The 57671-nt window shown below is 50.7% G+C and carries 55 protein-coding genes (1 of these 55 running past the window's edge); 28 read left to right on the top strand and 27 right to left on the bottom strand.

What is annotated here, in order from left to right:
* Nucleotides 1-922: the 5' portion of a murein biosynthesis integral membrane protein MurJ gene (murJ, locus tag BGL48_RS07735; RefSeq protein WP_069362120.1), read on the bottom strand. 650 nt of this gene lie to the left of the window's left edge; only the first 922 of its 1572 coding nucleotides appear in the window; it begins with the start codon at nt 920-922; its stop codon lies off the left edge, out of view.
* Nucleotides 923-1208: 286 nt separating this feature from the next.
* Between murJ and rpsT the strand changes: the two genes are divergently transcribed.
* Nucleotides 1209-1469, top strand: coding sequence for a 30S ribosomal protein S20 (gene rpsT / locus BGL48_RS07730; RefSeq protein WP_046075100.1), 261 nt, complete (start codon nt 1209-1211; stop codon nt 1467-1469).
* Between the two features lie 55 nt (nt 1470-1524).
* On the opposite strand, the gene BGL48_RS07725 is transcribed toward rpsT, so the two are convergent.
* The 4 genes from BGL48_RS07725 to nhaA form a co-directional block, all read right to left on the bottom strand.
* The gene (locus BGL48_RS07725) at nt 1525-1842 is read right to left on the bottom strand and encodes an ArsR/SmtB family transcription factor (RefSeq protein WP_069362119.1); all 318 of its coding nucleotides are present in this window, start codon (nt 1840-1842) and stop codon (nt 1525-1527) included.
* 66 nt (nt 1843-1908) lie between these two features.
* A complete protein-coding gene (gene nhaR / locus BGL48_RS07720) occupies nt 1909-2802 on the bottom strand; it encodes a transcriptional activator NhaR (RefSeq protein WP_046075098.1) in 894 nt (297 codons plus the stop codon).
* Between the two features lie 72 nt (nt 2803-2874).
* On the bottom strand, nt 2875-3150 hold the full coding sequence (locus BGL48_RS07715; RefSeq protein ID WP_069362118.1) for a hypothetical protein: 276 nt from the start codon (nt 3148-3150) through the stop codon (nt 2875-2877).
* Nucleotides 3119-4324 carry a Na+/H+ antiporter NhaA gene (gene nhaA, locus BGL48_RS07710; RefSeq protein WP_069362117.1) on the bottom strand — a complete coding sequence of 402 codons (1206 nt, stop codon included), beginning with the start codon at nt 4322-4324 and terminating at the stop codon, nt 3119-3121. Before nhaA ends, BGL48_RS07715 begins: the two co-directional genes overlap by 32 nt.
* Nucleotides 4325-4744: 420 nt before the next feature.
* On the opposite strand from nhaA, the gene BGL48_RS07705 reads away from it, so the two are divergent.
* Nucleotides 4745-5893 (top strand): Na/Pi symporter, encoded by a 1149-nt coding sequence (locus BGL48_RS07705; protein WP_069362116.1) that lies wholly within the window; start codon nt 4745-4747, stop codon nt 5891-5893.
* Between the two features lie 121 nt (nt 5894-6014).
* Here the strand turns inward: BGL48_RS07705 and BGL48_RS07700 are convergent, their stop codons facing one another.
* The 5 genes from BGL48_RS07700 to rppH form a co-directional block, all read right to left on the bottom strand.
* On the bottom strand, nt 6015-6854 hold the full coding sequence (locus BGL48_RS07700; RefSeq protein ID WP_069362115.1) for a thymidylate synthase: 840 nt from the start codon (nt 6852-6854) through the stop codon (nt 6015-6017).
* An 88-nt stretch (nt 6855-6942) separates the two neighbouring features.
* Nucleotides 6943-7740 carry a prolipoprotein diacylglyceryl transferase gene (lgt, locus tag BGL48_RS07695; protein ID WP_069362114.1) on the bottom strand — a complete coding sequence of 266 codons (798 nt, stop codon included), beginning with the start codon at nt 7738-7740 and terminating at the stop codon, nt 6943-6945.
* 12 nt (nt 7741-7752) lie between these two features.
* Entirely contained in the window at nt 7753-8559 is an 807-nt protein-coding gene (locus tag BGL48_RS07690) for a sulfite exporter TauE/SafE family protein (RefSeq protein ID WP_106406592.1), read from the bottom strand.
* Nucleotides 8559-10817 (bottom strand): phosphoenolpyruvate--protein phosphotransferase, encoded by a 2259-nt coding sequence (ptsP, locus tag BGL48_RS07685; RefSeq protein ID WP_069362112.1) that lies wholly within the window; start codon nt 10815-10817, stop codon nt 8559-8561. The genes BGL48_RS07690 and ptsP overlap by 1 nt, the downstream gene beginning before the upstream one ends.
* Nucleotides 10818-10835: 18 nt before the next feature.
* Nucleotides 10836-11348: an RNA pyrophosphohydrolase gene (gene rppH, locus BGL48_RS07680; protein WP_046075090.1), complete on the bottom strand. Its 513-nt coding sequence runs from the start codon at nt 11346-11348 to the stop codon at nt 10836-10838.
* A 619-nt stretch (nt 11349-11967) separates the two neighbouring features.
* Here rppH and mutH point away from each other — a divergent pair.
* Nucleotides 11968-12642 (top strand): DNA mismatch repair endonuclease MutH, encoded by a 675-nt coding sequence (gene mutH / locus BGL48_RS07675; protein WP_069362111.1) that lies wholly within the window; start codon nt 11968-11970, stop codon nt 12640-12642.
* A gap of 51 nt (nt 12643-12693) precedes the next feature.
* Here the strand turns inward: mutH and BGL48_RS07670 are convergent, their stop codons facing one another.
* Nucleotides 12694-12996 carry a DUF6482 family protein gene (locus tag BGL48_RS07670; protein WP_069362110.1) on the bottom strand — a complete coding sequence of 101 codons (303 nt, stop codon included), beginning with the start codon at nt 12994-12996 and terminating at the stop codon, nt 12694-12696.
* Nucleotides 12997-13195: 199 nt separating this feature from the next.
* Between BGL48_RS07670 and BGL48_RS07665 the strand changes: the two genes are divergently transcribed.
* Entirely contained in the window at nt 13196-14230 is a 1035-nt protein-coding gene (locus BGL48_RS07665) for an NADP(H)-dependent aldo-keto reductase (protein ID WP_069362109.1), read from the top strand.
* A gap of 90 nt (nt 14231-14320) precedes the next feature.
* Here BGL48_RS07665 and BGL48_RS07660 read toward each other — a convergent pair whose 3' ends face one another.
* From BGL48_RS07660 to BGL48_RS07650, 3 genes are all read right to left on the bottom strand, one after another.
* Nucleotides 14321-14551 carry a hypothetical protein gene (locus tag BGL48_RS07660; RefSeq protein ID WP_069362108.1) on the bottom strand — a complete coding sequence of 77 codons (231 nt, stop codon included), beginning with the start codon at nt 14549-14551 and terminating at the stop codon, nt 14321-14323.
* Between the two features lie 558 nt (nt 14552-15109).
* Entirely contained in the window at nt 15110-16666 is a 1557-nt protein-coding gene (locus tag BGL48_RS07655) for an alpha-glucoside-specific PTS transporter subunit IIBC (RefSeq protein ID WP_069362107.1), read from the bottom strand.
* Nucleotides 16667-16717: 51 nt separating this feature from the next.
* The gene (locus BGL48_RS07650) at nt 16718-18046 is read right to left on the bottom strand and encodes a 6-phospho-alpha-glucosidase (protein ID WP_255377358.1); all 1329 of its coding nucleotides are present in this window, start codon (nt 18044-18046) and stop codon (nt 16718-16720) included.
* Nucleotides 18047-18215: 169 nt separating this feature from the next.
* On the opposite strand from BGL48_RS07650, the gene BGL48_RS07645 reads away from it, so the two are divergent.
* On the top strand, nt 18216-18935 hold the full coding sequence (locus tag BGL48_RS07645) for a GntR family transcriptional regulator (RefSeq protein ID WP_069362106.1): 720 nt from the start codon (nt 18216-18218) through the stop codon (nt 18933-18935).
* 83 nt (nt 18936-19018) lie between these two features.
* On the top strand, nt 19019-19450 hold the full coding sequence (locus tag BGL48_RS07640; protein WP_069362105.1) for a PACE efflux transporter: 432 nt from the start codon (nt 19019-19021) through the stop codon (nt 19448-19450).
* Nucleotides 19451-19484: 34 nt separating this feature from the next.
* Here the strand turns inward: BGL48_RS07640 and BGL48_RS07635 are convergent, their stop codons facing one another.
* From BGL48_RS07635 to xerD, 5 genes are all read right to left on the bottom strand, one after another.
* Nucleotides 19485-20822 (bottom strand): sigma-54-dependent transcriptional regulator, encoded by a 1338-nt coding sequence (locus BGL48_RS07635; RefSeq protein WP_069362104.1) that lies wholly within the window; start codon nt 20820-20822, stop codon nt 19485-19487.
* A gap of 235 nt (nt 20823-21057) precedes the next feature.
* Nucleotides 21058-22566: a lysine--tRNA ligase gene (lysS, locus tag BGL48_RS07630; RefSeq protein ID WP_069362103.1), complete on the bottom strand. Its 1509-nt coding sequence runs from the start codon at nt 22564-22566 to the stop codon at nt 21058-21060.
* Nucleotides 22567-22592: 26 nt separating this feature from the next.
* Nucleotides 22593-23691 (bottom strand): peptide chain release factor 2 gene (gene prfB, locus BGL48_RS07625; RefSeq protein WP_100298016.1). Its coding sequence is split into 2 segments (ribosomal slippage): nt 22593-23615 and nt 23617-23691, totalling 1098 coding nucleotides; the frame shifts between segments, so codons are not numbered across the junction.
* A 94-nt stretch (nt 23692-23785) separates the two neighbouring features.
* Nucleotides 23786-25516 (bottom strand): single-stranded-DNA-specific exonuclease RecJ, encoded by a 1731-nt coding sequence (gene recJ, locus BGL48_RS07620; protein ID WP_069362102.1) that lies wholly within the window; start codon nt 25514-25516, stop codon nt 23786-23788.
* A gap of 21 nt (nt 25517-25537) precedes the next feature.
* On the bottom strand, nt 25538-26428 hold the full coding sequence (gene xerD / locus BGL48_RS07615; protein ID WP_083238480.1) for a site-specific tyrosine recombinase XerD: 891 nt from the start codon (nt 26426-26428) through the stop codon (nt 25538-25540).
* 149 nt (nt 26429-26577) lie between these two features.
* Here xerD and fldB point away from each other — a divergent pair, with 149 nt between their 5' ends.
* Nucleotides 26578-27096 carry a flavodoxin FldB gene (fldB, locus tag BGL48_RS07610; protein ID WP_069362101.1) on the top strand — a complete coding sequence of 173 codons (519 nt, stop codon included), beginning with the start codon at nt 26578-26580 and terminating at the stop codon, nt 27094-27096.
* An 86-nt stretch (nt 27097-27182) separates the two neighbouring features.
* Here fldB and brnQ read toward each other — a convergent pair whose 3' ends face one another.
* Nucleotides 27183-28487: a branched-chain amino acid transport system II carrier protein gene (gene brnQ / locus BGL48_RS07605; RefSeq protein ID WP_077486867.1), complete on the bottom strand. Its 1305-nt coding sequence runs from the start codon at nt 28485-28487 to the stop codon at nt 27183-27185.
* Nucleotides 28488-28795: 308 nt separating this feature from the next.
* Here brnQ and BGL48_RS07600 point away from each other — a divergent pair, with 308 nt between their 5' ends.
* The 3 genes from BGL48_RS07600 (at nt 28796) to BGL48_RS07590 (ending at nt 32612) form a co-directional block, all read left to right on the top strand.
* On the top strand, nt 28796-29500 hold the full coding sequence (locus BGL48_RS07600; RefSeq protein ID WP_069362100.1) for a tRNA1(Val) (adenine(37)-N6)-methyltransferase: 705 nt from the start codon (nt 28796-28798) through the stop codon (nt 29498-29500).
* A 103-nt stretch (nt 29501-29603) separates the two neighbouring features.
* Nucleotides 29604-30827 carry an ATP-dependent RNA helicase SrmB gene (gene srmB / locus BGL48_RS07595; RefSeq protein ID WP_083238478.1) on the top strand — a complete coding sequence of 408 codons (1224 nt, stop codon included), beginning with the start codon at nt 29604-29606 and terminating at the stop codon, nt 30825-30827.
* A 237-nt stretch (nt 30828-31064) separates the two neighbouring features.
* Nucleotides 31065-32612 carry an alanine/glycine:cation symporter family protein gene (locus BGL48_RS07590; RefSeq protein WP_069362099.1) on the top strand — a complete coding sequence of 516 codons (1548 nt, stop codon included), beginning with the start codon at nt 31065-31067 and terminating at the stop codon, nt 32610-32612.
* A gap of 74 nt (nt 32613-32686) precedes the next feature.
* Here BGL48_RS07590 and BGL48_RS07585 read toward each other — a convergent pair whose 3' ends face one another.
* A complete protein-coding gene (locus BGL48_RS07585; protein ID WP_069362098.1) occupies nt 32687-33385 on the bottom strand; it encodes an oxidative stress defense protein in 699 nt (232 codons plus the stop codon).
* A gap of 301 nt (nt 33386-33686) precedes the next feature.
* On the opposite strand from BGL48_RS07585, the gene BGL48_RS07580 reads away from it, so the two are divergent.
* Nucleotides 33687-34277, top strand: coding sequence for a LysE/ArgO family amino acid transporter (locus BGL48_RS07580; protein ID WP_069362154.1), 591 nt, complete (start codon nt 33687-33689; stop codon nt 34275-34277).
* A 56-nt stretch (nt 34278-34333) separates the two neighbouring features.
* Here BGL48_RS07580 and mscS read toward each other — a convergent pair whose 3' ends face one another.
* The 5 genes from mscS to BGL48_RS07555 all read right to left on the bottom strand — a co-directional run bounded on the left by mscS (nt 34334) and on the right by BGL48_RS07555 (nt 40996).
* Nucleotides 34334-35191: a small-conductance mechanosensitive channel MscS gene (gene mscS / locus BGL48_RS07575; RefSeq protein ID WP_069362097.1), complete on the bottom strand. Its 858-nt coding sequence runs from the start codon at nt 35189-35191 to the stop codon at nt 34334-34336.
* Nucleotides 35192-35364: 173 nt separating this feature from the next.
* Nucleotides 35365-36441, bottom strand: a complete 1077-nt coding sequence (gene fbaA, locus BGL48_RS07570) for a class II fructose-bisphosphate aldolase (protein WP_069362096.1) — start codon at nt 36439-36441, stop codon at nt 35365-35367.
* Between the two features lie 153 nt (nt 36442-36594).
* Nucleotides 36595-37761: a phosphoglycerate kinase gene (locus BGL48_RS07565; protein WP_069362095.1), complete on the bottom strand. Its 1167-nt coding sequence runs from the start codon at nt 37759-37761 to the stop codon at nt 36595-36597.
* Nucleotides 37762-37833: 72 nt separating this feature from the next.
* Complete coding sequence (gene epd / locus BGL48_RS07560; protein WP_069362153.1) at nt 37834-38838, bottom strand: erythrose-4-phosphate dehydrogenase; 1005 nt, start codon at nt 38836-38838, stop codon at nt 37834-37836.
* Nucleotides 38839-39034: 196 nt separating this feature from the next.
* Nucleotides 39035-40996, bottom strand: a complete 1962-nt coding sequence (locus tag BGL48_RS07555; protein WP_069362094.1) for a ligand-gated channel protein — start codon at nt 40994-40996, stop codon at nt 39035-39037.
* Nucleotides 40997-41168: 172 nt separating this feature from the next.
* Between BGL48_RS07555 and BGL48_RS07550 the strand changes: the two genes are divergently transcribed.
* From BGL48_RS07550 to ruvX, 7 genes are all read left to right on the top strand, one after another.
* Nucleotides 41169-42095, top strand: coding sequence for a LysR family transcriptional regulator (locus tag BGL48_RS07550; protein ID WP_069362093.1), 927 nt, complete (start codon nt 41169-41171; stop codon nt 42093-42095).
* 171 nt (nt 42096-42266) lie between these two features.
* On the top strand, nt 42267-43421 hold the full coding sequence (metK, locus tag BGL48_RS07545) for a methionine adenosyltransferase (protein ID WP_069362092.1): 1155 nt from the start codon (nt 42267-42269) through the stop codon (nt 43419-43421).
* A 70-nt stretch (nt 43422-43491) separates the two neighbouring features.
* Nucleotides 43492-44019: a SprT family zinc-dependent metalloprotease gene (locus BGL48_RS07540; protein WP_069362091.1), complete on the top strand. Its 528-nt coding sequence runs from the start codon at nt 43492-43494 to the stop codon at nt 44017-44019.
* A 98-nt stretch (nt 44020-44117) separates the two neighbouring features.
* Nucleotides 44118-44849 (top strand): 16S rRNA (uracil(1498)-N(3))-methyltransferase, encoded by a 732-nt coding sequence (gene rsmE, locus BGL48_RS16220; RefSeq protein WP_069362090.1) that lies wholly within the window; start codon nt 44118-44120, stop codon nt 44847-44849.
* Nucleotides 44850-44867: 18 nt separating this feature from the next.
* Complete coding sequence (gene gshB / locus BGL48_RS16215) at nt 44868-45812, top strand: glutathione synthase (protein WP_069362089.1); 945 nt, start codon at nt 44868-44870, stop codon at nt 45810-45812.
* Between the two features lie 88 nt (nt 45813-45900).
* Nucleotides 45901-46467 (top strand): YqgE/AlgH family protein, encoded by a 567-nt coding sequence (locus BGL48_RS07525; RefSeq protein ID WP_069362088.1) that lies wholly within the window; start codon nt 45901-45903, stop codon nt 46465-46467.
* The gene (ruvX, locus tag BGL48_RS07520; RefSeq protein ID WP_069362087.1) at nt 46464-46892 is read left to right on the top strand and encodes a Holliday junction resolvase RuvX; all 429 of its coding nucleotides are present in this window, start codon (nt 46464-46466) and stop codon (nt 46890-46892) included. Before BGL48_RS07525 ends, ruvX begins: the two co-directional genes overlap by 4 nt.
* On the opposite strand, the gene BGL48_RS07515 is transcribed toward ruvX, so the two are convergent.
* Nucleotides 46889-47905, bottom strand: coding sequence for a type IV pilus twitching motility protein PilT (locus BGL48_RS07515; protein WP_069362086.1), 1017 nt, complete (start codon nt 47903-47905; stop codon nt 46889-46891). The two genes, ruvX and BGL48_RS07515, sit on opposite strands and share 4 nt — an antisense overlap.
* A 23-nt stretch (nt 47906-47928) precedes the next feature.
* Here BGL48_RS07515 and BGL48_RS07510 point away from each other — a divergent pair, with 23 nt between their 5' ends.
* The 10 genes from BGL48_RS07510 to BGL48_RS07465 all read left to right on the top strand — a co-directional run bounded on the left by BGL48_RS07510 (nt 47929) and on the right by BGL48_RS07465 (nt 57510).
* Nucleotides 47929-48630 (top strand): YggS family pyridoxal phosphate-dependent enzyme, encoded by a 702-nt coding sequence (locus BGL48_RS07510; RefSeq protein ID WP_069362085.1) that lies wholly within the window; start codon nt 47929-47931, stop codon nt 48628-48630.
* 54 nt (nt 48631-48684) lie between these two features.
* Nucleotides 48685-49503, top strand: a complete 819-nt coding sequence (gene proC / locus BGL48_RS07505; protein ID WP_069362084.1) for a pyrroline-5-carboxylate reductase — start codon at nt 48685-48687, stop codon at nt 49501-49503.
* A gap of 16 nt (nt 49504-49519) precedes the next feature.
* On the top strand, nt 49520-50074 hold the full coding sequence (locus tag BGL48_RS07500; protein WP_069362083.1) for a YggT family protein: 555 nt from the start codon (nt 49520-49522) through the stop codon (nt 50072-50074).
* A gap of 154 nt (nt 50075-50228) precedes the next feature.
* Entirely contained in the window at nt 50229-50669 is a 441-nt protein-coding gene (locus BGL48_RS07495) for a DUF4426 domain-containing protein (RefSeq protein WP_069362082.1), read from the top strand.
* Between the two features lie 28 nt (nt 50670-50697).
* On the top strand, nt 50698-51294 hold the full coding sequence (locus BGL48_RS07490; RefSeq protein WP_069362081.1) for an XTP/dITP diphosphatase: 597 nt from the start codon (nt 50698-50700) through the stop codon (nt 51292-51294).
* A 3-nt stretch (nt 51295-51297) separates the two neighbouring features.
* A complete protein-coding gene (hemW, locus tag BGL48_RS07485) occupies nt 51298-52449 on the top strand; it encodes a radical SAM family heme chaperone HemW (protein ID WP_069362080.1) in 1152 nt (383 codons plus the stop codon).
* A 124-nt stretch (nt 52450-52573) separates the two neighbouring features.
* Complete coding sequence (locus tag BGL48_RS07480) at nt 52574-53659, top strand: AI-2E family transporter (protein WP_069362079.1); 1086 nt, start codon at nt 52574-52576, stop codon at nt 53657-53659.
* A 104-nt stretch (nt 53660-53763) separates the two neighbouring features.
* Nucleotides 53764-54789 carry a 16S rRNA (guanine(1207)-N(2))-methyltransferase RsmC gene (gene rsmC / locus BGL48_RS07475; RefSeq protein WP_069362078.1) on the top strand — a complete coding sequence of 342 codons (1026 nt, stop codon included), beginning with the start codon at nt 53764-53766 and terminating at the stop codon, nt 54787-54789.
* A 214-nt stretch (nt 54790-55003) separates the two neighbouring features.
* On the top strand, nt 55004-56548 hold the full coding sequence (locus BGL48_RS07470; RefSeq protein WP_176719647.1) for a HAMP domain-containing protein: 1545 nt from the start codon (nt 55004-55006) through the stop codon (nt 56546-56548).
* Between the two features lie 59 nt (nt 56549-56607).
* Entirely contained in the window at nt 56608-57510 is a 903-nt protein-coding gene (locus tag BGL48_RS07465; protein WP_069362076.1) for a LysR family transcriptional regulator, read from the top strand.
* Nucleotides 57511-57671 lie beyond the last annotated feature (161 nt).

Raw genomic sequence — 57671 nt, 5'->3', positions numbered from 1 at the left:
GCTTTTTCGATAACGCAGGGAGAATAACGGTGGCGATGGCGATGCCAAACAAACCGAGCGGAAACTCAAGCAAACGATCAGAGTAATACAGCCAACTGATCGATCCTGTCATCAAGAAACTGGCGATAAAGGTATCGAATAATAGGTTAATTTGGCTCACCGAGACCCCGAAAAGCGCCGGAATCATTAGCTCACGTATTTTCACTACCCCAGGATGACGCCATCCCCATTTAGGTTTGACCAACATGCCTTCTTGAGCGAGAAAAGGCAGTTGAAATAAAAGCTGAACCGCCCCCCCAACAAAGACACCAATCGCTAGGCCAATTTCAGGTTGAGCAAGATGCGGGGAGAGCCCTATCGCCGCGGCAATAATCGCGATATTCAAAAAAACAGGGGTAAAGCTCGAAACGGCAAACTTATTGAGCGTATTCAGGATGGCGCCCGATAGCGCCACGAAAGTAATAAACCACAAGTACGGGAAGGTGATTTTCAGCATCAAGCTGGCAAGCTCGAATTTAGCCCCATCAGGTCGCCCTTCTAACCAATCAACAAACCATCCGGTACCAAACAGCGCCGCTAACACTGGCGAGCCAACCACCCCGAGCAAGGTGACAAGGGTGACCAAGCCACCCAAGGTGCCCACCACATTCGCCACCAGCTCACGCGATTGTGCGCGCGTGTCATCCTCTTTGTCGAGCGCTTGATATTCCGTTAATACGGGCACAAACGCTTGTGAGAAGGCCCCTTCCGCGAACAAACGGCGCAGAAAATTCGGAATTTTGTTGGCGAAAAAGAACACATCGGCGGCCGCTCCTGCCCCCATCAAATTCGCGATCACCACATCACGAACCAACCCTAAAACACGGGACACCAAAGTCATGGTGCTCACGATGAGCCCAGAGCGTAAAAGTCGCTTACTCACGGTTACCTCTTGAAAACACGTGCCCAATGCGCGTCACTGTCGCGCCTTTATTGTTTCTTTCCGCTGTCGCGCCATCGCTGACACCGATAAGAAATGGAAATATAGGTGACGTCGGGGCTGAAATGCTGATAGAATCAGCCGCCATATTAACTGTGATAACCCCGCAGCGCCAACACATCGTTGGAGCGGCGGATCTTTGCACAAATGAATTGACAATAGAGGTAAAAAGAGGCATAGTCCTCCGCCTTGAAATGTCACCGAACAAAAAGATTTGGGAGTTAGACCCTTGGCGAATATCAAATCTGCTAAGAAGCGTGCGATCCAGTCTGAGAAGCGTCGCCAGCACAACGCAAGCCGTCGCTCTATGATGCGCACCTATATGAAGAAAACTGCTTCAGCTATCGCTGCAGGCGACAAAGAAGCGGCAACCGCTGCTTTTGCACAAGTTCAGCCTATTCTTGATCGTTCAGCCACCAAAGGCCTGATCCACAAGAACAAAGCCGCTCGTTACAAAGCAGCATTTGCAGCACAAATTAAAGCGCTGTAATCTTGCTCTTTGCAAAGAGATAAAAAAAACCGGCCTCGGCCGGTTTTTTTATGGCTTAAGGATTGGGTGAATCCACGGTTTCCTTACAATACAGATCATGTAGTAACTGGATAACCGCCTCGACTTCATCACTTTTTAGCGAGTAATACACGGTTTGCGCTTCTTTACGCGTGGCCACCAGGCCATCTTTACGAAGCCACGCAAGGTGTTGAGACAGCGCCGACTGGCTTAGAGGCACGCGATCTACGAGCTGCCCCACCGACAACTCTCCTTGCAATAAATAACACAGAATGAATAGGCGTTTCTCGTTAGCCATGGCCTTGAGCAAGTTTACCGCCTTCGGCCCATTCTGCTGCATACGGGCTAAATCCATTCAACTTCCATCATTGATTAATACTCATTGCCGTGAGTCTAGCACGATCTTTATGTCAGCTTGTAACTAAACAAATAAGCGACTGTAATCTGCCTCACAAATCCGCTTGACCGCTGGGTGCTGGATCATCCGCTCAGCGAATATCACATAGTATTCTTCTTTAACCGCGCTCAGCTCAACAATTTGCACCGCCTGTCCCAACCGGGTCACTTCTTCAGCATACGTGGTGGGCGCAATGAATAGTGCCTGATGACTAATGCCAAAAGCTTTCATCAGTGCAGAGTCATCAAACTCACCCAGTATATTGGGTACTATCCCTTGTTGATCAAACCATTGGGTGAGTTTTCGCCCCATGGCGGTAGCTTTACTCGGCATCAATATCTTTTGCGTAGCCAGACGGATAGGTAACGGCACATCGGGGGGCTCAGCAGGATTAGAGGAATACAAACTCATGCTACTCTCACCAAGCTTGACGCTAAATAACCCGGCCTGTTGCGTCGAGTCGACCGGACAGTCGGACAGGATCATATCCAATTTATGCTGAGAGAGCTGTTCGAGTAGCATCTCGTGCGTCGATTCAAAACAACGTAGGTGGATAGCATTATCGTTCGGGATAGCGTGAAGCAAGATTTGACTTATTAGACGCTTAGATAAAGCATCGGCCACGCCTACATCAAATAAGATGTTTTCTTGTTGGCTATAATTAACAATATCTAGCATCTCATAACTCAAGCCAAACATACGGTCCGCATATTGAAACACGAGTTGGCCCAGCTCCGTGGGCTCGACATAACGGCCATTGCGTTTAGTCAGCTTGCCATTTAAGCGCTGTTCCAACGCTCGGATTTGCCCTGTCACGGTTTGTGGTGTTAAACAAAGTTTGTCCGCCCCTTGGGTGATCGAACCTTGCTTGCAGACCATCCAAAAATAGTAAAGGTGGTTGTAGTTTAGGTGAGCCATGCTGATTGATAAAAAAACGCCAGAGGGGCAGCTTACGCTGCCCCTCTGGCGCCTTCAAGCTTCACGCTCGTTTTAGTCTTTTACATCGTCTTTATCAAGCGGCTTTCTCACCCGCTCTCCGGCACGATGCTCCAATGCACGCTCTGAAAAGCTCGACCCATTTTCGCTTTGGTCTTTGTCATTCAATGAGGCCGTCATTGCTTTTCCATCTGCCACGCCCGCTAGGTAGGCTTGGCACACGTCGCTGTTATCTTTTTCTCCGTGGCAGTACATCTCTTGGTTCGCCGCCATGGCAGCGCCAGAGACGGCAACCAGGCTAGTAATCAATGCTAGTGTCGCCTTCTTCATACTCGTCTCCTTGTTCATCAGCAAGCGCGCTGGCTGGGGGCAATGCAAAGTGCAAGACCGCATAACCAATCACCGCGGCCAAGGTTGATCCTATCAAGATCCCCAGCCGAGAGAGTGTGACGAACTCGCCATTCACACCGACAAAGGCCAGTGACGAGATAAAAATCGACATGGTAAAGCCAATACCACAAAGCACTGACACCGCAAAGATATGGGTAAAATTCACACGTGCTGGTAATTTAGCAATGCCAAGTTTCACCGCTGCCCAGCTAAAGCTAAAGATACCCAAAGGCTTACCAATCAGCAGACCTAGGGCGATACCTAGCGGCAACATTTCAGTTAAGTTGGACAAAGAGACGCCATCCAAAGACACCCCGGCATTGGCAAAGGCGAAGATAGGCAGGATCAAATACGACACATAAGGATGCAGGGCGTGCTCCATTTTTTTCAACGGTGATGGGTCATCATCCGTTTTCCCCTTAAGTGGGATAGCAAAACCAAGCACCACACCGGCAAGGGTCGCGTGAACACCTGACTGTAGAACACTGAACCACAGCAGCAAGCCGACCACCACATAGGCAGTGATACTGGTGACTTTGCGCATATTCATCGCCACCAAGACCAAGGTAGCCGCAAATGCGCCCGCTAAAGCAACCACAGACAAATCACTGCTGTAGAACAGTGCAATGATCACTATTACGCCAAGATCGTCAATAATCGCTAACGCGAGCAAGAAGACCTTTAACGCCAAAGGGACACGATTACCCAGCAATGCCAAGACACCGAGAGCAAAGGCAATATCGGTCGCAGCCGGGATCGCCCACCCCGATACCGCGAGAGAGTCGCCCCAGTTAAAGGCGAGGTAAACCAATGCGGGTGCGAGCATACCCCCAATGGCGGCGACCGCCGGGAAGGTCGCTTTATCTTTCGAGTTTAAGGCACCTTGCACCAACTCACGCTTCACTTCCAAACCAATCAGCAGGAAAAAAATCACCATCAAGCCGTCGTTGATCCAATGACCAACCGATAAACCGGCTATATAGGTATGAAGGGTGCTGTCATATAAAGGCTGTAGATCCGAGTTCGCTACGAACATCGCCAATACCGCCGCAATAATCAGCACAATACCTCCTGCGGATTCCATTTTCAGAAACTGACGAATGACATCAGTCATTTAAGCACTCCATACAAAAAAAGTGGATTTCCGTAGTCTAGTCAGCCAGACCACTTTTAGAAAAATCGTTTGTTCTGATAGTAAACATCGGGAAAACCGATATGAAAACTAACTTACCATTGATTTATTCGCAGTCTAATCTTTTTTTACCTTGTTAACCGCCGTGCTTCTAGCATAGTGCCATCGAGCGCGCGCCTGTTACATTTTTTTACGTGGATTTTTTTACGGCACCGAACGGTCACAAATAATACTTAAAATCAGCAAGCTAACTGACGCGAATTCCACTGATAACCTCGTCCAGATCGGATTTTCAAACCACTGCAGTATTTGTGTCATATTTCTGAAATATTACCTTCTTACTATCGCCGCAGATTTTTGCTTTGACACTAAACTGACATCGAACTGTCACGGAGATATCTTATGACTCCCCATGCTACAGCGGTAGAGGCAACCCAGAGCTCCTCAAATTGGTTCCGTTGGACCAAGCTTGCCGTCATGCTTTACCTCCTACTGGTGGCCGTTGCCATGGTAGGAAGCGGCTTTAAATGGGCCGTCGGCGACGAAGCTAAGACGCTCTTTGCGTTTGCCTCTCATCCCGTAGCTGGCTTAATGATTGGTATTGTTGCTACCGCATTGATCCAATCGTCAAGTACAGTCACCTCAATTATAGTTGGCTTAGTCGCGGGTGGCCTCCCCGTTGAAGCGGCCATTCCGATGGTCATGGGGGCGAACGTAGGCACCTCGGTCACCAACACCATCGTCAGCCTTGGTCATGCCCGCTGTAAGGTGGAGTTCAGTCGCGCATTTAGCTGCGCCACCGTTCATGATTTCTTCAACCTGTTCGCCGTGGCTATCTTCCTGCCATTAGAGATGGCGTTCGGTTTGCTGAACAAGATTTCCGAGTGGTTGGTTTCACCGCTGACGCAAGCCAGTGACATGAGCATTAAAGGGTTGAACTTTGTTAAGCCGCTGACAAAACCCGTGGTTAACGCGGTGCAATCACCGCTTGAAGCCGCCCTGCCTGGTAACATTGGTGGCGCTATCATGATTGTCATGGGGATTGCTGCCATCGTGATTGCGATTACCATCATGGGCAAAGTGATGAAAAAGCTGATGGTCGGTCGTGCCAAAGACATGCTGAAAAACGCGATTGGTCGTGGTCCACTGCACGGTATTTTCTCAGGCTCTGTGGTCACTGTTTTGGTGCAGTCTTCATCGACAACCACCAGTTTAATGGTGCCGCTGGTCGGCTCAGGGGTGCTGAAAGTCCGTGACATCTACCCATTCACCTTAGGGGCCAACATTGGGACTTGTATTACTGCCCTACTTGCTGCCACGGCGGTTACCGGTGAGTTCGCGGTGTTTGCCCTCCAAATCGCGTTAGTGCACTTAAGCTTCAACATCTTGGCGACGGCACTTATCTTCGGTATTCCGTTCTTGCGTGAATTGCCGCTCAAAGGGGCCGACTGGTTAGGCCAATTAGCAGCCAAATCAAAAGCGGCGGTACTGGCTTACATCAGCCTCGTCTTTGTGATTGTGCCAGGAAGCATTGTGCTGTTGTCACAGTGATGGGTTGACCTCCCGCCCAAGCACAAAAAAACCACCGCCCGTGCGGTGGTTTTTTATTGGAGATAAAACGTTAGCCAGATAGAGATGTCGCGATATAACGCGTGAATCCGATACGACGTGGCTAAATGGCGATCGGTGCTTTAATCGTTGGGTGCGGCTCGTACCCTTCAATCTCAAAATCATCAATTTGATAATCGAAAATAGACGCCGGTTTACGCTTGATCACCAAGCGAGGCAGCGCACGTGGTTCACGTTTAAGTTGCTCGTAAACAATCTCGTCGGTTAAATGGTTGTGATAAAGATGCACGTCACCAAAGGTATGGACAAAATCACCCACCGCTAAATCGCATTGTTGCGCAATCATGTGAGTGAAAAGCGCATAGCTGGCAATGTTAAACGGCACTCCCAAGAAGTAATCGGCGCTGCGCTGATATAACTGGCAGGAAAGCTTGTCATCGGCCACATAGAACTGGAACAAACAATGACAAGGCGCTAAGGCCATCTTGCCTTGTTCGGCGTTCTCAGTTGGGCTTATCGACTCATCAGGCAAGTCAGCAGGGTTCCAAGCGGTAATGATATGACGACGTGAATTAGGTTTCGTTTTAATTTGCTCGATCAGTTGTTCGATTTGATCCACGGTCGAGCCATCAGGACACGCCCAAGACCGCCACTGCGCACCATACACAGGCCCCAGATCACCGCTTTCGGTTGCCCACTCATCCCAGATACGCACTTTATTATCTTGCAAATACTGCACGTTAGTATCGCCGTTAAGAAACCATAAAAGCTCATGGATAATGGCGCGCGTGTAGAGTTTCTTGGTAGTCAGTAGCGGAAAACCAGCAGCAAGATCAAAGCGCAACTGGCGACCAAACACAGATCGTGTTCCCACGCCGGTGCGATCCCCTCTATCCGTCCCATTATCGAGAATATCCTGCATCAAAGCCTGATACTGCTTCATAGTGTTTCCTATCATTGGCCAAACGAACAAAAGGCACCGCTGAGGTGCCTTGGTGGTTTACTTACTATAACCGATTCGCGCTATTCGGTCACTTGGCGGTTTGACGCTGATACGCCCATCCGATCATCACGGCGCCCGCAATGATCATGGGTAATGACAACAGTTGCCCCATGCTGAAAATGCCGGCAAACAAGCCTAGGTGCGCATCAGGCTCACGGAAATACTCCACAATAAAGCGGAACGTCCCGTAGCCTGTCAAGAAAAGCCCTGATACTGCGCCCATCGGGCGCGGCTTTTTGATATAGAGATTGAGAATGATAAACAGGGCGACACCTTCTAGCGCAAACTCATAAAGCTGCGAGGGGTGCCGCGGCCAAGGGCCACCACTTGGGAATACCATCGCCCACGGGACATCTGTCACCCGCCCCCAAAGTTCACCATTGATAAAATTCCCTAGGCGACCTGCGCCCAGTCCAAAGGGTACCAGCGGCGCGATAAAGTCGGCGACGGTAAAAAAGTGACGCTGCGTTTTACGCGCGTACCACACCATGGCGGTGATCACACCCAGCAAGCCCCCGTGGAAGGACATGCCACCTGTCCACACTTTGAATAAAAACAGCGGATCGGCAACAAAGGCATCAAATTGATAAAATAGGACGTAGCCAATGCGTCCCCCGAGCACGACCCCCAAAAAGCCAGCAAAAAGGAGATCGCTGACTTCTTCTTTACTCCAACCGCTATTCGGTTTGGCCGCCCGATGATTCGCCAGCCACAAGGCGAACACAAAGCCCAGTAAATACATTAAGCCGTACCAACGCACGGCTACCGGACCAAGTTCAAATAAGATGGGGTCGATTGACGGAAAGGTAATGTAGCCTTCGGCCATGAATGGGATCCTTTATTTCAACAACATGCTGACGCCGACGATAACAAGAAAGACGGCAAAAATACGTTTTATTTGCGCTGTGGGTAGCCTCACCGCCAGTTGGGCACCGACCCGTGTCATCCACACCGACGTTGACACGACGCCGAGCAGCGCAGGCAAATACAAATATCCGACACTGAGCGCGGGCAAGGGTTCCGTTTGACGCCAGCCCAACCACACAAAACTTACCATGCCACCCAGCGCCAACACCGCGCCCCCCGCCGAGGCACTGCCAATAGCTTGGTGCATACTGACGCCGCGCCAATGCAGGTATGGGACGGTAAAAGAGCCGCCCCCAATGCCCGCTAAGCTCGAGAGTGTCCCGATCAGTGTGCCCGCAAAGGACAGTCGCAGCCAATGCGGTAAAGGGCGCGCGCGATAGGGACGCCGATTGAGCGACATTTGTAGCGCCATGGCAAGCACTATCACGCCAAACAGGCGAGGCAACCAGTCGTGTGGTAGCCGATCCGCCAGCCCAGCCCCCAAGATGCCGCCCAGCATCATACCAGGGACGAGCGCTTTAACCGCCTCAAGGTGAACATTCCCCAGACGAAAATGGCGCCAAGCAGAGGCGCTTGACGTCAGTACAATGGTGGCAAGTGAGGTGGCGAGCGCGATAGGCATCACCACAGTGGGCGCAATACCAAACACGGGAAGCAAGAAGGTAAGAGCGGGCACCACGACTAAGCCCCCACCAATGCCCAGCAGGCCAGATAAAGTCCCTACACAGGCCCCCAGCAGCATACACACCACAAACAGCAGCACGGTTAAGCTGGTGATCATCGCATTTGTCCGATTTTGACCAACGCCTCTAACCCTTGCGCGGCGAGAAAGGCTTCAGTCGCGGTGCGGATCTCGCTTGGGTGATCCAGCGTCAACACCTGATTGGCCTGCATGACCAAGCGCTCATGGGGTAAGCGGCTTAGCAAGTATTTAATTTTGGCCACGTTGCGGGTGTTCATACTCAGTTGGTGGTACCCCAAGCCCACCAATAATGAGGCCCCCACCGGATCGCCGGCTAGCTCACCACACACACTGACAGGTAATTGATGACGCGTTCCCACCGCGGCAATCGACGCTAATGCGTGTAATACCGAGGGATGCAAAGCATCAAAAATATCAGCCACGCGCGCATTGTTGCGATCAACCGCTAATAGATATTGAGTGAGATCATTGGTGCCGACTGAGAGAAAATCCACATCTCGGGCAATGTTATCAAGCTGATATAAAATAGAAGGCACCTCAACCATGATCCCTAATAAAGGAATGTTGAGACTCTGCCCGGCGTGCTGGGCCTCTTGGCTGACCTCTTGATAAGCTCGGCTAATGAGCGCTTTTGCCTCCAGTAGCTCGTTACGTCCCGAGATCATGGGTAACAATAGCTTTAAATTATTGAGGCCGATACTGGCACGTAACATCGCACGTACCTGAATTAAGAAGATATCTGGATGATCGAGGGTAAAGCGGATCCCCCGCCAGCCTAAAAACGGGTTGTCCTCTTCAACACTTAAATAGGGCAATGGTTTATCGCCGCCAATATCCAAGGTGCGCATCACCACAGGTTTATCGGGATAACTGGCAAGAATCGCACGGTATTGTTTGACCTGCTCGTCTTCAGAGGGAAAACGGCGCTGCATTAGAAACGGGACTTCCGTACGAAAGAGCCCAACCCCATCAACCCCTTGATTGATCGCAATTTGGCTATCCGCGCTTAAGCCGGCATTCAAATGCACTTCAACACGTGTGCCATCCTGAGTTTGTCCCGGGGCCGCCAGTGCGCTCTCAAAGGTAGATTGCAGGCTCGCTTCTTCTTGCACCAGGTGCTGGTATTCGTTGATCAATGCCTCAGCGGGCTCGATCATCAACACCCCTTTGTGGCCATCGAGGATCACGGTTTTTTGATGAAGCTTGGCGGGAGAAAAGCTGACGTCCATTACCGCCGGGATCCCCAACGCACGTGCCAAGATAGCCGCGTGTGAGTTCGCCGCCCCTTCTTCGGCGACCACACCCGTCAGTAATGCGCGGGGAATTGACGCTAACATGCCCGCCGTTAACTCTCGCGCCAACAGCACAATGGGCGTCGAAACCGGTGGTGGACTCCCCGCCGGTGCGATTAAAAAGTAAAGCAGCCGCTGCCCTAACTCTTTCACATCGCCGGCACGGGCTTTTAGGTAAGGATCATCCATCGCGGCGAAACGGGCAGAAAAGGCTTCAACCGTTTGTCTTACCGCCCATGTGGCGGCATCCCCCTGCTGGATCCGCACCGTCATATCTTCACGCAGCATAGGATCGTTAAGCAGATGAACAAACAAATCAAAAATCGCCAGCGCGTCTTTTTGTAGCTCTTTATCAAAGCGTTTACGCAGACGACGAAACTCGGTACTGGCATCGTCAATCGCCGCATCCAGTCTATCGAGTTCACCTTGTGTATCTAGGTGGCAAGCGGGCGCCACCTCTTCAAGCCGCGGTTGAGAGTCATCACACCAAGCTTGTGCGATGCCAATGCCCGGCGACGCAGGCATTCCCTCCAGTAACACCGGTGACGGGGCTCCCTGCCAGCCACCTTGCGCATCGGCATGGGCAAACACCACCGCCAGCTGTGCGGCTAAGGTCACGAGAAAGGACTCTTCGCTCTCATCAAACTGGCGGGGTTGGTGTTGCTGCACCACCAGCACACCCAACACCTTTTTGCGATAAATGATGGGCGTGCCAAGAAAGGATTGAAACGCATCCTCGCCGGTAGAGGGGAAAGGTTTGAACGCAGGATGCTCACGCGCATACGCCAAATTTAAAGGCTCAGCGCGCTCACCTACCACCCCGACCAACCCCTCGCCAAATGCCATCGACACTTGTGCACAAGGGTCGAGGCCTTGTGTTGCCATCAGCTCGAACTGTTGGTGTTCGGCATTGGCAAGATAAACGGAGCAGCACTCGGTACGCATCGCCACGCAAGTTTGTTGCACTAAAGTGTGTAACGCCTGCTCAAGATCTGAAGACGCCGCTACACTTTGCACAATATGTCGTAACTGCGTGAGCACCCGATTTCTCCTCTACACTTATCCTCGCTTATGTCGACGTCGAGGTTTGCGTTCTTTAAACGGCATCGCAAGTGGCGCAAACTCTTTCATCGCGCGCCGATACACCTCGCGCTTAAACGCCACCACTTGCCGCACTGGATACCAATAGCTCACCCAGCGCCAACCATCAAATTCAGGTGTGCCTCCGCGCGAGACATTGACGCGTGACTCGTCACATTCAAGTTTTAGCAAAAACCACTTCTGCTTTTGCCCAATGCACACGGGCTTAGAATCCCAGCGCACCAAGCGTTTGGGTAACTTATAGCGCAGCCAATGTCGACTGGTCCCTAAGATGCGTACATCTTTCTTGGTCAGACCTACCTCTTCGTACAACTCCCGGTACATCGCTTGTTCAGGGCTTTCCCCTTCATCGATGCCACCTTGTGGAAACTGCCACGAATGCTGACCATATCGACGAGCCCAGAGAACTTGACCGTGGCCGTTACAAATTACTATCCCCACATTGGGACGATAGCCATCGCCATCAATCACTGGACGACCTCAATGATAAATCTCTACTGAACCTGATTTTTTCACAAAAAGCGGTAAAGGGTAAACAAACATTGTGGATTGAGCGTTGTTTTTGCGCACTCGTCGTCATCTGAGGATAACTTAACCCCTAACAGGAAGTTATAAACATAGCAATGAGAGTTTGCGCACATTTATTCACGCTTTCTGTGGATAGATTTGTGAAGAAGCCTAGAAAAAGTGTACTTATCGAACGATTCAGGATCTTGCAATGGTGTTTAAAATAACCAAATCAACATAAAAAACATTAAAAATCATTCATTTAAAACAAACCTAAAACAAAGCGATCCTTTACGGGATCGAATGATCATCAAATAAACACAGATCGCTCAAAGATCCATCAACAAGAAAATTATCCACACCGATAGCGCAAAAAAGCGCCAAGTTCGCCATTTTTCACATTTTTACCGCGATTTATGTACTGTATATTTGATCATGAGAGTGAGCTATCCCATCAATCATCCCTCCTCTGTGGATAACCAGAGGAGAAAGAGTAGGATCATCGAAATGGGATCCACTTGCAGCCGATACGGCAGTTCTTGATAATGCACGCTCATCCGTTAACGAGCAGGATCCCAATACAGTGACACCGCCCCCCGCATCTGAGCAGATATTGATGGAACGTGCGCTAGCCCTTGCTGGTTTGACCCTTGGCGAAGTCAGCGAAACTCTGTCGATCCCTTGTCCAGCGTCACTCACACGGGAGAAAGGCTGGATTGGCATGCTACTCGAAACCTGTTTGGGTGCCAACGCGGGCAGCAAACCCGAACAAGACTTCGCACATTTAGGTATTGAGCTAAAAACCATTCCCGTTAACCGTGAGGGAAAACCACTGGAAACCACCTTTGTGTGTGTGGCGCCACTCACTGGGATCGCGGGGATACGCTGGGAAAATAGTCATGTGCGACAAAAGCTATCACGGGTTTTGTGGGTGCCGGTTGAAGGCGAACGCGATATTCCGGTATCACAGCGCTGCATTGGCACGCCATTATTATGGTCCCCTAGCCAAGAGGAAGAAGCGCAACTGCGCGCCGATTGGGAAGAGTTAATGGATTGGGTGGCTCTCGGTCGCGTGACGGAAATCACCGCCCGCCAAGGTGAGTCGCTCCAACTACGGCCCAAAGCGGCCAACGGTAAAGCCCTGACCGACGCTTTCGGCCCCAGTGGTGAGCCGATCCGTACCTTGCCGCGCGGCTTCTATTTACGCACCCAGTTTACCCACCAGATCTTGCGTCGTTACTTTGTGGATCCGAAATAAGCGTCGATCCGCACGCGTGATAATCCTATAGCTTCGCTTCAAGGGTAACCATCAAAAACGAATGGGCATATCTTCTCGACAGCCTGGCTCTCCGCCCGTGGCAAACTCATCGTAAGGATCCATCAAGCGCAGTACGCCCTCTTCAATCCCTAACGCTTTAAGTTTTTCTCCCACTTGTCCGACATGATCAAACTGCATCACTTCACCGGTTTGGTCCGAGCGTAAAGGCTCTAATTCATGCTTCACTTCGACTTCGACCGAGTATTTCGCGCCGCCTGCGTGTGCCATCACATAACATTGTGGACATGAGCGAGGATCCGCGCGCATCCATGCTTTGAGCTGTGAATAGTTCATCTGACTTTCCTCTAGATTACACTTTCTCGTGTCCATCATGCCTAGCAATAACACCGCGCTCAGACCGATACGATCGGACAATCCATTTAGTAATGGTCAATATTTAACCAACTGTCAAGCCACCGCTAAACCGCTTTCGATCATTTTTAAAATTCTCTACTATGGACTGCCATAGGTCGATTGCAGACAAGGAGAAAGGATGCAATACCACCGTTTGCCCCATTCCTCGCTAGAGGTGAGTAAAGTGTGCTTAGGCACCATGACATTTGGTGAGCAAAATAGTGAAGCTGACGCCCATGCGCAGCTCGATCTTGCCTTTGAACGGGGCGTTAATTTTATTGATACCGCAGAAATGTATCCCGTTCCCCCCAGCCAATCCACACAAGGATTAACCGAACAGTACATCGGCAGCTGGTTAGAAAAGTCCGGGAAGCGCGATCGTGTTATCCTCGCAACCAAAGTGGCGGGGCCACGCAATGTCCCCTATATCCGAGATAATATGTCGCTTAACCGACGCCATATTCATCAAGCCGTTGAAGATAGCCTGACACGACTAAAAACCGACTATATCGATTTGTATCAAGTGCACTGGCCACAGCGGCACAATAACTGTTTTGGTAAGCTCAATTATCCGTATCAAGATGAACACTCTGGGGTCACCATCCTCGATACCCTGGATGCACTGAATGAACTCGTCCAAGCAGGAAAAATTCGTTATATCGGCGTCTCAAACGAAACACCTTGGGGCGTGATGCGCTATTTGCATCTGGCAGAGAAGCACGGCCTCACGCGTATCGTTTCTATTCAGAACCCTTATAATTTGCTTAACCGCACCTTTGAAGTCGGCCTGTCGGAAATCAGTCATCATGAAGGGGTGGAGTTGCTCGCCTACTCGCCGCTGGCGTTTGGCGCGTTGAGCGGTAAATATTTGCAAGGCGCACGCCCGAAAGGGGCCCGTTGTACACTGCACCAACGCTTCGCACGCTACTTTACCGAGTCAGGGCAAAAGGCCACGCAAGAGTATGTCGATCTCGCCCAACGCCATGGTCTTGATCCGGCACAAATGGCACTCGCGTTCGTCAATAGTCGTCCTTTTGTCGCCTCTAACATCATTGGCGCCACGACGCTAAAACAGCTAGAGAGTAATCTCGATAGCTTGGATCTGACGCTGAGTGACGATGTGCTTGCTGGTATTGATGAGATCGCTAACCGCTACCCTAACCCCTGCCCTTAGATCGCAAACGGCAGCCAGGTTGGCTGCCGCGCAGTGTTTTATTCGATGATGGGGCGGCGTATCAACCGATACGCCGCTTTCTAGGGCCCATTATAGCCACCGCCATCGTCGTCGCCATGTCACCAGATAACGTTTTGCCGCAAATTGTGTGCTAACGGGCAAGGCATCTTGCTTGTCAGGCGCAATACCAATATCACGCTGTAGGTGACGATTTAACGCCACATCTGTGTAGCGATAACGGTGTGTGCTCGCACGACGCTGACGAATCGCATCCAAACGTACCAGTGCTTGGGCTAAGGGTAATAAAGATAGTTGAGTCATGATGGCTCTCCTTTTGGCTTATAGGAGGCCACAGGCATAAAGCGAAGTGGGACTGCAAACTGGTCGCGTTATACCTGCGACCAGTTACAGTTGGACGCAGAGTCAGATGCGTGAGCGGGTATCCTGAGCCAAGTGGTTGGCACAGTGACGCGCAGAGGCAACGATGACAGCGAATTTTTTCATCGGATAATAAGTCATGGCATTTACCTCCTAGGCAAAAGAATCTGCGTGAATGGAGCTATTATTATTCAATAACTTATATTCAACATCAATAAGTTATATAAATATTGTTCAAATAAAGCGCAACGCTCTGTCTAGCAATAAAGACATGGGGGATTGTGCTATTCAGTCAACTAACAATCGATAAAATGCAATGAGTTGTGCTATCGAAGTGAGACAGCGTGCGTTGATGACCGGTGCTTATGCAATATTGTTGAGGTGTCTCAAGAGGAAAGATAACAGCGCGAGCGACCCTGAGTTTGGCCGCCCGCTAACGATGGAGTGCGTTAATAGCTGCTTATTAATGACGCCTCACATGCTGAGCAATCAGCGAAGCCATTAAGCTTGTGTCAATTGCGTCATTTCTTCGCGAACCTGAGGTACAGTTAAGCCAACAATAATTTGAAAGCTATCACCATTACGTACCATGTTTACTGCACCATGCTCTTGAAAATATTGTGTTTCTGCCACTTTTTCTGGCTCATGTACCTTGATACGTAACCGCGTGGCACAATTGGTCAGCAAGGCTATGTTGTCTTTGCCACCTAGCCCTTCAATAAACGCACTCGCTTGTCCACTATCAATCACTCCGCTCGATGAATCACTCTGGTGCGCGTCCTTATAATCGGCTTTGGTATAAAGCTTCGCCTCTGCGCTACCTCGACCCGGAGTGGGAATATCAAACTTCAAAATCAGCGCGCGGAACACCACAAAGTAGATAGCGGTGAAACTCAGGCCGATGAGCACTTGCACAATATAGGTGTCACCATGCAAGCTGCCTAGCGGTAGCCAATTTTGAAAAATAAAGTCGATAAGCCCAGTTTGAAAGTTACCTGAAACACCAAACCAATAGGCAATGGTCGCCATGGTGGCTGCCAATACCGCGTGGAGTGCAAACAATGCCGGCGCGATAAACAAGAAGGTAAACTCAATCGGCTCGGTGATCCCAGTAAGAATGGCCGTCAATGCCGCACCAAGCACCAAGCCGAGCACCATTTTCTTGTTTTCTGGCTTCGCGGTTGCGTAAAGCGCCATAGCAATCCCCGTACAACCAAAGACTTTTCCCATGCCAGTCAACATCAAGCCACCTTGTGGGAATTGCTCGGTTAAGGGAGCAGGATTGCTGGCAAAGTTTTGGATATTTTGAATCCAATGGGCCACTGTGCCGCCATCCACCGCAACAGGTCCATAAAATACCGGGCCATAGACAAAGTGATGCAGCCCCGTTGGGATCATAATCCGCTCAAGGAAAGTGAACATCCATACCCCGAATGACCCTGCACCGACTAAAAAGGTTTGTAGATTATTAATGCCGTGCTGAATACTTGGCCAGGTAAAACAGGTGATGATCGCCATGAGTACCATGATCGGAAAGCTCACAATGACCACCAAAGGTGTGCCACCAAACACGGCCGCCCAGTTTGGCAGCTTTTTGTCGAAGAAACGGTTGTGAACCCAAACGGAGAGGCTAGCAATGACGATGGCGCCCAATAGGTTAGTATCCAAAGTCAGTATACCGCCCACATCAGTAAGCCCACGCTCACCCTCCACATAGTTCACCCCAAGCTCAGGTCCCCAGAACTGTAAAATGCCACCAATCACATAATTAAAGGTGATGTATGACACCAGTGTGGCAAGCACTGCGCGCCCAGATGCAGATTTTGCTAGTGCTATCGGTAACCCGACCGCAAACACCAAGGCCATATTTTTAAACACCGCCAACGAGGCTTGGAGAAGGATCGTTGACACTTTAACCCATGCACTGCCTTCCACTGCCCAAGGAAAGAGATCTTGGTTGAGCAGCATCACCGATAAGCCTAATAACATACCGGCTGCTGGAAAGAGGAGCACAGGGACAAACATTGCTGCGCCAAAGCGCTGGATCATATCTTTCATGATGATCGCTCCCAGATTTTGGCCCCAGATAGTGTCTGGGGCATCGTATTATTAATGAAATTGAGGTAGATAGTCGACGTTCACACGTAAGAGCTCATCGACGATTTGCTGCGCTTTTGGCACATCCACGACGGTTCGATTGAGCGTGAGCGCGTTGACCAGTGTTTGTCGATCCCCGCTAAACCATGCATCCACGACCAGCTTTTCGTAGCCAAGTTGGCCTTCGATCAGTGCTTTTTGGAACGTCGGGATGGTTCCGACCGCAAAACGTTTCGGGCCGTCATTGGTTAACGCGGCCGGCACTTCCACCATGGCATCATTCTGAATATTGGGGATCGCCCCATCATTCGGTACGATAACCAGATACGTCTCGCCACGGTTATAGGCCAAGGAGGCCGCTACACGCACCATATAGCGCCCATGAATATCCGCGTGGAGGCGCTCATTGGCGGTAGTGCCCGCGGCAATGATGCGCTCATTCAGGCTAAACACCCGCTTTTCTCGCCCATTGATCACTTGGCGCGCACGCGTATTAGCAATATCTTCTTTTTCCACCATTTTTTCTGGATATAAGTAGTATTGCAGGTAAGTATTGGGTAAATACTGCGGGTTGTCTTTTAGCATGGTTTGCATGTTCTTGAACGTTGCTTGCCATGAAGGGTCATCTGCAATTTCTGGATCAACGGCACTGATCCCCTCTTCCAAAATGATGCGTTTAATCTCATCGGTCAGGTCAACACCTTCTCGGTTTCGTACCTTGGTAAACCATCCAAAGTGATTCAGCCCAAAGTATTCCGGCACCAAGTCCCAGATTTCGCAGCCAAGTAATTGGGCATAACTCACCATAATGGCAGCGGGCATATCGCAGATGTTTAGAATGCGATTGTCATGAGGAAATTCGCGCTGCAAGGCTTCAGCGACAATGGCGGCTGGGTTGGTATAGTTTAAAATCCAAGCATCCGGAGCAAAGTGACGGATGTCATTCACGAGAGTGATCATGTCACCTATCGAGCGTAGTCCATACGCCATGCCGCCCGCGCCACAGGTTTCTTGACCGACACAGCCATAAGAGAGTGGAACCTGCTCATCACGCTCACGCATCGGTAACCCACCCGTGCGGATCTGAATAAAGAAGAAATCGGCATCAGAAAATGCGGTTTCTTTATCCGTGGTATAAACAAACTCTTCGACCTCAGGATAAGCCTCGCGCAGCAAGATCTCCGTCGCTTTGGCATTCGAGGCTTGTCTTTGTTCATCAATATCATAAAAGGTGATTTTGCTGAGCGGAAATGCGGCTTTTTCAGCAATCAAGCTATTGATCATTCCCAATGTATAGGTGCTTCCACCCCCTACGATAGTGAGCTTTTGTGGTTTCATCATCTTGCCTCCTCTTAATATGTATCTTAAATGTATTACACAAATAACACTTTAAGAATACACAAGAGGGTATTTATTGATCGACAACACAGTGAAAGCCTACTTATGTACTTTAAATGTATTATCGATCACAGTTTGTTATGATGGGACATGCAGCCCAAAAGGAGCCGACATGTTGAAACCTCGCTACATGCAAATAGCCGATTTACTCACTGAGCAGATTAAAGATGGCACCCTCACACCGGGCGCGATGATGCCGACTGAGGCTACGCTACAAGCCACCTATGACGTCAGCCGCGTCACCATACGTAAAGCGATGAAAGTGTTGGTTGATAACGATCTGCTTTACCGCGTCCGAGGTAGCGGCAGTTATGTAAAAGCCCCTAAAGCACAGCACAACGCCTTTCAACTGATGGGGTTTATCGAAGAGGTCTCCGCACAAGGCAAAACACCCAGCTCAAAAGTGATCGCATTTGAAACGTCACCTTGTAGCCACACCATTGCCAGTAAATTGAACTTGGAGGAAGGGACGTTGATTTATGAAATCCAACGTCTTCGTTTGATTGATGGCGAGCCAGAAATCCTTGAGTGCACCTACCTGCCGGTGGCCATGTTTACCGATCTCAGTATCGAAGTGATGCAAACATCAAAATACGACTATATCGAGCGACATAAGGGGATGCAGATCGCGAAAAGTCGCCAATGTGTCTGGCCAGATAGTACGTCAACCTCACTCGCCGCGCGCTTCAACACCCGGGAAAATACGCCCATATTGCGGGTCGAATCCGTCAGTGAGCTTGTCGACGGGACACCGTTTGAATATACCGTGAACTACTTTCGCTTGCATCAGTACAGCTTTGAATTCATCGCCCACCGCCAAACGCCACAATAATTCGTTACCTGGAGACGTCTCGGTTGCGTTGTTGGTCATTACGTGTAATCTTGCCGCATTATCCAATCGCAACCGGAAATCTGATGCGAACAAAAGCAGATAGATGGCGTCATGCTATCGGTTTTGAACTAACGGGCTTGATCTTGGTGGTCTTGGGGCTCAATTGGATCCTCGGGGCGGACATCGGTCACCTTGGGATCATGGGCGCGATTTTTTCGGTGCTCGCCACCCTTTGGAATTATGTCTACAACATTGGCTTTGATAAAGCGATGCTGGCATGGCGGGGCTCAGTGCTTAAAACCTTACCGCTGCGTCTGCTGCATGCGGTGATCTTTGAAGCCGGACTGCTGATTGCGACCATTCCCTTTATCATGTGGTGGTTGTCGATGAGCTTTTGGCAAGCACTCAGTATGGATATCGGGCTAGTCCTATTTTATCTCGTGTATGCGTTTGTTTATAACTGGCTGTACGACTATCTGTTTCCAATCCCAAATGCGCAATCCCAGCAGGGCTGAGTTTTCAGCCCTCAACATCATGGGGACAAGTGATTTACTGACGGAAGGTACGCGGCGAGGGGATCAAGTTGTGTTTGTTCAATAGCCGATACATAGTCGCACGTGATACACCAAGCTCTTTAGCCGCCGCCGACACTTGTCCTTTATTCTCTTCAAGGACGGCGATCAGGGCGTCTCGTTCAGACTCTTCACGGATTTTACGTAAGCTTTGTTTATAATCTCCCTGACGAGGAAGATCTAAGTGCTCCGCTTCAATCACCAGATGATCGGCCAACAGTACTGCCCGTTTCACCTGATTAATCAGCTCGCGCACATTACCCGGCCACGAGTAACTGCTCAACACACGCTTGGCTTCGTCGGAAAACGTCCTCGCTTGTGTGTTGTATTGACGTGCAAACTTAAGCAAAAAGTATTCTGCCAAATCAGGTACATCAGACTGACGGTCTTTTAATGAAGGCATATTAATGCGCAGCACATTTAGCCGGTAATACAGATCTTCACGAAAAAGCCCCTCAGCCACACGTTTCTCCAAATCCATATGGGTCGAGGCAATCACCCGCACATCCAGGTCGTGTTCGTATTTGTCATGGCTGATATCTAAGGTGCCCTCTTGCAGCAAGTGCAATAAGTGCCCTTGTAAATGCAGCGGCAGGTCACCAATTTCGTCAAAAAAGAGGGTGCCTTTATGGCATTGGCGGATTTTTCCACGCGAATGCTCGTCGCCCAATAGCGCTTGCTGCATTTGCTCGTCGGCAAGCGCCGAGCATTTAATCGACTCAAATCGCGCTTTTGCACGGGTTGAGGCATGATGAACCGCTTGCGCTACCAGCTCCTTGCCTGTACCGCTCTCGCCGGCTATCAATACAGACACATCAGTGGGCGCGACACGCCTGACCTGATCACGCAACTTTTTCATCGCTGGGCTGGCGCCTTCCAAACCCATATCGCTATGATCGCCCAGTTGCGGCCATACTTGTCGTTCAAGGCGCAACATACCCAATTGGTGACCAATGGTGCTCATCAACTGCGAGTTAGGAACGGGCGAGGTGAAGTAATCAATACAAAAACTAACAATAAACTGGCAAATGGCTTCGTTCGTCAGTTGGTTTTCTCTAACTAAAGCTAGCCAGCGCACCTGTTTATTGCGGTTAACCAGTGATGCCACACCATTAAGGCTAAAGTCATCATGACTTAAATCGACAATACCTATACAAGGGCCGATATCTTGTAGCAATGACTGCGCGGCTCGCAAATCATAACAGCGATGACAATGCCAACCAGCTTGCTCAAGGGTCGCTAACCAAGGCTCATAGGTCCCGCCGACAACGACGAGTGAGCTCAAGGTTTTGTCAGTCCCCGAATCGAATCCCATAACACCTGCCTTACATCCATTCTGTCTTTTTTGCCAGCGAATCAAGCCCCTATTATAAAGAAGGGCGAGTCCTAATCTGTCTCAATAAAGAGACATGCGATGGGTTGTAATACGGATAATTGTAGCCAGATATCTGAAAAATCCAGATAAAATATCGCAGGTTTTTGAGAAAACAACGACGCAAGGCGCAAAAAAAGCGGCTCATTGAGCCGCTTGTGCTGTGGTCTGTCCAGTATTAACTGCCATGCTGTGGGCGCATGGCTGGGAACAAGATCACATCACGAATCGTATGCGTGTTGGTGAATAACATCACCAATCGGTCAATACCAATTCCTTGTCCCGCCGTCGGTGGCAACCCATGCTCGAGTGCGTTGATATAATCCGCATCGTAGTACATCGCCTCATCATCACCAGCGTCTTTGGCATCTACCTGGGCTTTGAAGCGTGCATCTTGGTCTTCTGCGTCGTTCAGCTCCGAGAAGCCATTCGCCACTTCACGCCCACCGACGAAGAATTCAAAACGGTCGGTCACAAACGGGTTATCATCATTGCGACGCGCCAGCGGTGAAATATCGGCCGGATATTCGGTGATAAAGGTTGGCTGAATCAACTGCGGTTCAGCTGTCTCACCAAAGATCTCTTCCAGCAACTGTCCAGCCGTCCAGAATGACTCAACACTGATTTTGAGTGATTTCGCTATCGAGGCAAGGTGATCACGATCTTGTACCGTCTCATACGTCAGCGCCTGAATATCAGCATGATCAGGGTTATATTGCTTGATAGCATCGAGCATGGTCATTCGCGGATAAGGCCCTGCGAAATTAATGTCATGCTCACCATAAGGCAATACAGACTGTCCCATCACGTCCAGCGCCACGCGAGAGAGCATGTCTTCCGTAAGATCCATCAGATCATTGTAATCGGCATACGCCATATAGAATTCCATCATGGTGAATTCAGGATTATGACGCGGTGAAAGCCCTTCATTACGGAAGTTACGATTCACTTCAAACACACGCTCAAAGCCGCCGACAACCAAACGCTTTAAGTAAAGCTCGGGCGCCACACGTAAGTACATGTCGATATCAAGTGCATTATGGTGGGTGGTAAAGGGACGCGCGGTAGCACCGCCTGGGATGACGTGCATCATCGGCGTTTCCACTTCCATAAAGTGTTTTTCCACCATGTAATTACGGATGGCGGTGACCACACTTGAACGCACTTGGAAAGCGTGACGCGACTCTTCGTTGACAATCAGGTCCACATAGCGCTGACGATAGCGCAGCTCCTGGTCAGCTAGCCCATGGAATTTTTCCGGTAGCGGACGCAAGGCTTTCGTCAGCAGTTGGTAGCGCTCCATGTTGACATACAGATCGCCTTTACCAGATTTATGTAGCGCACCGTGCACGCCAATAATGTCACCGATATCTAAGCCTTGGTACTCGGCTTTCAACGCCTTTTGCACGTCTTTTGACGCATAGGCTTGAATACGGCCCGAGACATCTTGTACCACCATAAATGGACCGCGTTTAGCCATGATGCGGCCCGCAATGGTCACTTTGTGGTCCAGTGTTTCGAGTTCCGCTTTTTCTTTCTCGCCAAATTCAGCTTGCAAGTCAGCCGCTAAGTGCTCACGACGGAAATCATTAGGATGGCCGTTTGCCTTACAATTTTCACGAATGTGAGTGAGCTTGGCACGACGCTCGGCAATCAGCTTATTTTCATCTGGTAACTGGTCAGTCATAGAAAACCCTTTACATTAATTCGTCATTACAGGCCAGATTTGAGGCTGGCTTCAATAAATTTGTCCAAGTCGCCGTCGAGAACGGCCTGCGTATTGCGGTTTTCAATACCGGTACGCAAGTCTTTGATACGCGAATCATCTAATACGTAGGAGCGGATCTGGCTGCCCCAACCGATATCAGATTTGGCGTCTTCGTTGGCTTGTTTTTCCGCGTTTTGCTTTTGTAGCTCAAGCTCAAACAACTTCGCACGCAGCTGTTTCATCGCCTGATCTTTGTTTTTATGCTGTGAGCGATCGTTTTGGCACTGCACCACGGTGTTGGTCGGCACGTGGGTGATCCGCACTGCTGACTCGGTGGTGTTAACGTGCTGCCCACCCGCACCAGAAGCTCGGTAGACATCAATCCGTAAATCTGATGGGTTAATATCGATATCAATGTTGTCATCGATTTCCGGGTACACAAACGCCGAGGCAAACGAGGTATGACGACGGCCCCCCGAGTCGAAAGGCGATTTACGCACCAGACGATGAACGCCCGTTTCCGTGCGTAGCCAGCCGTAGGCGTATTCACCGGTGATGCGTACCGTGGCAGATTTTAATCCAGCCACATCCCCCTCAGACACTTCAATCACTTCAGCTTTGAAGCCTTTCGCATCCGCCCAGCGCAAGTACATGCGGAGCATCATGTTGGTCCAATCTTGCGCTTCAGTACCGCCTGACCCGGCTTGCAGGTCAATATAGCAATCAGACGCATCGTGCTCACCAGAAAACATGCGGCGGAATTCTAGCTTGGTTAGCTTGGCTTCAAGCTCCACCAGCTCCGGCTCCACTTCGTCAAAGGTTTCTTGATCGTCTTCCTCGACGGCCAGCATCAGCAGTTCGTTGACGTCTTCGCCGCCTTGAGTCAGTTGCTCGATGGTTTCCACCACCGCTTCAAGGGAAGCACGCTCTTTACCCAGCGCTTGTGCACGTTGTGGTTCATTCCACACGTCCGGTTGTTCTAACTCGGCATTAACTTCTTCTAGACGCTCTTTTTTAGCATCATAGTCAAAGATACCCCCGGAGGACATCGGTACGTTCGGCGATATCGGCGAGGCGATTTTTGATTGGATTAATCTCAAACATGGTCAAGCATCTTCATTATTAGCGGAAATTTAACCGCCGAATTTTAGCGAATTGTCGCGCCAATAAACAGGGCGTGATGGAAAAAGCCGCATATTTAAGCGGCTTCAAGGTGAGAAATGATCAACTGGGCGCTACGATTACCGCGAAACTCATTGATATCCAGGCGGTAAACGAGTCGTAACGTCTTGGTACTGGGATCGGGCCAGCGACGCAAATCAACGTTAAAAGCAATGGCATCAATCATGGTGCCGCCGCCTTCCGGCTCGACCATCAATTTTAAGTGTTTGCCGCCCACCAGTTTTTGCTGCAGCACCTTAAAAAGGCCATCGAACTGCGGCTCCGGGAAGCCTTGCCCCCAAGGGCCGCCTGATTGAATGGTTTCGGCTGTCTCTAATCCCAGCTCGTGACTTTGTAAGGGACCATCACTTAACAAGACACCTTTTAAGTCGTCCTCACTGACCTGCTCACGCACCTGCGCATCAAACTGCTTGGCGAACGTATCAAACTGTGCTTCGTCGATGGTCAATCCAGCCGCCATGGCATGGCCGCCAAACTTTTTAATTAATCCAGGATTTAATGTATCAATCCGATCCAATGTATCGCGCATATGCAAACCCGGAATCGAACGCGCTGAACCTTTTATCAGTCCATCCCCCCCATCGGCAAACGCAATCACAGGGCGGTGAAATTGATCTTTTAAGCGCGAGGCGAGGATCCCAATCACGCCTTGGTGCCAGTCACGCTGAAACAGCGCCAACCCTACCGGCAATTCTTGCTCGGACTGTTCGGCAATCAAGCGCTCACACCAAGCCACGGCTTCTTGCTTCATGCCTTGCTCTATATCTTTGCGGGTTTGATTGAGCGCATCCAACTCAGACGCCATGCGTCTGGCAGCATGAATGTTGTCACACAGTAAAAGCTCAACCCCAAACGCCATATCATCTAAACGCCCCGCGGCATTGATCCTTGGCCCCAATGCAAAGCCGAAATCACTGGCGACAAGCGTGGCCATGTTGCGATTGGCCACCTCGATGAGCGCCTGGATCCCAGGGCGGCAACGCCCAGCGCGGATCCGCTGCAACCCCTGATGTACAAGAATCCGGTTATTACCATCTAACGCTACCACGTCGGCGACCGTGCCCAGCGCGACCAAATCCAGCAACTCGGCTAAGTTAGGGACGGCCAGTCCCTGCTGCTCAAACCACCCTTGGTCGCGCAAATGCGCACGCAGCGCCAGCATCAAATAAAAGGCGACCCCCACACCGGCAAGCGCCTTCGAGGGAAAACCACAGTCATCCAGATTCGGGTTCACCATGGCGTCGGCCTCAGGCAGTGTCTCACCCGGTAGATGGTGATCGGTCACCAGCACCTGCATACCGAGCGCTTTGGCGTGCGCCACCCCCGCCAATGAGGACACCCCGTTGTCCACAGTCATGATAAGCTCTGCTCCCCGCTCCGCGGCTTGGTCAACCACCTCAGGGCTTAAGCCGTAGCCATCGTCAAAGCGGTTTGGCACCAGGTAATCGACACGGGAGGCACCCATCATGCGTAAGGCTTTGACGGAGAGCGCTGACGATGTCGCGCCATCGGCGTCAAAGTCACCCACAATCAAGATCGATTGATGGGTCTTTAGCGCCTCGGCGAGCAAGTTAACGGCAGCATCAATCCCGGTTAACGCTTGATATTGATGCAAGCCAGCCACGCTGCGGTTGAGCTCGCTGTCTTCCTTTAAACCACGGTTAGCGTATAAGCGTTGCAATAGCGGCGGAATGGCATCGCTGAATGCCGGTGTCACTGACGGCGTACGTCTTTTTATTTCTATCATGAAGTTGTCACCAGTTATCGGTTAGCCGCGTGGGTGGTGTGTTTGATGCAGCTGCTTCAAACGCTCGGTCGCCACATGGGTATAGATTTGCGTCGTCGATAGGTCACTGTGTCCAAGTAACATCTGCACCACGCGTAAATCGGCCCCATGATTGAGTAAGTGAGTCGCAAACGCATGACGTAAAACATGCGGCGACAGATCATCGGTCTCAATCCCTGCCAGTTGCGCGTAATACTTGATGCGATGCCAAAAGGTTTGCCGTGTCATTTGACGGGCGCGTTTGCTTGGGAAAAACACATCGGTACTGGTTTCACCCAGCAATACCGGGCGACTATACGCCAAATAGTGCTCCAGCCAATCCACGGCCGACTCTCCCATCGGGACCAAGCGTTCTTTGTCACCTTTACCGGACACCCGCACCACACCTTGGCGCAAGCTCACATTCTCCATCGTCAGCCCGATAAGCTCTGTCACACGCAAACCCGTCGCATATAACAGCTCCAACATGGCTTTATCTCTAAGCTCAAGGGGGTCGTCGGTATTCGGTGCCATTAATAATGCATCGATTTGCTCTTCCGTCAGATCTTTCGGCAGCCGCTTGGGCTGCTTCGGACTGATTAGGGTGGCACTGGGATCGTCGGGACGCAACTTCTGTCGATACAAGTATTGGAATAGGCGACGTAACGCCGACACCATACGGCTGCGCGTGCTGGATTGGTAGCCCTGCTCATGTAGCCAGTATTGGTAATCTTGTAAGTCTTGCTTGCTCACCGCTACCAGCGAGCGAGTATCGAGCCAATGGCACAGCTTCAATAAATCTGTGCGATACGAATTTAACGTGTTTTCGGAGAGTCCGCGCTCCATCCACATAGCATCCAAAAATTGCTCGATGCGTTCAATGTTGTTCGTCACCTTCAGCCCACTTGGTTATTAATCGAAAAAACACGCCCATCACTTGGGTCACGGCCAGCCGCGATTATACAAAATGTCGCTTGCAGTTGCTGGATCATATTACCGTTGAGCAGGTAAACTGCGCCCATGACACACAAACGAGTCGTGCTATGAAAATCGGTCTTTTTTATGGTTCTACCACCTGCTACACCGAAATGGCCGCGGAGAAAATCCGTGACTTTATCGGTGATGATTTGGTCGAACTACATAATGTCAAAGAAACACCGCTCGCCAAAATGGCAGATTACGATTTGCTGCTACTTGGGATCTCAACCTGGGATTTTGGTGAGCTACAAGAAGATTGGGAAGCGGTTTGGCAAGACATTGATAGTCTCCAACTAGACGGCAAAGTCATCGCCTTGTTTGGCTTGGGCGACCAAGAAGGATACGCCGAATGGTATCTGGATGCCATGGGCATGCTCCATCAGCAACTACAAGGCTGTGGCGCGCAGTTTATCGGTTACTGGTCTACCGAAGGTTACCGTTTTGATGCCTCAAAAGCCGTCACTGAGGACGGCAAGCAATTTGTCGGTCTTGCCCTTGATGAAGACTCTGAGTACGAACTCAGTGACGAACGGATCCAAAACTGGTGCGAGCAAGTGCTGGTCGAGTACCAAGCGTTACTCTGATACGCGGCCTGTTTAATCCCCTCAAATAAAAAAACCGCGCCCAACCAGCGCGGTTTTTCTTCGCGACTATGTCGCGGTCAACATGATTAGGCTTCCGCTAGCGCATTAGCACGTGATCCAACAAACTTTGCCACGCCCATTGCCACCAGTGTGGGCAGCAGCCAGGCCATACCGACATCAAACAGCGGTAGGAAGCTAAAGGCACTCATGTCAGCGCCCATGACTTTTGCCGCATCAAGCAAGCTAAACAGCAATGCCACGCCCAACACGAGGCGATAACCTAGCGCTGGATTTGGTAACCAGCGACGGATGAAGGTCAAGCCAATCAGTGCAATCGCAACCGGGTATAATGCGAATAAGACAGGAATAGAAATAGCGATAAGCTGTTTAAGGCCCACATTGGCCACCACCGCACAGACAGTCGCGACGACGACCACCCAGCGACGATACGTCCATGATGTGAGCGAGCTAAAGTAATCGGCACACGCGCTCACCAACCCAATCACAGTGGTCAAACACGCCAGGCCAATGATCGCCGCGAGGATCATTTGCCCGACCGGGCCAAACAGTGCATCCACGTAAGCGGCCATGATTTCGCCGCCATTTTGCGTCCCTTGCGCCACCACACTGGCGGTTGAGCCTAAATAGAACAGCGACACGTACACAAACGCCAATCCAGCCGCGGCGATAATACCGGCGTAAATCAGGTACATGCAGGTTGCTTTATTGTCTTCGATACCTTTTTTGCGGATCACATCGACAATCAACATGCCGAACATCAAGGCCGCAAAGGTATCCATGGTGTTATAACCTTCCAAAAAGCCGGTTGTCAGCGCGTTTTCAACATAGCTACCCTGCGCGGCCACCACGTCGCCTTGAGGATTGATGATCACTGCGATAGCCAAAATCGCGAGCGCCGCGAAGAGCAGGGGCGTCAAGAACTTACCGATGGTATCAATCAGTTTGCCTTGAGATAGCGAGAAAAACATCGCGACGGCAAAAAAGACCACAGAGAAAGCGCCCAGCTCTAACTGTCCTGGCGCAGATAAAAAAGGTTTAAAACCAATTTCATAGGCAACCAGTCCGGCGCGAGGGGCGGCAAAAGCAGGGCCAATAATGATAAAAATCAGCACGGCCATCAGTGTCGCGACACCCGTTGGCAGATCACGGGTCAGGCCTTTCCAGCCGCCGCCTGCGACCGCAACCGCAATGATACCGATTAAAGGAAGACCGACCGCGGTGATCAAAAATCCGATCATCGCGGCGGTGTAATGATCACCAGCTAACATGCCAGCTTGTGGGGGAAAGATTATATTTCCAGCGCCTAAGAAAAAGGCAAAGGTCATAAAACCTAACGCTAAAATATCTACTAATTTTAAACGTTTAGTCACGATGTATACCTACAGCTTGAAGATAGTGTTTGCAATCAATAATGTTTCACCCAGCTGAAACGCTCATTTATAATATTTTGTTTCAGACGATGGGCAGAGCGCAGAATAATGAAGAAGTTCATAGTCACAGTAAAGGCATTGACAAAAAACCTTGTGATCTTCTGCTTTAGCAATAACAATCAGCTCAATAAACTATCTATCATGTTATCCATGGTATTTTTTAACGATCAATATCGATAACATAGTGGTTACACAAAAGACAAAAATGCTAACTCTTGATGCCACTACGTCGCCAGAGTGCAGGACACATGAGCCAATTTCGCTTTAAACAATTTGTTATCGACCACGGCAATTGTGGCATGAAAGTCAGTACAGATGGTGTACTGCTAGGCGCTTGGGCTCAGCCTGGGACGGCGAGCAACAGCTTGGACATCGGGACAGGAACCGGTTTGTTAGCGCTGATGTTAGCACAACGTTTTGCTCATCTATCGCTGACGGCGGTCGAGTTCGATCCGTCCGCCTTTCACTGCGCCACGTTAAATGTGAGAGCGTCACGGTTTGCCGCGCAAATCCAATTGCACCACGGTGATATTAACGACTTTGCGTGTCGCGAACAGTGGCAACATATTGTCTGCAATCCCCCTTATTTCACCAGTGGTGCGCTTTCAAGCAACCCACAACGGGCCGTTGCCAGACATGCCAGTACCTTAAGCCATCCCGCGCTTATTGCCTGTCTAAAGCGGTTACTCGCCCCCACAGGGTGTGCGGATCTGATTTTGCCCACCAAAGAAGCCAATGCATTCATTGAAGATGCACAAGCACAAGGGCTTTTTTTACACCGCCACATGTTGGTCAGCGCCACACCGGAAAAAGCCCCCTCTCGCGTATTATTCACGCTAAGCCCGACGACGGGCGCGGTCAGATCTGATACGATCGCGGTGCGCGAGCAAGATGGCACCTACACGCAGGCTTTTGCCGATCTGACGCGAGCATTTTACCTTAAACTCTCGTAAGCCAAATCGAGCAGCGCCTCGCTATCATTGGCCTTGGGCGCGCTGCCCATTTACACTATTTGCGTCTATAATACCGCGCTTAACTATCCTTGGAGAATTACCTGTGCGAAGCTTTGCCGAACTCGAGCTGGATCCAGAACTGCTCAGTGCACTTGACGATATGGGCTATCAGCGCCCTACGCTGATCCAATCTGAGGTTATCCCCCACGGTATGGATGGACGTGACATCCTTGCCTCCGCGCCAACGGGAACCGGCAAAACGGCGGCTTTTTTGCTGCCCATGTTGCAGCACTTACTCGACTTTCCGCGGCAAAAACCCGGGCCAGGTCGCGTACTGGTTCTCACCCCCACGCGTGAGTTAGCCATTCAGGTAGCTGATGAAGCGCGCGCATTAGCGAAAAATACCAGTCTTAAGATATTCACCATCACCGGCGGGATTTCATACCAAGAGCACGCGGAGCAGCTGGGTAAAACACAGGATATTGTGGTGGCAACGCCTGGCCGTTTGATGGAGTACATTGAAGCTGAGCGATTCGATTGCCGCGCCGTTGAATGCCTGATCTTAGATGAAGCAGACCGGATGCTGGATATGGGGTTTGCGAATGCGGTCAATCGACTCTCTGATGAGTGCCAGCGCCGCCGTCAGACCATGCTCTTCTCCGCCACACTAGAAGGGCGCGGGGTAGCAGGCTTTACCGAGGATCTGCTAGATAACCCTGAGCTGGTGGATGTGACACCGCCACGCCGCGAGCGTAAAAAAATCACCCAGTGGTATCACCGCTGTGATGATCTTGACCACAAGCGCGCCTTGCTAAAAGCGATTGTCAGCGAACAGGCAGAGCGCGCGATTGTATTTATTAAAACACGTGAACGCTTGGCGGAGCTTCGTGATTATATGCAGTCACAAAAACTGGATTGCGCCTGGATCCAAGGTGAAATGCAACAAGCGAAACGTAACAATGCCATTAACCGGTTTAGCGAAGGAAAGGTGAAGGTCCTACTGGCCACGGATGTCGCGGCACGCGGTATTGATGTCCCAGATATTACCCATGTGATCAACTATGATCTCCCACGCACGGCTGATGTCTATCTGCACCGTATTGGTCGCACGGCGCGCGCAGGCAAGAAAGGCTCTGCCATTTCACTGGTCGAAGCCCATGATCAACCGATGATGGATAGGATCACGCGCTACATGGATGAAGAGATTAAAGAGCGAACCATTGATGGCTTGAAGCCTAAACATAAAAAAGCAGAGCACAAGAAGAAAAAAAAGAAGCAAAGCGTTAAAAACTCGAGCAAAGTCAAAAAGCCAAAAAAACGCAAATAGAACTAGACACCTATCAGCCTGACTGACTCGCTGATATATAAGGAATTACTCAAGGAGGCCCGTAAAGGCCTCCTTTTTTTCGCTATCGGCGTCCATTTTGTTGAGCACAAAACGATCAGATTCACACATCGTGCAATATAAAGACACAAAATATTAACAATTGAACTGAAAATCAGTTTAAGATGCTATTCGCGATAACAACAAAACATGATGCAAACACAGTAGAAGGAACTCACTATGCAATCGTTTGTCGATTTCTTAAATAGCATCATATGGAGTCCGGTTCTGATTTACACCTGTTTGGGTGCGGGACTGTTTTACTCCATACTGACGCGCTTTGTTCAAATCCGTCACTTCTCCGAAATGTGGCGACTCCTCTTTTCAGGGAAAAGCTCAACCAAAGGGATTTCTTCCTTCCAAGCCTTAGCAGTATCACTCTCTGGCCGTGTCGGTACAGGTAATATCGCTGGCGTCGCCGCCGCTATCGGTTTTGGTGGCCCTGGCGCGGTATTCTGGATGTGGGTCGTTGCTTTTCTAGGCGCGGCAACCGCTTACACTGAATCAACCTTGGCACAAATTTATAAAGAAGAAGACAATGGTGAGTTCCGTGGTGGTCCTGCTTATTACATTGAAAAGGCAATGGGACAGAAATGGTATGCCATCCTCTTCGCGCTCGCGACCTTACTCGCCTGTGGTGTAATGCTACCTGGGGTACAATCCAATGCGATTGGTAATGCGGTCGAAACCGCGTTTGGCTCTGGCGCCATGGTTGATACCGCCATGTTTGGTGCACTTGAAGTGTCGAAAGTGATTACCGGTGCCTTCATCTCTATCGTGCTCGGGTTCATCATTTTCGGTGGTGTTAAACGTATTGCCCACTTTACGCAAATCGTGGTGCCCTTTATGGCACTGGCGTACATCATTATTGCGTTTGTTATCATTCTGTTGAACATCAGTGAAATTCCCGCCGTGGTTTCTATGATCATCGGCGATGCCTTCACACCGATGGCAGGTGCGGGCGCAGCTATTGGTTGGGGGGTTAAACGTGGTGTTTACTCCAACGAAGCCGGTCAAGGGACAGGTCCACACGCGGCGGCGGCCGCCAACGTTGACCACCCAGCTCAACAAGGCTTAGTGCAATCCTTCTCGGTTTACATCGATACCTTGCTGGTTTGCTCGGCAACCGCGTTTATGATCATCATCACCGGTGCTTACAATGTCCATGGTCCGGGTGAAGCCTATATCGTGCAAAACTTGGCATCTTCGGTCGCGGCAAACAGCCCTGAGTTTACTCAGCTGGCGATTGAAGCGGCGATGCCTGGCTTGGGTAAACCCTTTATCGCCTTTGCACTCTTTTTCTTCGCCTTTACCACCATTTTGGCCTACTACTACATTGCCGAAACCAACATTGCGTACCTGCGTCGCACTATCAAGGTGCCAGGAATGATGTTTGCGCTGAAAGTGGTGCTAATGTCCGCCGTGTTCTACGGCTGTGTGCGGAGTGCTAACCTCGCTTGGGCGTTTGGTGATGCCGGTGTGGGTTTGATGGCGTGGTTAAACATTGTTGGCATCATCATCATCTTCTTTATCTCTAAGCCAGCCCTTAAGGCGCTAAAAGATTATGAAGAGCAACAGGCTAGAGGGGTAGAAACCTACACCTTCGATCCCGTTAAGCTTGGCATCAAAAATGCCGATTATTGGGAGCAACGTCTGGCGCGCCGTAATGGCAAGCAAGACGGTGAAGCTACCGATGCCGATGGCAAACCTATCAATCCAACGGCATAAAATTCAAACAACGAGTCAATGGTAAAAAAGGGCGCATCTGCGTCCTTTTTTGATCACGGTGGTCGACAAGGCGATTAGTCATCAAGACGGAAAATAATATCAACCTGATCACGCACCTGCATGGTCGCATCTTGATAGCTTGCGGCGACATCGGCGCTGCCGCTGCGTATCTCGGCATTCATCATCACAGGGCGTGGATTGCTGGACCGATAGCGAATTTGCCAGACGCCATCGAGACGCATATCCAAACTTTTCGCGAGTGCCTCGGCTTTTTCTTTGGCATCATTGACCGCCGCCTCACGCGCTTTATCTTTCAATGCCGACTGGTCACTACTGGTTAGCTGTACTTGTCGGATTCGGTTAATCCCCTCGCCTAGCGCCCCATCTAACACTGCATTCAACTTATCGAGCTGGTTAAGTGTCACGGTAACCTGGCGCTCAGCACGGTAGCCAGTCAGCTCAGGCGCTTTGTCTTTGACGTGTTGATAACGCGGTGACAGCTGAATATGCGCACTCTCGATTTGCTCGCGCTTTACCCCTTGTGCCGACAGCCGATTGATAAACGCCGTGACCGCTTTGTCGGATGCGGCTTTTGCCGCTTTTGCCGTTTTTCGCTCGGTCACCACCCCCACATCAATCGTGGCCATATCAGGCGCAGCCGTCACTTCCCCAACACCGGTAATGTCCAGATGCGGAAAATCAATATTGGCCATCGCGGCTGGTGCTGTCACCAAGGCGCTAGTCAGGCAAAGCATTGCTTTAAACTTACACATTCTCTCTCCTTTCATGGATTCAAATTATCATGAGGTTATAGGTCAGACTCTTTTTTCAGCAAAAGACTCACTCGCTTGCGTCAGATTTATGTCAAAACATCAACAGCGCCATTGATGACGCCACACCAAGCTGATGGTGACCGGTGACTTGTCGCCCTGCGCTTGCATCCTTTCAATGATGAAGAAAATTCGATTCCCTTTACGCGTCTCTGTGCTTAAAGTGAGGGGATAACACGAGAAAAAGGAATAGACCGTGAGCAGTTTTTTAGTCGCCCTTCAGGGCTTAGGCTTGAGCCTGACCATGATTATTCCCATTGGCGCGCAAAATGCGTATGTGATTAACCAAGGTATCAGCCGTGAACACCATATGACCACAGCGTCGATCTGCTTTATCTGCGATATCATCTTGATCTCAAGTGGGATTTTTGGCGGAGGGGCCTTATTGGCAAGTTACCCTATACTGCTCAATACCATCACGCTCGCAGGGATCGGCTTTTTGAGTGTCTACGCGTGGCAGTTTATCCAGAGCGCACGTCAACACAACCAAGAGGCGTCAATGGAAGCCCCCACCATGAGTCGAGGCCGCCGCGCAGTGATCATTGGCGCCTTGGCGGTGACCTTGCTCAATCCGCATGTGTATCTCGATACCGTGGTGGTGTTGGGTGCAATTGGTGGCCAATTTGCGTTCGATGAACGCGTCGCTTTTACTGTTGGGGCCCTAATGGGATCGTGCCTTTGGTTTTACGGCTTATCGGCAGGGGCCGCACGCTTGTCACCGTGGCTATCCACTCCCTCAATCCGGCGACTGCTCGATCTACTCATGGCGAGTATGATGTTATTCGTGGCCGGTAAGCTCGCACTCGGCCTTTACGCACGTTTACTGGCAAGTTAAAAAACAGGGATGCGGCCACGCTGCCGCATCCATAATGGCTATCACCGACCGTGAGGTTATGCTTGGCGCTCGCTGCGCTCGACGTGAACACTCATTTGCGGGAATGGAATTTCAATACCATGTTCGTCCAGCGCTTCTTTGATGGTTGGCAGCAGCTCAAAGTAAACGCTCCAGTAGTCTTCTGTTTTCACCCAAGGGCGCACCACAAAATTGACCGATGAGTCGGCTAACGTCATCACCGCCACATTGGGTTCAGGATCTTTCAGAATCAAGGGATGTTGGGTCAGAATATCCATCAACACCGTTTTGGTTTTCTTTAAATCCGCGCTGTACGCGACGCCAATCGTCAAGTCAACACGGCGTGTGGCATGCTTGGAATAGTTAGTGATTGGGCTGCTGATCACCGACCCATTTGGCACCACCACCATTTTGTTATCCGGGGTAGTGAGCACCGTAGAGAACACTTGAATGGACTCAACAGAGCCCGCGACTCCGGCCAATTCGACGTAATCGCCCGATTTGAACGGACGGAACATCACGATTAATACCCCGGCGGCAAAGTTTGCCAACGAGCCTTGCAAAGCCAGACCCACGGCTAAACCTGCGGCACCTAAGATGGCAATCACAGACGCCGTTTGTACACCCACACGGCTCAGCGCGGCAATCAAGACGATCACAAACAACAAGTAACGCACGAGGCCGTGGAGAAATTCCACCACCGCGTTATCCATGTTGCGCTTACGCATCACCCCCGCCATGGAGTTGGCCAAACCTTTGATCACAAGGTTACCAATCACCAAGATCAGTAGCGCAGAAATAATGTTCACCCCGTACTGCGTCAACAGATCTTGATTATCCATCAACCAAGTCTGTGCCCATTTAGCACCCTCTACCATTGTGTTTTCCTCACTCATTCACTTTCCCTCTTCAAGTTGGGATAAACGGTAACTCTATGTTAACAGCCTTTTACTGGTCGCTGTCTATCTCATTCACGCGAAATGTCTCCGCAATGATACGAGTCAGTATCACGAAGATATAAAAAAACCCGCCAAGTGGCGGGCTTTTACATTCAACACTGTTGTGACGTTTACAGGACGTCAACTGCGTTGAGGTCTTTGAAAGCTTGCTCAAGGCGCGCAACCATCGACTCCTGCCCTTTACGCAGCCAAACGCGTGGGTCATAGAATTTTTTGTTAGGTTGATCGTCACCTTTCGGGTTACCGATTTGAGTTTGTAGGTAGCCTTCGTTGTCTTGGTAATACTGACGAATACCATCCCAAGTCGCCCACTGAGTATCGGTATCGATGTTCATTTTGATCACACCGTAGCCAATGGATTCTTGAATTTGTGCTTCAGAAGAACCCGAGCCGCCATGGAAGACGAAGTTCAGACCATTGGTCGGTAGACCAAATTTCTCTGAGCAGTAAGCCTGTGATTCACGTAGGATTTCTGGCTTAAGTACCACGTTACCTGGTTTGTAAACACCGTGTACGTTACCGAATGACGCAGCAATGGTGAAACGGTGGCTAATGGCTGACAGTTTTTCGTATGCGTAAGCCACTTCTTCTGGCTTGGTGTAAAGATCAGCTGTATCAACATCGCTGTTATCCACGCCGTCTTCTTCACCACCCGTAATACCCAGTTCGATTTCTAGCGTCATGCCCATTTTGTCCATGCGCGCAAGATATTCGGCACAGATTTCCATGTTCTCTTCAAGCGACTCTTCAGACAGGTCAATCATATGAGAAGAGAAAAGCGGTTTGCCGTGCTCTTTGAAGAAGGCTTCACCCGCGTCAAGTAGGCCATCAATCCACGGCAGTAGTTTCTTCGCTGCGTGGTCAGTGTGCATGATCACAGGCACACCGTAGACTTCAGCCATCGCGTGAACGTATTTCGCACCGGCAACAGCGCCTTTAATTTGCGCTTCTTGGCCTTCTAGTTTCAGACCTTTGCCCGGGAAGAAACCCGCACCACCGTTAGAGAACTGGATAACCACTGGCGCTTTTACTTTCGCCGCGGCTTCCATCACTGCGTTGATTGAGTCAGTGTTAACGACGTTGACTGCAGGCAATGCAAACTTGTTCTCTTTGGCAACTTCAAATACTTTCTGAACGTCATCGCCAAAGATAACGCCAGGTTTTACAAAATCAAAAACTTTAGACATGGCTCTTGTCCTATTCACTCGGGTTGTCTTTGCTGAACTGAGTAAAGATGCCTGAGGCACCTTTATCAATCGGGTGCAATCGTTTACGACTCGGCCTATTGTAGTCAAACGAAAGCAAGAACGGGAGATGTCACTCCCGTTTTATTATCTGGTTTATGCGTCTTTCGCACGTGCTTCCAGCATTTCTACCGCAGGTAGAGGCTTGCCTTCAACAAACTCTAGGAACGCACCGCCACCGGTTGAGATGTAAGACACATCAGCTTGGATACCAAACTTATCAATCGCTGCGAGGGTATCGCCGCCACCCGCAACAGAGAAGCCTTCAGACTCCGCGATCGCTTTTGAAATGCCTGCCGTGCCCGCTTCAAAGTTCTTAAACTCAAACACGCCAACAGGGCCATTCCACAGAATGGTTTTGGCATTTTTCAAAATGTCCGCCAACGCTTGGGTTGATTCAGGACCGAGGTCAAAAATCATATCGTCGTCTTGCACATCTTCAACGCGCTTGATCTCTGCTTCCGCGTTTTCATCAAATGCCTTCGCACACGCCACGTCGGTGGCAACAGGAATATGGCACTCTTCCATTAGAGATTTCGCCGTGTCGACTAAGTCCGCCTCATACAGCGACTTACCAACATTGTGACCGTCAGCGGCGATAAAGGTGTTGGCGATACCACCACCGACAACCAGTTGGTCTGCCACGGTTGACAGTGATTTCAGTACCGTCAGCTTGGTAGACACTTTTGAACCACCCACAATCGCCACCATTGGGCGTGCCGGGTTGTCCATCGCTTTGCCTAATGCCTCAAGCTCGTTAGCCAGCAATGGGCCAGCGCAAGCCACAGGCGCATACGTGCCCACACCATGAGTTGAGGCTTGGGCGCGGTGAGCCGTACCAAATGCGTCCATCACAAAAATATCGCACAGTGCCGCGTACTTTTTAGACAGCGCTTCGTCGTTCTTCTTCTCGCCTTTGTTGAAGCGAACGTTCTCAAGCACCACCAGCTCACCGGCGTTAAGCTCAAGGCCGTCTAGATAGTCTTTCGCGAGGCTGACCTGACAATCAAGTGCGTCATCTAGGTAGTTCACTACTGGCTGCAGTGAATACTGATCTTCAGGCTGGCCTTCTTCAGGGCGGCCGAGGTGAGAGGTCACCATGACTTTTGCACCGGCTTCTAAGCAGTGCTTAATCGTAGGCAATGATGCCAAAATACGTGCATCAGAGGTCACTTTACCGTCTTTTACAGGCACGTTCAGATCAGCACGGATAAACACACGCTTTCCGGCAAGATCTAAGTCAGTCATCTTAATTACAGACATATGGTCCTCGCTATAAGGTTGCAAATTGAAACTGATTTAATCAGGGCAACACCCCACCCACGCTTGCGTCTATTACGCCATGGCAAGTGTGGTATCTAACATTCGGTTGGCAAAGCCCCACTCGTTATCACACCAAACCAGCGTTTTAATCAGCTGGTGATCACTGACCCGTGTTTGCGATCCATCGACAATGGCGCTGTGCGAGTCGTGGTTAAAGTCAATCGATACCAAGGGCGCTTCGGTATAATCCAGTATACCGTCTAATGTACATCGAGATGCCGTCTGCAGAGCTTGATTTACGTCATTAACTTTCACTTTAGTACGTACAGTGACACTTAAATCCATCGCTGTCACGTTTATCGTCGGCACACGGACCGAGATCGCCTCAAATTTGTCAGAAAATTTCGGAAAAATCCTACCAATTCCAACATGGAGTTTGGTATCCACTGGAATAATAGACTGGCTGGCAGTACGTGTGCGGCGCAGATCAGAGTGATACGCATCAATCACCTGCTGGTCATTCATTGAAGAATGAATGGTGGTGATGGTGCCGGACTCAATCCCAAAGTGTTCGTCCAAGGCTTTGATCACCGGGACGATACAATTAGTGGTACAAGAACCATTGGAAACAATACGGTCATCGGCGGTCAATGCATCATGATTGACCCCGTAAATAACGGTTCTATCCACGTCTTGGCTGGCGGGGTGAGAGAAAAGGACTTTTTTAGCGCCCGCAGCAATATGGGCCTCCCCATCTTGACGCGTACCAAATTTGCCCGTGCAGTCCAAGACAATATCCACATCAAGGTCGCGCCAAGGTAAAAGCTGAAGTTCCGGTAAGTGAAGCAGACGAATGCTGTCGGTGGCGACAAACAAGTGTTCTTGGTTATAGGAAACCGGCCAGCCGAACCGACCATGGCTTGAGTCATATTGCAGCAGATGCGCCATCGCCTCTGGCTCTGCGAGCTCATTAATCGCGACCACTTGAATGCGATCGTGCTTGCCACTCTCATACAGGGCTCGCAATACACTGCGCCCTATACGACCAAATCCATTAATTGCGACTCTTAATGCCATGTCCATCGGTGCTCGTTTAACGATGACGCACAGTGTATCTCAAGCACGTAAAAGACGCACGTGTTGTGTGACTCTTCTCACGCTAGCAGGGAATAAAATGCAGCAAAAAAACGCCCGTCCGGTAAAGTCCGAGACGGGCGTGGCCGTGTTAGGGTTGTGCCACTCTATAAAGTGGCATGGCTCCTTTTATCACGAGTTAGAAGCTGATATTCAGTCCTAACCAATAGCGGCGTTCATCACTGATATAGCCGTAGTCTTCATACTCACGCGTTTTATCCAATAGGTTATAAACCGCGCCTTGCAGTTCAATGGCATCGCTGAGCTGGTAGTTCATCCCGGCATCCACCAAGGTGTAACTTGGCTCTATATTGCTGCGAGAAGATGGACCTGTCACAGGATCCATTTCTTCGCCACGGTAGGTCGCGCTCACCCAAGGACGCAACCTCTCAGTGGCTTGCCAATTAACTTCGCCATACGCGAGCTGCTGGGGGATTTGCGTCAAAGGCTGCCCCTTATAGTCACCGGTTTTTTGCTCTGAATCGGTATAGGTATAGCTGGCACTCACGTCGACCGTCTCCGTGACTGGCACGAATAGGCTCGCTTCAACCCCTTGAGTGACCGCTTCGTCCACATTAATCCGATAGGTTGGATCTGAGCCAAACTGGTTGGGGCCATCCGTGCACACCGAGGTTGGGCAAGTCACTCGGGTGATCTTATCTTCAAAGTCATTATGGAATGCGGTTAACGATCCACTGATCCCCGTATCGCTTTGGTAGTTGATACTGACTTCTGAGTTAACAGAGGTTTCAGGCTCCAAATCGGGGTTGCCGTAGATATTTCCCCCGCGACTCACTTGCGCCCAATTCGGGGCAATTTCGCGCAGTTGTGGTGAACGGAACCCAGTAGCCACGCCGCCTTTCACCACCCAGTTGCTATTGAGTTGATACACACCGTACACACGCGGGCTGGCGTGGTAGTCGTAGTTTTCATCATGATCAACACGTAAGCCGAGGGTCAGACTAAATGGCTCAATCACACGCCACTCATCTTCGACAAATAAAGCCGCTTGTGTATTGTCAATCTCAGTTTGGCTCGACGCTTTATTAGAGGTAAAGTCCTCCAACTTCGCTTTGTTCACTGAGCCACCAACCGTCAAAGTGTGTGTTTCAAAATCGCGAATGAGACGGGTTTTAAACTCGGTGTTCTTAATCGTCATTTCACGACTTTTATTCCGGCTTTGCTCGTACTGTAAGTGTGAATCTGACCAGCCCCATGTCCAATGCCCTTCATGCCCAAGGGCGATTGATTGTCGCCGATATTCATTATTGCTGTTTTCACAACTGCCTCGACACTGGCTATCATCGGTCGGCACGGTTTTACCCATTTGGCCATTGCGCTCTTGCGAGCTCGCGCCTAAGTCCAGGGTCCATTGTTGAAAATCGCTGGCATCATAGGTCAACGAGGTAGAAAGACTACGTAAAGATTTATCCTCGTAACCGAAAGTAATGTCGTCTTCTTGACGTTGAACCGTTTGGCCCGATACCGTCATCCCAAGCTTATCGCTTAGGGCGCCAGAAAGGTAAAAATTGGCACTTTGTTCATCGCCTGATGCGCGTTTTTCTTGCAGTAAGGTGCTTAATTGCACATTGCCATGCCATTCATGTTGTTCACGACGGGTAATAATATTAATCACCCCACCGATGGCGTCAGAGCCATACAAGGTCGACATCGGCCCCCGAATCACCTCGATACGTTCAATCGCTTGAAGAGGAGGTAACCAGCCTTGCTCAATGCCAGGGCCATCGCTATTCGGACGAGTCTCCCGGCTCGTCATACGCTTTCCGTCCACCAGCATCAGGGTATACTTGGAACCCATTCCACGAATACTGATATCCTGAGTATCACCGCCCCCTGTGACCACGACACCTGGAATACGTTTTAAGGCGTCTGTGACGTCGCGATAATAACGATCTTCAAGTTGGTCACGGCTAATCACACTGATACTCGCTGGCGCCTTTGCCGTGGCTTGTTCAAACCCAGAGGCAGTGATCACCATGGTTTCCGTATTTTGATCACCTGCTTCTGCCGCATGAATGGCACTCACAGGTATACCGGCTAATACCATCCCGATAACAACGGGACGAAGACAACTGGACATAATCAACTCCATTTTGTGATAATAATTATCATTTGTTTATTGAGAATTATTCACATAGATACACGGACGCCTAGCCCCATAAAGGGAACATCTCGTTCCATTTATTGAACGAGGTAATTTCTCTCCTTCTGGACAGCTGATGTGACGTCTTACTGGCGTTAAAAGGAAAGTTATGCAGGATTTATCTTCGATCCGTTCGTTTGCGGCTTTGTGTCATCATCAAAGCCTCACGGCCGCCGCTAAGGCATTAGGTCAACCCAAGTCAACGGTGAGTCGTCGCTTAGCTCAACTTGAAGCCGACCTAGGACAACCTTTAACGCAAAGACAAGGTAATAGACTGGTCTTAACCAAAGCGGGCGCGATATTTGCGCGATACTGTCATCAAATTATTGATTTAGCAGAAAGAAGTGAAGAGGCCATACAGGATTTAAATAACCACCTTCAAGGGCCGATAGAAGTGATTTGCCACCCCGGAATGATGCGCGGCTGGGCGGCTCCATTGATCAGTCGTTTTCTCGCTGAGCATCCCAAAGTATCCATCACATTAACAAGCGAAGTCAGTGCACAACGTATTCAGTCGGCCGATCTTATCATCTGGGCAGGAGACATCATGTTACCGGTCAATTGCCGCTCATATCAGCTTGGCCACTGGCAATATGGTATTTACGCGGCACCAGACTATGTCAGCCAATATGGCCCGTTTACGCATCCTAGCCTGCTCGATGAACACCCTTGGCTCGATGTCTTTGCCCTACGTCGACAAGGGTTAACGCTTTATGACCACGACAATACCTACCACTTAAGCGCCATGCCTAGCCGCTTTAATTGCGATATGATAGCCATTCAATTGGATGCTATCGCCGATGGGCAGGGCGTTGGATTGCTACCGATCTGGAGCGCCACGGGTTATCAACACCATCATCCTGATAGAATTATACGCTGCTTGCCTAACTGGGCCTCAGCACCTATTCCGTTGCGTCTTTACTGCAGCGCTGGCCGCCTTCCTCTGCGTGTCGAATCACTGGTGCACTGGCTGCAAGAGGCGATTCCCTCATCATGGAGGTCAGTGAAGCCACAGCCAGTATCCCACGCGGTGTAAGCGCATCTCAGCCAATTTTGCTATACCTTAAGACACCCATATGCATCATCTGACTTGCGTTTATCACAATTGCGAATAAAATAGACGTCTAGAAGTTAAAACATCTGAGTTGATCGGCGGTGCGCGTTAATACGTATCGTCAGTTTCCCCGATAATCAATGAGAGTGTCACATGGCTAAGCACCTGTTTACCTCAGAGTCCGTCTCTGAAGGCCATCCTGATAAAATCGCAGATCAGATTTCTGATGCTGTTTTGGATGCCATCCTTGAGCAAGACCCCAAAGCACGCGTCGCCTGCGAAACCTATGTTAAAACTGGCATGGTAATGGTAGGCGGGGAAGTGACGACCTCGGCATGGGTCGATATCGAAGAGCTTACTCGTCAAACCGTTCAAGATATTGGCTATATCCACTCTGATATGGGCTTTGATGCCAACTCTTGCGCGGTATTGAATACCATTGGTAAACAATCCCCAGACATCAACCAAGGGGTTGATCGCGCCGACCCGAAAGATCAGGGCGCTGGCGACCAAGGGATCATGTTCGGCTTTGCCACCAATGAGACCAATGTGCTGATGCCAGCTCCTATTACCTATTCACACCGTTTGGTGGAGCGCCAAGCGCAAGTGCGCAAAGATGGCACCTTAGACTGGTTACGCCCAGATGCGAAAAGCCAGGTCACCTTTGCGTATGACAACGGCAAAATTGCCGGTATTGATGCCGTCGTGCTCTCTACACAGCATTGCGACAGTATTTCAACTGAGGATCTGCGCGAGGCGGTGATGGAAGAAATCATCAAGCCTGTGTTGCCGGCGGAATGGCTGACCAAAGACACCAAGTATTTCATTAACCCAACGGGTCGGTTTGTGATTGGCGGGCCGATGGGCGATTGTGGTTTGACAGGCCGTAAGATCATTGTTGACACCTATGGCGGGGCAGCCCGTCACGGTGGCGGGGCGTTCTCAGGAAAAGATCCCTCAAAAGTGGATCGCTCTGCCGCTTACGCCGCGCGCTATGTGGCCAAAAACATTGTTGCCGCAGGCCTTGCCGACCGTTGTGAAATTCAACTGTCTTACGCGATTGGCGTCGCCGAGCCGACGTCCATCATGGTCGAGACCTTCGGCACTGAAAAAGTCGCACCAGCGGTGATCATTAAAGCGGTACGTGAGCACTTCGACTTACGCCCGTATGGTTTGCAAGAAATGCTGGATTTGTTACAGCCTATCTATAAGCAAACGGCTGCGTATGGCCACTTTGGTCGCGACATCTTCCCTTGGGAGAAAACCGACAAAGCGGAGCTGTTGCGCGACTTTGCCAAGCTCGGGTAACCTTAGGCGACTCAGTGCTTTTAAGGGAAGCTTCGGCTTCCCTTTTTGATCGCAGCAAGGACGACCACTTATGTCTTGTGCTTATGACACCCCAGAAAAATCCGCTCATGCATTACAACAGGCAGCGCTCTCACGCGCCCAGCAATGTATTGATGTGGCTAACCAGCAATTGGGCACCCAGCTGACCTACCCCGTGGTTGGCTTTACACTGCGGGGCAAGTCTGCCGGTACTGCGCATCCAGCACAATGGCGCGTCCGGTTTAACCCTGTTCTTTTGCAACAAGCACCAGACACCTTTTTTGACGAAGTGATCCCTCATGAAGTCTGTCATTTGGTCACCTTTGCGTTACATGGTCGGGTGAAACCGCATGGTCCTGAGTGGCGTTCGTTGATGACCCAGGTCTTTAACGCCCCTGCCAATACCACCCACCAGCTTGATATCAGCGCCGTGCAGGGTAAAACCTTTGCTTACTACTGTGATTGCGGGCCTGTCGCCTTATCCATTCGCCGTCACAATAAAATACAACGCGGCCAAGCCATCTATCGCTGCAACCGTTGCCAACAGCCACTAACACGCAGTGGTGAAGGATCAGAATAGTTTGCTTTTTCGTCCCTCGTCCCCATAGTAGTGACAGAGCCTATCGTCCCTTTGGTCATGTTACACTGAGGGCGACTTGAACATGGAACACGAGCACAATGCGAATTCCTCGAATTTATCACCCAGCACCGTTACCCGAACAAGGCACGGTGATCTTAAGCGATGAAGCGGCGAACCATCTCGGTCGCGTCCTGCGTATGCAGGCAGAGCAGCCCATTTTGCTCTTTGATGGTAGCGGCGCGCAATTTCCTGCCACACTGACACAAGTGAGTAAAAAACAGGTGTCTGCCACCATTACCGCTCGCGAATCATACAGTGTCGAGTCACCACTTGACTTTGAACTAGGCCAAGTGATTTCGCGCGGCGAAAAGATGGAATTTACCATTCAAAAGTCGGTCGAGTTAGGCGTGAATACCATCACCCCGCTTTTGTCAGCTCGCTGCGGCGTCAAGCTCAATGCTGAGCGACTCGAGAAAAAGCGCCAACAATGGCAAAAAATCGCCATTGGCGCCTGCGAACAAAGCGGCCGTAATGTCGTCCCTACCATTAATCCGGTGATCAATCTCGATACATGGTGTCAGCAGACGTTTGAAGGCTTGAAGCTAAACCTGCATCCGCGTGCCTCCTACTCTATCAACACGCTTCCCGACGCGCCTCAAAAACTGCGTTTACTGATTGGCCCGGAGGGCGGGTTATCTGATGACGAGATTGCGATGACACGCGAACACAACTTTGAAGAAATCCTATTGGGCCCACGCGTGCTGCGAACAGAAACCGCGGCACTGACTGCCATCACGGCCTTGCAGGTTCGTTTTGGCGACCTGGGTTAACTGGCAAGCAGGAGAAAAATGATGAAAATAGGTATAGTGATGGATCCCATTGAAGCCATCAGTGTGAAAAAAGACTCCACGTTTGCCATGATGCTGGCAGCACAAAAGCGCGGCTGGGACCTGCATTACATTCAGATGGATGACATGTCGATGCAGCAAGGTGACCCTTATGCCCGCACTCACAGCGTCACCGTGATGGATAACCCAGAACAGTGGTATCAAATCAAGCAAACGCAAACCCTCGCGCTACAGGAATTTGATGCCATTTTGATGCGCAAAGATCCGCCGTTTGATACCGAGTACATTTACGCGACTTACATGCTCGAACGCGCTGAGCAGGCCGGTGTGTTGATTGTGAATAAGCCACAGAGCCTACGCGACTGCAATGAAAAGCTGTACACGGCTTGGTTCCCAGAGCACACGCCCACCACCTTGGTCACTCGCCGCGCTGACGAAATCCGGGCGTTCCAAGCACAACATGGTGACGTGATTTTAAAGCCGCTTGATGGCATGGGCGGCGCCTCGATTTTCCGAGTGAAACAAGGCGACCCCAACTTGGGTGTGATCATCGAAACCCTTACCGAACATGGTCAACGTTTTTGCATGGCGCAAACCTTTGTGCCCGATATCAGCAACGGCGATAAGCGAATTTTGGTTGTTGATGGAGAGCCCGTGCCTTATTGCTTGGCGCGGATCCCCGCTGAGGGTGAAACCCGTGGCAACTTAGCGGCAGGCGGTCGCGGCGAAGCACGTCCTCTGTCAGAGACTGACTGGGCCATCGCGCGCGCCATAGCCCCTACCCTCAAAGAAAAGGGGTTAATCTTTGTTGGCCTCGACGTGATAGGCGACAAATTAACGGAAATCAATGTCACCAGTCCAACCTGTATTCGCGAGATTGATGCCGCGTATGACATTTCTATTGGTGACATGTTAATGGAGGCGATTGCTAGACGCTGCGCCTAAGAAAAGAAGGCGCTCTCTGCGCCTTCATTATCTAAAACATCAATTTTCGCGCATACTCAAAGTACGCGCCCCCACAGGAGACGGCGATATGGATCTGAAAAATCATTTTTTAATCGCGATGCCCAGTATGGCTGATAGCCGTTTTCATCATGGCGTTATTTATGTGTGTGAGCACAGCCATGACGGGGCAATGGGGCTGATGATTAACCACCCGATCAACTTATCAGTGGGAAAAATGCTGGATCAAATTGAGGTCGAGCGACAACTGCCCTTGTCGACTACCACAGAGAGCCTATCTCAACCCGTCCTTTTTGGTGGCCCCGTCTCTGAGGACAGAGGCTTTGTGCTGCACCCTGCAACCTGTGAGTACGGCACCAGTATTCCGCTGTCTGATCAGCTATCGGTCACCACCTCCAAAGACATTCTCTCGATTCTCGGCACCGAGCAACAGCCAGAGCAATTTCTGGTCGCGCTGGGCTATGCCGGCTGGGAGCCGGGCCAGCTTGAGCAGGAATTGGCCGACAATAGCTGGCTGACACTCGAAGCCGACCCCAAGGTCATTTTTGATACCCCCGTTCACCAACGCTGGCAAAAAGCGCTCGATCAGCTCGGTATCGACGCGGCAAACCTTTCTTCACAAGTAGGACATGCATGAACGCACAGACCATTATTGGATTTGATTACGGCGTCAAGAGCATTGGCGTCGCCATTGGCCAATCACTAACCGGCACCGCTCGCCCTTTGTGCGCCTTAAAAGCGAGAGACGGGATCCCAAACTGGGATGATATCGAAGCCATACTCAAAGACTGGCAACCCGATTATCTGGTGGTGGGCTTGCCGCTCGACTTAAACGGTCAACCGTTAGAGACCATCACACCGAGAGCAAAGAAATTTGCCAACCGCCTACACGGGCGTTTCGGCTACCCCGTCGAGCTGCACGATGAACGCCTGTCTACCCGTGAAGCGCGTGCGGATCTTTTTGCTCGTGGTGGTTATAAAGCCCTAGGCAAAGGCGCCGTCGACGCCCAATCTGCGGTGGTGATTATCGAAAGCTGGTTCGAGCGTCAGTACACAGATTAACTGGGCGAGATCGCCGCCTGCGGTGCAATCACCCCTTGTTTCTCGAGCTGGGCCATCGCTTGCGCCATCGTCTGCATACCATGCACGGTACCGGTTTGCATCATGGAGGCGATTTGCGCCACTCTATCCTCTCGGATCAAGTTACAAACCGCTGATGTCACCGTCATAATTTCATAAGCAGCAACACGCTGACCTTGGGTGCTTTTGACCAGTTGTTGAGAAATCACCGCCCGCAGTGAGGACGACAGCATCGAGCGCACCAAGGGCTTATCGCTGCCGGGAAATACATCAATGATACGATCGACACTTTTCGCTGCGCTAGCGGTGTGCAAGGTCGCAAACACCAAGTGCCCGGTCTCTGCCGCGGTTAACGCTAGACGGATGGTTTCTAAGTCACGTAGCTCGCCCACTAATATCACATCTGGGTCTTCACGCAGCGCTGAGCGCAAGGCTTGCTGAAAAGACTGCGTATCACGCTTGACCTCGCGCTGGTTCACCAAGCTTTGCTCGGACGGATGGATAAATTCAATCGGATCTTCGATAGTCAGAATATGCTTTTGTTGGTGATGGTTAATCTGCGCAATCATCGCCGCCAGTGTGGTCGACTTCCCCGAGCCTGTCGGCCCAGTCACCAACACCAAACCTTGATGTAGCAAAGCCAGCTCACTGAAAAGTGGCGGCGCGGATAAATCCTCTAGCCTTGGTACGGCGGTGGGCACCACACGAAAGACCGCCGCACAACCATGTAGCTGGTGGAACGCATTGACGCGAAAACGCGCCACCGAGTTTAGTTCAAAGGAAAAGTCGACTTCCCATGTGTTGTCAAAAACATGCTGCTGCTCAGGGCCCATCACTGCCAGTACCAGTTCCCGCACGGCTTGGTGGCTCAGCGGTGGCAGACTAAGCTTGCGCATATCGCCATCTACCCGCACCATAGGCGACACCCCCGCAGAAAGATGTAGATCTGACGCGCGATGCTTTACACTAAACGCAAGTAGCTCATTAATATCCATTCATTTTCCTTGCAGAATCCGGTATGTGTCATATTAAGAACAATATTCAACAGGTCAGGGAACGGATAGACCACGCAAGCCAAAAATGCGGCCGACTCTCCGACTCAGTGCAATTAATTGCAGTCAGCAAAACCAAGCCTATCGAGGCGATCGCAGATGCTATCGCCGCGGGGCAACGGGCGTTTGGGGAAAATTACGTGCAAGAAGGGGTGGAAAAGGTCGAGTATTTTGCCGAGCATCCCCCCGCGGCACCAATCGAATGGCACTTTATTGGTCCCATTCAGTCCAACAAAACACGGTTAATTGCAGAGCACTTTGACTGGGTGCATTCTGTCGATCGGTTGAAGATTGCTAAACGCCTGAGCGAGCAGCGTCCGACCCATTTACCGCCGCTCAATGTCCTGGTACAAGTCAATACCAGTGGCGAGGCATCAAAGTCGGGCTTATCCGTGGATAACGCCATCGCCCTCATTGAAGATATCCGAGCCCTACCCGGCCTGAATGTCAGAGGATTGATGTCTATTCCACAGCCTGAGACGGACTATCAGCGACAATGCGCCGCGTTTGAACCTTTATCCAATGCGTTTCATGCGCTCAGTGAGCAAACGCCCGATATCGATACCTTATCGATGGGCATGAGTGGTGACATGGAAGCGGCGATTGCGTGTGGTAGCACCATGGTGCGTGTCGGCACCGCAATTTTTGGCGCGCGAGACTATCGCTAACAAAGCGGTCGTGATAAACCCCAAATAATGACGAGAACAACAGGAACGCTTTTCATGGACCATCGCTCCCTTACCTTTATTGGCGCCGGTAATATGGCGCGATCTATCATAGCTGGCCTAGTGAATGCAGGCTATCCCACTAAAGCGATAACGGCCTCATCACCCAGCGCTCACCCTGACGACGTGCTGAGCACGGATTATGGCATCCAAACCACCCGTGATAACTTGCATGCCTGCCAAGCAGCAGACGTCATTGTCTTGGCGGTCAAGCCACAATTAATGGCGCAGGTTTTAAGCGATTTATCGGCCGTCGATTGGTCATCAAAATTGGTGATCTCAATTGCAGCCGGCATCAGTACTCACCGTCTGTGCGAGATGGCAGGTACCACACTTAACCTAGTACGTGTGATGCCGAATACACCGTCTCTTGTCGGACAAGGAATGAGCGGGTTATTTGCGTCGAGCCAAGTCACTGACGCGGATAAACGCTATGCCACCGCCTTGATGGAAGCCGTCGGCGAAGTCTGCTGTGTCGACGAGGAAGCAAAAATGAATGGTGTGATTGCCGCTGCAGGCAGCGCACCGGCATACTTCTTTCGCTTTATGGAGGCGATGCAGCAAGAAGCTATCCGCCAAGGCTTTAGCGACGAGCAAGCCAGGCAGCTGGTTCAGCAAGCCGCAAAAGGCGCGGCAGAAATGGTGGTCAGCAATACGGACACAACCATTGGCCAATTGCGTGAGCAGGTCACCTCAAAAGGCGGCACAACCGCTGAAGCACTGCGCGTTTTCGACCAACATGGTATTGGCGATATAGTGGCACAGGCCATGCAGGCGGCAGTCAGCCGCGCCGAGCAAATGGAACAAGAATTTTAATCACTAAGGCAACGATATGAATGCAATGACCTTTCTGATCAACACCGCGTTTGATCTTTACATCATGGTGGTGCTGCTACGCGTTTGGCTACAATGGGCGCGCGCAGACTTTTACAACCCCTTCTCTCAATTTATCGTCAAAGCGACCCAGCCTGTGGTTGGCCCGTTGCGTCGTATGATCCCGGCACTCGGGGGTTTGGATCTGGCAACGGTGCTGTTTGCTTACTTACTCATGGTGGCCAAATTTGTGGTACTGGATTTAGTCGCCGGTAACCCCTTCGCGATGAGTTCAGGCATGTTCCTCTTCTCCGCCATCGCCTTACTGAAAGCCGCGGGTAAGTTGCTGTTCTGGGTGCTGATCCTGCGCGCTATTTTGAGTTGGGTCAGCCAAGGCAACAACCCAGTAGAGTATGTTTTTCACCAACTGACCGAGCCCGTGTGCGCGCCAGTACGCCGTATTATTCCTCCCCTCGGTGGGCTCGATCTCAGTATTCTGGTGATCTTTATCGCGCTCCAATTTATCAATATGCTTATCGGCGATTTTATCGGCCCGATTTGGTATGCCCTGTAAGCGAATCGCCACGCGCTAAGTCATCCTCGACTTATTGCCATAGCTTGCTCCGCTTACGGGATTTCACGGGTGCCAACGATGTACGGCGGATCGTACTCAGGCACCCGTACGTATTGATAGCGACCCTCACTTCGCTTTATCACAAGGAAAGATTATGCGTCAGATAATTGCAGCGCTCAGCGTCATAGTAACCGTGGCTATCTCCCCAGCATGGGCAGGTCAGTTTAAAGAAATCGGTGAGTTGGAAGTGCATTACAACACGCTCTCGACCACTTTCTTAACGCCCGAAATCGCTCAGCAGTACGACATTACCCGGAGTGGCTATCGAGGCTTGGTCAACATTGCCGTTCTCGATACCATGCAACTGGGAAAACCGGCGATTGCCGCCGAGGTCACCGGACAAGTAAAAAACTTGGTCGGAAACAGTCGTGATCTAGACTTTACCGAGATCAGAGAAGGTGACGCGATCTATTATATCGCTACCTTCGCCGCCGATGATGAAGAGACGTATCGCTTTCACATCGATCTCAACGCCGAAGGAAACCGCAATGCGTCCTTTGACTATAATTATACGTTTTACGTCGATGCCCCGTAGTCGGGCTATAACCCAATAGGTAACTGTGATGAAGAAAGTTGTGTTGGCCACTGGGAACGCAGGCAAAGTAAAAGAAATGGCGGGACTGCTCGACGAATTTGGTTTCGACGTCCTGCCACAAAGTGACTTTGCCGTTGAAGAGGCGGATGAAACAGGCACCACCTTTATCGAAAATGCCATCATTAAGGCGCGTCATGCGGCCAAAGTGACCGGCCTCCCCGCCATTGCCGATGATTCAGGTTTAGAAGTCGATGCGTTGAACGGTGCGCCGGGCGTGTATTCTGCCCGCTACGCCGGTGAAACAGCCAGTGATACGGACAATGTCGCTAAACTGTTAGAAGCTTTGCATGATACAGACAATGATGGACGCCAGGCTCGCTTCCATTGCGTGCTGGTTTATATGCGCCATGCTAATGACCCAACACCACTGGTCTGTCACGGGGTGTGGGAAGGGCAAATCGCTCAAGCACCGCAAGGGGACAACGGCTTTGGCTACGATCCGGTGTTTTTACCTGCCGATCAGCAATGTACCGCAGCAGAAATGCCCGCTTCCGAGAAAAAACAACGTTCTCACCGCGGACAAGCACTTAACGCCCTGTTCCAAGCCTTAAAAGCGTCGCAATAAACCATGATCCCATTGAGTCTGTATGTACACATTCCTTGGTGTGTACAAAAATGCCCCTATTGTGACTTTAACTCGCATACCCAAAAAGGTGAGATCCCGGAAGAGGATTATATCGATGCGCTGCTCGAGGATCTGGATACCGATCTTGGCGCTTACCCTTCAGTTGCGACACGTCCACTGCATTCGATCTTTATTGGAGGCGGCACACCAAGCTTGATGTCGCCTTCACAGATAGCACGCCTACTGGATGGCATTAAGACACGCCTTCCCGTCAGTGACAACCTGGAAGTGACCATGGAAGCCAACCCTGGCACCGTGGAGGCCGATAAATTTATCGGCTACCGACAAGCAGGCGTTAACCGGATTTCTATCGGGGTGCAGAGCTTTTCTGCTGATAAGCTCGAACGCTTGGGGCGCATTCATGGCCCTGGAGAAGCAGAGCGGGCCGCCCACCTTGCCCATCAAGCGGGATTAAATAGCTTTAACCTTGATTTGATGCATGGTTTGCCCAACCAGTCAGAGCAAGAGGCTCTGAGTGACTTAGAAAAAGCGATTGCACTTAAGCCGCCACATCTGTCTTGGTACCAGTTGACCATCGAGCCCAACACCCAGTTTTACTCCAAACCACCCACTCTGCCAGAAGAAGATACCTTGTGGGACATTTTTGATCGCGGGCATCAGCTGCTTACCGACGCTGGCTACGTACAATACGAGACATCCGCATACAGCTTACCCGGTCATCAATGCGCCCATAACCTCAATTACTGGCGTTTTGGTGACTATTTGGGCATAGGTTGTGGCGCCCATGGTAAGCTCACTTTACCTAACGGCGATCAGTCTCGCCTGCTTCGAACCGTTAAAGTGAAGCATCCGCGCGGCTACCTCGATCCACAAAAAGCCTATCTCACTGATAGCCAGTGGGTGAAAGAGACGGATCTCGCGTTTGAGTTCTTTATGAATCGGTTTCGTCTGCTCGAACCTTGCCCGAAAGCCGAGTTTGTTGCCCGTACCGGGTTGCCCCTCGATCATCTCAGCCACCCTTTGACGCAAGCCCTTGAGCAAGGTCTGCTCGCGGAGTCCGAGACACATTGGCAAGTAACCGCTAAAGGTAAGCTCTTCCTCAACGATCTTTTGGCCATTTTTTTAACTGACTAGTGCAACAAACTGTGTGTTAAGGTGCCTATTGTTTAGGCACCTTTACCTGCCCAGCGGCTGATTGGCCTTTTGACGGCAAGTAAAGTCCGCCCGACTCACTCAACCAGCCTAAGAGGGATACCCTGTGACTTCGTCATTTCGTGTCGAGCCGAAACATTGGACTTTAATCGCTGCGCTGATCATCGCAGCCTATGCGTGCTATTTACTTATCGAGCCCTATATTGGTGCAATCGTTCTCGCGTTTATTGTCTCTTTGCTCTTTTTCCCTCTTCATAAACGTATTGAAGATCGCATTGGGCAACGCCCAAACACGGCGTCAGTCATATCTTGTGTCTTAATCACCTTTATCATCATCATTCCCCTCACCGTGGTGGCGGGAGCAATAATCGAGCAAGGCGTGAGTTTTTTTACACGCAGTTACGAATGGCTCAATAACGGCGGCGCAAAACAGTTGCTCAACAACCCGCAGATACAATCGTCGCTGCATTTTCTCAACCAATGGCTGCCATTTGATTTAATTGACCCACAAGAAACGGTGAAAAAGCTGGCCGCTTGGATGTCTTCTTTCAGTGGCCAAATGCTCGAATTCAGCTCCAAGGTATTAGGGGATGTGACCGATTTTTTCATCACCTTTATGCTGATGTTGTTCGTGCTGTTTTTCTTGCTCCGCGATCACGACAGCATTATCCATACGCTCCGCCACGTGATCCCCTTATCACGCAGCCAAGAAGATCAGTTATTGGATGAGGTGGAAAAGGTGGCCAAGTCTGCCGTGCTTGGGTCCTTTCTCACCGCCTTGGCGCAAGGGGCCGCAGGCGGCTTGGCGATGTGGGCCGTGGGCCTGCCAGCGCTATTTTGGGGCACCATGATGGCGTTCGCCTCCTTTATTCCTGTGGTCGGCACCGCGCTCATCTGGCTGCCAACCGTGCTTTATTTGGTGGCCACGGGCGATTGGCAGTGGGCGATCGCCTTACTGATATGGAGTGTGGTGGTGGTCGGCTCCATCGATAATCTCCTCCGCCCCTTCCTCATGCAAGGCAACTCGGGGATGAACACCCTGCTTATTTTCTTCTCACTGTTAGGTGGCTTGCATCTGTTTGGCTTGATGGGACTGATTTATGGCCCGATTATTTTCTCCATCACCTTAGTGCTATTTCGTATGTATGAAATCGAGTTTGAGCGCTTTCTTGACCGACAAGACAACGCATAAGCACGCTGATATTGGCCTGGTGCGCGCTTTGTGGGAAAATCCCCCGTCAGCGCGCCCCTCGACCAAACGCGACCTATCAGTCACAGTAACCGAAGAGAAATACCATGGCCCTCACGGCTCCTAGCGAGATTGCCCAACGTCACCTCACGCTGTTTGAAAACAAACATGTTCTATTAGCTGGTGAGCTAGAAGATAACTTTGCTCAGCAGTTACTGCCTCATGCCTCGCAAGTGTCTGTCTTTACGACCCATCATGGCTACGTCTCACGAATGGCAAATACCGATGTGAAGGTCCATGAAGGGGCTGAATATGTGGGTGAGAGCTCAGTTGATTTGGTGCTTTTCTACTGGCCTAAGTCAAAAGCGGAAGCCGATTTTCTTCTCGCGATGCTCACACATCGTCTCGGTGCCAATGTCGACTGGGTCGTGGTGGGTGAAAACCGCAGTGGCGTTAAAAGCATCGAAAAACGTTTTGCCCCGTATGGCCAAGTGATCAAACAAGACTCGGCACGCCGATGCAGCCTGTATCATGGCCAATGTACGTCACCGGCAGCATCGTTTAACCTAGCGGATTGGTTTCACGACTACCCACTCCAAGTAGAGAATCAATCACTCACTGTTCGTGCTCTACCCGGTGTGTTTAGCCACAAAAGTCTTGATGATGGCACGGCCTTATTACTCAAGCACCTGCCCAATATGCACGGTGATGTGATTGATGTCGGCTGTGGCGCAGGCGTCATCGGCTCGGTAATACTGGCTACCCACCCAAGCTGTACGGTCACCTGTGTTGATGTGAATCATTTAGCCGTTGCATCAACCCAAGCGACCCTCACGGCCAATGGGCTCAAAGGCTCTGTTTTTGCCTCAGACATGTTAGGTGCCGTCAGTGGACAGCAGTTTGATGCCATTATTAGCAATCCACCGTTCCATGAAGGACTCGAGACGTTTTACCAGGCTACTGAGTCCTTGCTGGAAAGCGCGCCTCGCTACCTGCGCCGCCACGGCCAATTGGTGATCGTCGCCAACAGCTTCTTACGTTACCCCCCGATTATTGAAAAAGGGCTCGGTCAGTGTGATACCCTCGCCAAAACCCGTCGATTCGCCGTTTATCATGCGCAAAAAGCACGCTAGTGGCTGACAACACCATCGAGCAGTGAGTTAACACACATATAAGACTTGATACCTGACAGCAGATCACAGTTTTGACTCATCGGACGTGTTAGCGTCTTCTCTCTCGCGGCTGCCTTTTGGCAGCCGTTTGCGATTCAAGCCCGCGTGATCAGAGAGAGGTATTCACAGCGTGCAAATGGATATGGGTTACTCGACGCGTCTTCAACGCCGCTTCATGTGGTGGTTTTTTAGTCTTAGTATTATCCCTGTGGTGATGTTGACGGGGTACTTTACTTGGAGTCAGTCACAACTGCTGATCAATCAAGCCCATCAGCAGCTCGAGCACGAGCGCGATCGTAACTATGCCACCATCACATCATATTTTGATGACCAAGTCCGCGCGGTGATTAATCTTGCAGCCTCCGATCTAGCAACCAGCAGCGGTGGACGCTTTTATGGCTTTCCTCATGCATTCCAACAACTCGGTAATAATACGCGCCAAGCGCAGCGTCGACTCATACCGATCCTTCAACAGTCCTCGAGCCAACATGCTGGCGTGACAGCACAAAAATACCGCCGTTTATATCGCCGCTTTCATCATCAATTTCAAGCCTGGTTAGCAAGGTACGCGTTCAACAATCTCGCGATGTTTGATTTAAACCAAAACCTCGTGTACGCCGTCAAAACTCACCCCATGACACAGGATAACCCGTCACTGAAAAGGGCGATAAAGCAATTAATGAGCCTGCCTGATAAGCAACGTCCTAAGTGGGTGCGCACCGCCTTTGAGCCACATGGCTCACGCACCATGCAAGCTTGGTACCTGGTTCCCATACTTAAAAGCGGCCAGATGCAAAGCATCCTTGCTATTCGCACCACAACCGATAACTTGTCTGCAACTCTACGCCAACGGCAGCGCCCAGAGTCAGGCCTGTGGCTGATTAATCAAAATCATCAATCGTTACTCAACAGTTGGGTGCCTCACTCTAATCAAGCGACGCCTTCGATCCTGCCCCCCAAACACGCAATCAATGCCGCTTTCGATGGCCAACAAGGGGTCATGTCACCGAGCCAATATGCAATCATGCCTCAACTCACGGCATACCGCCCCGTCAATGTGGCGGGGGCGTCTTGGGCGTTAATCATTTGCACACCTCAAAAAAGTGCCTATCGACCTCTCCGCCACTTGTATGCAATCAGTACCACACTCGTGATCGTCGTTATTGTATTATTAGTCTTTATCGGGCATTGGTTATCTCACCGCCTGACACTGCCTATCTTACAATTGACTTGGTGCGCTGAGCAGTTTGCCGCCGGTGAACTGGACTACCCGGTCACTCATCGCCAGCGAAACGATGAAATCGGTCGCCTTGCAAGTGCACTCTCCCACTTAAAACACAGCATGAGAGCGAGGTATTTTGCGCCATCAAGCACGATTAAACATAAAGAGATACACGTTCATCAGTCGGAGGGGATTCATCGTCGCTTGGTTAATGCGATGAACTTGGCTCTCGCCGCTTGGGATGGCGATAAAGTCGACCTAGCAGAAAAAAGTGGCTTATGGCGTGTTTATCAGGATAAAGGCAGCTTCCAAACAAGAACCTTGGATAAGTACCTGCACGTAGAAACCGTCCCCAAAACACCACGTTGGCGAAATGTAGTGCGCACACTCGACTTTGTCCTCAAGCATACCAGTGAGCAATCACCTCACTACCAGTCATTAAAACAGGCCCAATCTGATATCCAGAACTGGGTGAGCCAAGACAAAGGCCGTCGTTGACATTGTCATTGCGGGTAAGCGGCCTTATAGTGATTCAAACCCTTAATCGCTAGGTCTTAATGGCGCTTTCTCTTCCTCAACTGCGAGTGTTTTTAACCATCGTGCAAGAGGGCACGATCACCGCCGCGGCGAAAAAACTGTTTCTCAGTAAACCGGCGGTCAGTATGGCACTCGCCGAATTAGAAAGTCAGCTCGGTTATCCCTTGTTTGATCGACGCGGCAACCGGCTTCACCTCAATGATCAAGGCGCGGCGCTTATCCCTAAAGCGGATGAATTGCTGATCCGTAGCGATGAAATTAGCGCCGCATTGAAAGACGACAGCCAATTGATTGGCTGCCTACGATTAGGGGGAAGCGATACCGTGGGTAATCAGCTTTTACCCACACTGATTAGCGATTTTCGCCATGCGACCTCGCATCAACAGCAAACACTGATGATTGCCAACAGCCAAGAGATCATCGATCGCCTTCAACACTTCGAGCTGGATGTTGGATTGGTAGAAGGTGAAATACTGCACCCCGATTTACTGCAAATGCCGTGGCTAAGCGATCAGATGGTCGTGGTATGTCACCCAGATCACCCACTTGCGAGTCAAACGCCGTTAAGTGTGGGAGCTCTCGACGATCAAACCTGGCTGATCCGCGAACCAGGTTCAGGCACGCGTGAGCACTTTCTCTCACGCCTTGCGCCTCGCTTCGAGCGCTGGCATCTTTCTTTTGAGCTCAATACCACCGAAGCGATTTTAAATGCTGCGAGTGCCGGGTTAGGCCTCGCGTACCTGTCTAAGCTCTCCGCTCAGCACGCCATTGCCGATGGTCGAGTCGTTGCTCTCGAACTCCCTTTGCTATTGTCTCGGCGCTATTGGCTCGTGCGCCACAAAGATAAATATCAGTCAGGTCTACTCTCCCGCTTCTGGGATTTCTGCTTACACTGGCAACCTCAACCCCATTCTTCTACTTAACCAGCAATCACCATGCGACAGATACAAAAAAAGCCCCGACCGTCAGGTCAGGGCTTGGTATTTTCTTATCAAAGTCTTACGCAAATCTGCTTTGATGATTAAATTGCGAGCTATGCGCAGGGAGTTTTGAAGCGAGACGCGCAGTGTATGCCAATACATGA

This window comes from Salinivibrio sp. SS3, from assembly GCF_001722105.1.
Classification (GTDB): Bacteria; Pseudomonadota; Gammaproteobacteria; order Enterobacterales; family Vibrionaceae; genus Salinivibrio; species Salinivibrio kushneri.
Note: the sequence above shows the minus strand (reverse complement) of the source record. Positions and strands in the feature narration are given on the sequence as shown.

Coding starts and splice junctions, on each gene's coding strand:
- BGL48_RS07700 (WP_069362115.1), bottom strand. CDS start 6,854: ATGAAGCAGTATCAGGCTTTGATGCAGGATATTCTCGATAATGGGACG.
- hemW (WP_069362080.1), top strand. CDS start 51,298: ATGATCCCATTGAGTCTGTATGTACACATTCCTTGGTGTGTACAAAAA.
- BGL48_RS07600 (WP_069362100.1), top strand. CDS start 28,796: ATGAGCCAATTTCGCTTTAAACAATTTGTTATCGACCACGGCAATTGT.
- fldB (WP_069362101.1), top strand. CDS start 26,578: ATGAAAATCGGTCTTTTTTATGGTTCTACCACCTGCTACACCGAAATG.
- BGL48_RS07490 (WP_069362081.1), top strand. CDS start 50,698: ATGAAGAAAGTTGTGTTGGCCACTGGGAACGCAGGCAAAGTAAAAGAA.
- nhaA (WP_069362117.1), bottom strand. CDS start 4,324: ATGACTGATGTCATTCGTCAGTTTCTGAAAATGGAATCCGCAGGAGGT.
- mscS (WP_069362097.1), bottom strand. CDS start 35,191: ATGAGTGAGGAAAACACAATGGTAGAGGGTGCTAAATGGGCACAGACT.
- proC (WP_069362084.1), top strand. CDS start 48,685: ATGGACCATCGCTCCCTTACCTTTATTGGCGCCGGTAATATGGCGCGA.
- epd (WP_069362153.1), bottom strand. CDS start 38,838: ATGGCATTAAGAGTCGCAATTAATGGATTTGGTCGTATAGGGCGCAGT.
- lysS (WP_069362103.1), bottom strand. CDS start 22,566: ATGACTGACCAGTTACCAGATGAAAATAAGCTGATTGCCGAGCGTCGT.
- BGL48_RS07725 (WP_069362119.1), bottom strand. CDS start 1,842: ATGGATTTAGCCCGTATGCAGCAGAATGGGCCGAAGGCGGTAAACTTG.
- BGL48_RS07670 (WP_069362110.1), bottom strand. CDS start 12,996: ATGAACTATTCACAGCTCAAAGCATGGATGCGCGCGGATCCTCGCTCA.
- BGL48_RS07590 (WP_069362099.1), top strand. CDS start 31,065: ATGCAATCGTTTGTCGATTTCTTAAATAGCATCATATGGAGTCCGGTT.
- nhaR (WP_046075098.1), bottom strand. CDS start 2,802: ATGGCTCACCTAAACTACAACCACCTTTACTATTTTTGGATGGTCTGC.
- BGL48_RS07525 (WP_069362088.1), top strand. CDS start 45,901: ATGGATCTGAAAAATCATTTTTTAATCGCGATGCCCAGTATGGCTGAT.
- BGL48_RS07635 (WP_069362104.1), bottom strand. CDS start 20,822: ATGGGATTCGATTCGGGGACTGACAAAACCTTGAGCTCACTCGTCGTT.
- gshB (WP_069362089.1), top strand. CDS start 44,868: ATGATGAAAATAGGTATAGTGATGGATCCCATTGAAGCCATCAGTGTG.
- BGL48_RS07665 (WP_069362109.1), top strand. CDS start 13,196: ATGCAATACCACCGTTTGCCCCATTCCTCGCTAGAGGTGAGTAAAGTG.
- BGL48_RS07555 (WP_069362094.1), bottom strand. CDS start 40,996: ATGTCCAGTTGTCTTCGTCCCGTTGTTATCGGGATGGTATTAGCCGGT.
- BGL48_RS07705 (WP_069362116.1), top strand. CDS start 4,745: ATGACTCCCCATGCTACAGCGGTAGAGGCAACCCAGAGCTCCTCAAAT.
- BGL48_RS07510 (WP_069362085.1), top strand. CDS start 47,929: ATGTGTCATATTAAGAACAATATTCAACAGGTCAGGGAACGGATAGAC.
- fbaA (WP_069362096.1), bottom strand. CDS start 36,441: ATGTCTAAAGTTTTTGATTTTGTAAAACCTGGCGTTATCTTTGGCGAT.
- BGL48_RS07465 (WP_069362076.1), top strand. CDS start 56,608: ATGGCGCTTTCTCTTCCTCAACTGCGAGTGTTTTTAACCATCGTGCAA.
- BGL48_RS07585 (WP_069362098.1), bottom strand. CDS start 33,385: ATGTGTAAGTTTAAAGCAATGCTTTGCCTGACTAGCGCCTTGGTGACA.
- BGL48_RS07580 (WP_069362154.1), top strand. CDS start 33,687: ATGATTATTCCCATTGGCGCGCAAAATGCGTATGTGATTAACCAAGGT.
- BGL48_RS07540 (WP_069362091.1), top strand. CDS start 43,492: ATGTCTTGTGCTTATGACACCCCAGAAAAATCCGCTCATGCATTACAA.
- BGL48_RS07565 (WP_069362095.1), bottom strand. CDS start 37,761: ATGTCTGTAATTAAGATGACTGACTTAGATCTTGCCGGAAAGCGTGTG.
- BGL48_RS07645 (WP_069362106.1), top strand. CDS start 18,216: ATGTTGAAACCTCGCTACATGCAAATAGCCGATTTACTCACTGAGCAG.
- ruvX (WP_069362087.1), top strand. CDS start 46,464: ATGAACGCACAGACCATTATTGGATTTGATTACGGCGTCAAGAGCATT.
- rsmE (WP_069362090.1), top strand. CDS start 44,118: ATGCGAATTCCTCGAATTTATCACCCAGCACCGTTACCCGAACAAGGC.
- BGL48_RS07500 (WP_069362083.1), top strand. CDS start 49,520: ATGAATGCAATGACCTTTCTGATCAACACCGCGTTTGATCTTTACATC.
- BGL48_RS07715 (WP_069362118.1), bottom strand. CDS start 3,150: ATGAAGAAGGCGACACTAGCATTGATTACTAGCCTGGTTGCCGTCTCT.
- BGL48_RS07655 (WP_069362107.1), bottom strand. CDS start 16,666: ATGAAAGATATGATCCAGCGCTTTGGCGCAGCAATGTTTGTCCCTGTG.
- BGL48_RS07660 (WP_069362108.1), bottom strand. CDS start 14,551: ATGACTCAACTATCTTTATTACCCTTAGCCCAAGCACTGGTACGTTTG.
- rsmC (WP_069362078.1), top strand. CDS start 53,764: ATGGCCCTCACGGCTCCTAGCGAGATTGCCCAACGTCACCTCACGCTG.
- BGL48_RS07650 (WP_255377358.1), bottom strand. CDS start 18,046: ATGATGAAACCACAAAAGCTCACTATCGTAGGGGGTGGAAGCACCTAT.
- BGL48_RS07470 (WP_176719647.1), top strand. CDS start 55,004: ATGTGGTGGTTTTTTAGTCTTAGTATTATCCCTGTGGTGATGTTGACG.
- BGL48_RS07550 (WP_069362093.1), top strand. CDS start 41,169: ATGCAGGATTTATCTTCGATCCGTTCGTTTGCGGCTTTGTGTCATCAT.
- recJ (WP_069362102.1), bottom strand. CDS start 25,516: ATGATAGAAATAAAAAGACGTACGCCGTCAGTGACACCGGCATTCAGC.
- BGL48_RS07515 (WP_069362086.1), bottom strand. CDS start 47,905: ATGGATATTAATGAGCTACTTGCGTTTAGTGTAAAGCATCGCGCGTCA.
- metK (WP_069362092.1), top strand. CDS start 42,267: ATGGCTAAGCACCTGTTTACCTCAGAGTCCGTCTCTGAAGGCCATCCT.
- BGL48_RS07495 (WP_069362082.1), top strand. CDS start 50,229: ATGCGTCAGATAATTGCAGCGCTCAGCGTCATAGTAACCGTGGCTATC.
- lgt (WP_069362114.1), bottom strand. CDS start 7,740: ATGGCCGAAGGCTACATTACCTTTCCGTCAATCGACCCCATCTTATTT.
- BGL48_RS07640 (WP_069362105.1), top strand. CDS start 19,019: ATGCGAACAAAAGCAGATAGATGGCGTCATGCTATCGGTTTTGAACTA.